We start from the raw sequence: 57671 nt of genomic DNA on the forward strand, positions 1-57671 counted from the left end.
ATACTACTTTTGAAAGCGCATACAATACGATGTGTAAAATAAACATCACTTTACCACCAAGTTGTGATGTACGTTTAACAAAGAATCCAACAAGTACGAGTACTAAAAGTGGCATATTATACACACCATTAAACTCTTGTACCACTGCGTATAAACCTTGTGGGAACAATGAAATCATTGGTGCAATGATAACTACAATCACTCCGACAACTACTGTTACTAATCTCCCAACTCTAGAAACTTGTTTGTTGCTTGCTTCTTTGTTCATAATTGATTTGTAAAAGTCTAACGAGAACAATGTCGCTGTACTATTTAACGATCCAACAAATGAACTTAGTATGGCACCAAATATAACAGCACCGAATAATCCATAAGCCCATCCAGGTAAGACTTCATTAACTAACATTGGATATGCATTATCAGGATTCGAAACTTTGTCACCTAACATATTAAATGCTAGAACACCTGGGAACACTAAGAATAATGCACCAAATATTTTAAATACACCGACAAACATTGCACCTTTTTGAGCTTCTTTTAAGTTCTTACCAGCTAGTGCTTTTTGTACAATCATCTGGTTTGTACACCAGAAGAATAAGTTGTTAAAGAACATACCGAAGAATAATGTTGGCCAAGGTACGATATCTGAATCAATTGCACCTATTGAGTTTAATTTCTCTGGTGTATTCTGTATAACTTTGTCGAAGCCTTTTAAGAAACTTCCATCTCCAAACATGATTAAACCAAGAATTGGGATGGCAAGACCTCCAATAATTAAACCAATTCCATATATCGAATCACTGTGCGCACTTAATGATAGTCCACCAATAAATAAGTAAATAATACCCACTATACCTATCCCTGTTGATATAAGAATCACAGCTGTCATATCACTAATTTCTAACATATCACTTATATTGAAAATTTTATTAAATACGAGTGCACCTGAATAAAGTACAACTGGCAAGAAAGACACAACATATGTAAATATGAAAAGTAATGATACGAGTCGTTTCGTAAATGTATCAAATCTCATTTCAATGAAATCAGATATCGTATCTACACCATATCTAAAGTATCTAGGTAAGAATACGAGTGCCAATATGACAATTGCAATAGCAGCAGTTACTTCCCACGCCATTACTTCCATTCCAGCCATGAAACTTTGACCATTTTGACCTACTATTTGTTCTGTAGAAAGGTTTGTCATAATGATGGTTGACGCGATAGTAAAGCCAGTTAAACTTCTACCACCCATGAAATAACCTTCAGAATTTTGAGTGTCTATTTTTCTACTTCTTAAAAATGCATATACCCCTACTGCAAATACGACTAATACAAATGAAAATGCTGCAAATAAACTCATGATAACCCTCTCCCCTTAGGTGTTTAAATCACTCTCAATTTCATGATTATTTTTATTGATATTGTTCAATATATTCTTTTGCTTTTTTAGCATAAATAAACGGGTTGGCAACTGCTGGATCTTGTTCAGCTTCTACTACAATCCATCCTTTATAATCTGATTGATAAATTAAATCTAATATCGGTTTGAAGTCTATTACGCCATCACCTGGCACTGTAAACATGCCATCTTTCACACCATCTAAGAAGCATTTACAGTCTTTATCTACAACTTCTTTAACCTTTTGTCTAACATCTTTAAAATGTATATGCTTTATTCTATCTTTATGCCTATTGAATATATCTATTGGATCTTCTCCAGATAGTACAAGATGTCCTGTATCATATAAGAGAGAAACGTTATCTTTACTTGTTTTTTTCATTAATTCATCTATTTCATGAGTTGTTTGTACACCTGTACCCATATGATGATGGTATACAATTTCCATATCTTTCTCGTGAGCTAACTTTCCTAATTTCTCTAATCCATCCACTAATAATTGCCATTCTTTTTCAGTGAATACAGGTTTTTCTTTAAATAGTGCTTTCGTTAAATCTCCTTGAATGCTGTTACCTTGTTCAGAAACAACGATTACTTTAGCACCTAAAGCACTCAAGAAATCTCTATGTTTAATAAATGCAGCTTCAGTTACTTCATAAGGCTCTGACGTTAAATATAAACTGAGCCAAGCACTTGCTACTGATAATCCTCTTGGTTCTAGAAAAGATTTTAATACTTCTGGATCTTTCGGATATTTATTACCAATTTCAGTACCTTCATATCCTGAAAGTGCCATTTCACTAATGCATTGTTCAAAAGAATTCTCATAACCTAATTCGGGCATGTCATCATTTGTCCATGCAATCGGTGCACATGCAAAACGTATATCTTTAGTCATTTAACTCACCTCATAAAGTAATGATATTCTTGTTTTCGAAAGATTCTTGCATTGCTATTGCTACTTCAGTACTTTTTAAACCATCTGTTCCAGTAATTGAAGAAGGTTCTTTCTTTTTAATGGATTCTACAAAAGCATTTAATTCATTAATAAATGCGAATTTAAAGCGTTCTGGAAAATGACCTGAAGTTGGCCTTACGACACCGTTCTTGTCATATACAGTGACTAAGTTCTTCTCTGGTGCATTACCAATTCTGATCATACCTTCAGTACCAATGATTTCTGTTTCAACATGATAACCATGTTGTGCGTTTCTTCCTGCTAATAAATAAGCAATTGTACCGTCTTCTAACTCCGCTAAACATGCACCGGTTTCAAGTTCTTCACATTCTGAAAGTTCAGGTGCTGCTATATTATTTCCTAGGGAATATACCGTCTTAAATTCCGAACCTGTAAACCAGCGAACGAGATCAATATCATGAATCGACATATCTAAAAATATTCCGCCACTTGCACTGTTCTTAGCGAATTGGATAAAACTATCCAACCCAGCACTTGGGTCAATTCCGTAGCAACGCATAGCTGTAATTTTTCCTAAATCTCCATTATCGACTGCATCTTTCGCAAATTGATATGAATCATCAAATCTACGCATAAATCCTAATTGGAATACTTTATCTTTATTGTTATCTATTTTTTCAACAACTTGTTTAATGTTTTCTAGTTCAAGTCCAATTGGTTTTTCAGAGAACACATGCAAACCTTTATCTAAAGCTTGTGTGATTTGAACAGCATGAAATCCACTAGGTGAAACGATAACAACCGCATCCAACGCGTCATTTTCAATCATTTCTGTATAAGATGTGTAACAATTTTCTACGCCTAATGTATCTCTTGCATATGCTAACTCTTGTTCAACAACACTTGCTACAGCGTATAACTCTGCATCTTTAACGTGATTCACAATATTCTCAGCATGCACTTGACCAAGTCTTCCTAATCCAACTTGACCGATTTTTATTTTTGTCATCGTTCTTTCCTCCAATTTAGTAATGTTTTGCAGTCTTCATTGATAATGTCTTTTCTTTAAATGCTTCTTGAATAGATGGCTTGTCACTATGTTCTGATACGCCTACATTCCAAAATGATTCGTATCCATCTGTCATTGTTTTAGGTAATGTTTTAATTTCTATTAATGTAGATTTAGTTTCTTTTTTAGCTTGGCTAATCGCTGCTTCAAGTGATTCAAGATTGTTTACACTATATGAAACAGCTCCATAACCTTCAGCTATTTTCTTATAATCAATATTCATCACATTACCGTTATAATCATTAAACTCTGTACAGAAACTAGCGCTTCCATTACCCATCTGTAAATTATTAATACAACCAAAACCACTATTATCAAAAAGAACGATGTTAATTTTGTAGTTATATTGCAATGCCGTTACTAGTTCAGTGTGTAACATTAGGAAACTACCATCACCAACTAATGCATAGACTTCTCGATCAGGATTGGCAATTTTAGCGCCAACAGCTGCTCCGATTTCGTATCCCATTGTTGAATAACCATATTCCATGTTGTAAGTATTGAATACATCGGTATCCCATAATCGTTCTAAATCTCCTGGCAATGAACCAGCAGCTGCAACAATTATTGCATCTTTATCTATTGTTTCATTCACTTTGATTAAAGCGTTCGTTTGAGGTAATTCTGTATTAAGTGAAGTTGTATACTGATTCAATTTTTTTGGATCAAAATGACCTGCAATTTCTGCTTCAAAGTTATCTTTATGAATATCAATTTGAGATAATCTCGTTCTTTCTTCGTCCCATTGTTGTTTTACACGCTTAACAACTTCAAGCGTATTAAATTGATGACCTTCTAGATTATCTGCTATTTGTTTAACGGATACTTTAGCATCGCCGACAACTTGCACAGCATCTAATTTATATGCATCTACTCTGTTAACATTAATATTGATAACTTTAGCTTTATCAAAATTGATGACTGTCTTAGAACTCGTTGTAAAGTCTGAGTATCTTGTACCAATACCTATGATCACATCTGCATCTTTTGCATAAACGTTAGCTGCTAAATTTCCTGTTACGCCTAATCCGCCAAGATTTAATGGATGAGATGCTTCAATTGTTGATTTACCAGCTTGCGTTTCCGCCATAGGGATATTTGTTTCGTCCATTAGCTTTTTAATGATTTCTTGGACTTCAGAATATTTAGCGCCTCCTCCAACAATTAACAGAGGTTGCTTAGCTTGTTTCAATGTTTCAATAGCAGCCTTAATTGCACGTTCTGATGGCTCTAATCTATCAACGTAATGTACTCGCTTTTCAAAGAACGATTCAGGAAAATCAAATGCTTCTCCTTGAACATCTTGACTTAACGCTATCGTTACAGGTCCAGCAGTTTGTGGATTTGTCATCACTTCAAATGCACGTATAAGCGCCGACATTATTTGCTCAGGTCTCGTAATTCGATCAAAATATCTAGATACTGGTTTTAATGCATCATTAGTCGTGATGCCAATGCTTTGTGGATTCTCGATTTGTTGTAATACTGGGTCTGGTTGACGTGTTGCAAATGTATCACCTGGTAAAAATAATACTGGTATATGGTTTGCAGCAGCAGTTCCAGCAGCTGTTACTAAGTTTGCTGAACCGGGTCCTACTGAAGTAGTTACTGCGAATATTTTCTTTCTTAAACTTTGTTTACTAAAACCAATTGCAGTGTGTGCCATACCTTGTTCATTTTTTCCTTGAATAATTTTCAAGTCATCTTGATAATTTGATAAGCCTTCACCAATACCAAGTACGTTTCCATGGCCGAAAATGTTCATAACACCTTCAACAAACTTAGTTTCTTCGCCATCAATGGAAATATATTGCTTAGTTAAAAATTTAACGATTGCTTCTCCAGTTGTTAATTTCACTGTATTGACCATGTTTAATACCACCTTAAGATTGTTCTTGAATTAAGTTTTCTATCTTTTCTACAGTAGGCATTGCTTCTGATGAACTATGACTACTAACAACTATGGCAGCTGATGCCGCACCATATTTCAATGCTTCTTCAACCGATTTACCTTGTACAAGTGCATAAATAAAGGCAGCTGCGTACGAATCACCTGCTCCAAAAGTCTTCACAACATTTGCTTTAAATGCTTTACCCTCATATGTGTTTCCATCTTTATCAAAGGCATTTGAACCTTGCACGCCATGTTTAATGACAACTAAATTCGGTGTCGCTTCAAATAGTAATTCGCTTATCTCTTTATCAGTTAATGGTTTGTAACGTTCTACCATGTCAAACTCATCTCTCGTACCTATTACTACATCAGCTTGTTTTGCTACTAATTCACTATAAATAGAAGTTTCTTCTTCACTAGCCCAACTATATGGTCGATAATCTAGTTCAAAAATCACTTTTACATCATGCTTTTTTGCTAATTGTAGTGCTTTTAATACCGCTTCTCTTGAAGGAGATTTAGCTAACGCTGTGCCAGAAATAAGTAAATATTCTGAATTTTTGATATATGATTCATCTACATGTTCAGGCGCTAGATATAAATCTGCTACTTCTTCTCTATACATTAATATGCTTGATTCTTTAGGACTTTTAATTTCTGTAAAAGTAAGACCTATTTTATGACCATTTTCATCTACATGAATTTGTGATGTATCTACGCCTACTTTTTCAAAATAATTCGTAATAAATCTGCCATGTTGATCATTTGAAACGTTAGCAATCATGCCAACGTCCAATCCCAATTTAGCAGTACCAATCATAATATTTGCTGGTGAACCACCTACATATTTAGTAAAAGTAGATGTCTCTTCCATAGGTCTATTAATTTCATTAGCATTTAAATCGATAGCAGCACGACCAATTGCTATTATTTGTTTTTTCTTTGTCATTTTTTGTGCACTCCTTATTCTCTATCAATAATCCATTCGTGATCTGGTTGATTATAGAATTTCCAAACTTTCTTTGGCCCTGCCATAACATTTAAATAATATCCATCATAACCATCTGGAACGGCTACTGGATGATAGCCTTCAGGTACAACAACAACATCTCCATGCTCTACTGTCATCGTTTCATCTAATGAAAGATCATCTGTAAATACACGTTGAAAGACAAATCCTTTATTAGGGTTCATTTCATGATAGTAAGTCTCTTCAAGCAAAGATTCATTCGGTAAATTATCTACATCATGTTTATGAGGTGGATAACTAGACCAATTACCTTGATCTGTATACACTTCTACGACTAATAACTTTTCACTAGCAGTATGTGTATCAGGCAGTATATTGTGTACATGTCTTTTGTTTGAATACTTACCTCTATCTTCTACTGTATTTTCTGATGCTGGAACAAGTTGTGTTGCTCTTTCTCCATCTGCTGGTGAATAACAAAATACAACTCTAGAATCTTTATTAGCCTTTATTTTTACATTATGATTTTTAGAAATATAAATGCTATCAGTCGGGATTTTTTCAAATACAGAATCTCTTGTTCCTAAATCTGAATAAGTGTCATCTCCATCTGAGACATCAATATTTCCTGTTAAAGCTACAATACAAAGTTCAAAATCACCTGTAGATTCCTCATAAATTCCTTGTGATTTAATGTCTAGAACTTTAAATCCTATATAATCTAAATGAATGTCATTTGGTTGTAAATCATGTATCACTTGTACATCATCACTTAATGGATGATGTACAGGTTTATTTAATAATCGAGCCATCTCTATATTCACTCCTTAAAATTGTGGGTTACCATGACGAGCAGTTACGACTTTACGGTGTGTATAGAATTCAATGCTATCTTTACCGTTAGCGTGTAATGAACCATAGAATGAAGATTTCCAACCTGAGAATGGGAAGATCGCCATTGGTGCTGGTACACCTAAGTTAATACCTAACATACCTGCATCGATATTTTCTCTGAAGTATCTAATTGATGATGCACTATCTGTAAATAAACACGCACCATTTGCAAATTCTGATTGATTCGCTAATTTAATTCCTTCTTTTAAATCTTTAACTTTTACAATAGATAAAACTGGAGCAAATATTTCATCTTGCCACAATTTCATATCAGTTGTAACATCTTCAAAAATTGTCGGTTTAACAAAGTAACCCTCTTTGTTATTATCTTCTCTACCATCTAGTACAAGTTTTGCACCTTCAGCTACACCTTGATCTACATAATTTAATGTACGCTCTACATTCTCTTCTCTAATAACTGGCCCTAAAAATACGTTATCTTCTAAACCGTTACCGATTACGATATCTTTAGATGCTTGTACAAGCTTTTCTTTAAATTCATCATAAACGCCTTCTTGTACAGCTACGACTGCTGCTGCCATACAACGCTCACCTGCAGAACCAAATGCTGCACCGATTACATCTTTAACAGCTCCATCAATGTTTGCATCATTTAAAATGATCGTATGGTTTTTAGCACCTGTTAAACATTGTGCACGTTTTAAGTTTTCAGTAGCTTTTTTGTAAACATATTCGCCGACTGGTTTAGAACCTACAAATGAAACAGCTTTAATATGTTCATTTTCACAAATTCCATTTACTACATCATGTGCTCCGTGTACAACATTGAATACACCTTTAGGGAAACCTGCTTCTTCAACTAACTCTGCAAGTTTATTTACTAATAATGGTGTCTTTTCAGATGGTTTAATGATAAAAGTATTACCTACTGAAATAGCCATTGGGAACATCCAACATGGCACCATCATTGGGAAGTTAAATGGCGTAATACCACCTACAACACCTACTGGATATTTATAACTTGTACCTTCTATATTTGTTGCAATACTTGATAATGAATCACCCATCATCAACGAAGGCGTACCTGAAGCGAATTCAACATTTTCAATTCCTCTTTGTACTTCGCCTAACGCTTCATTCGTATTCTTACCATTTTCTTTCGTAATAATTTCAGCTAATTCATCTTTATTGTCTAATAATAATTGTTGAAGTTTAAATAATAATCTCGCACGTTTAGGTACAGCTACTTCTTTCCACTCTTGAAAAGCTTCTTGTGCAAGTTGAGCTGCTTCATCTAATTCTTCTCTAGTTGAAACCGGAACTTTAGCAATAATTTCTTTTGTAGCTGGATTTATAACATCTATTGTTTCCTTACTTTTTGACGCTTTCCATTCACCGTTAATATAATTCTTTAAGATTTCTGCCATTTTAAAATCCTCCAGTTATTATTTTTAAAGTAACCGCTTACATCAATATTTAAAAAATTTGAGCATATATTGATTAACTATTGGTTACTTGTTGAGACAATATTATAATATACTGAATAATATGTCAACTTTTGAGTAACTTATAATTTTTTATAGTTGTTAAATCTATAATTTTTGGGTATATTGTAAGAAATGGGGGAATCACTAATGAAATCTAAACGCATTTATGAAATCGAATCTTTCATAAAAAAGAACAAAACAGCTTCAATAGATGAATTGAAGGAAATCTTCAATGTGTCTGTAAATACAATAAGGCGAGATGTAAATCTATTAGCAGAGATGAATATCGTAAAAAAGGTTTATGGTGGCATTGAAGTCGTTGAAGACCAATATAAAGCAGTCGACTACCAAGAAAGAAACGTCGAAAATTATCAAGCTAAAAAATATATTGGAAAAATAGCCGCACAACAAATTGAAGCGAACGATATCATCTATATAGATACCGGTACGACAACAATCCATATATTAGAATACGTCGACAAAAACCTATCATTCACAATTATTACAAATAGCTTGGACATTATGAATAAAGCCTCTCAATTTAAGAATGTCACTCTATTTATAATAGGAGAAAAGTACAAACCACGTACAAGATCATTTATAGGAATTGACTCTAATTTATTGTTAACAAAGTTCAATATAACAAAATGCTTTATGGCAGCTACAGGCGTCAACATACAGAACGGACTGTCCAACTCTGAAATGGAAGAAAATCTAATCAAACAACATATTACAAAAAAAGCTAGAGAAACATATGTACTAGCAGATTATAGTAAAATGGGACAATCAACTTTATTAACATATAGTAACTTGGTAGATATAGACAAAATCATCACAGACAAAAATCCTCCTCAAGAAATACAACAATTTTGTAACGAAAATGAGATAGAAATTGTATATTAGAATTGAAATAAAGAGCCCTCTTAAAATGTGACATTCATTTTAAGAGGGTATTTTAATTTGGGAATATGAAATTGTATGTTGTCTACGATTAACTCCCGACTTAATCTACAACTTAATCAATCTCTTAGATTAACTCCCGAATTAATCTACAACTTGGTCAATCTCTTTGATTAACTTCCGAATTAATCTACAACTTAGCCGATCTCTTAGATTAACTACCGAATTAATCTACAACTTAGACGATTTCTTAGATTAACTCCCGAATTAATCTACAACTTAGCCGATCTCTTAGATTAACTTCTGAATTAATCTACAACTTGGTCGATCTCTTAGATTAACTGCCGACTTAATCTACAATTTGGTCGACTTCTTAGATTAACTGCCGACTTAATCTACAACTTAGCCGATCTCTTAGATTAACTTCTAAGTTAATCTACGTCTTACCTCATTTTTTCAAAAATTGAGGTAACCTCAACAAAATATATCTCATTTCTTAATCTACCCTCCATATAAAAACTCCCCGAGCGTTGGATTACAAATATCCGACGTTCGGGGAGTGCTATTTTCTACAACTTAAATAATAATGTTATCGATAAGTCTTGCTTGGCTAAATTTAACGGCTAGTGATATAAATATTTGTCCTTTTATTGTGTGTTGTTCTTCTAATTCTGGATAACTATATATCGCTACTTCTACGATTTCACCGCTTACGTTGTTCTCTAGGTATTGTGTAATTTCTTCTATTAAGATATTACTTTTTCTTTCACCTTGGTCATATCGTTGTTTTGCTAATTGTAAGCTTTTAGACAGGTGTACCGCTTCTCTTCTTTCTGCTTCTGTTAAATAAATATTTCTAGAGCTTTTGGCTAATCCGTCTTCTTCTCTAACGATTTCTATTGGCACGATATTAACTGTATGATTAAAGTCTTCTACCATTTTCTCAATTATTGCTAGTTGCTGTGCATCTTTTTTCCCAAAATATGCATTGGTTGGTTGTATAATATTGAAAAGTTTATTAACGACCGTTACAACACCATCGAAGTGTCCTGGTCGTTTTTTGCCTTCTAATACTTGTGCTAAGTGACCTACTGTTATCGTCATACTTAATTCACCAGGATACATTTCTTCTACTGTAGGATGAAATACATAGTCTACACCGATTTGTTTTAACTTTTCTAAATCTGATTCAAATGGTCTTGGATAGTCATCAAAATCTTCGTTAGGACCAAATTGTAATGGATTCACAAAAATACTTACTACTGTTACATCGTTTTCTTCTATTGATTGTTTCATCATTTTTAAATGTCCATCATGTAACGCACCCATTGTTGGAACTAATCCAATTGTTTTACCTTGTGTTATATATTTTGATGTAATACCTACCATGTCTTTAATAAACGTTACTTCTTGTGTCACTTACCTGTCTCTCCCATCACTTTCTTCTTATATGTGTGCGCTTCTGAAGGGAATGCGCCACTTTTCACTTCTTGATTGTATGATTTTAATGCTTCTACACCATTTGAAAAGTCACCATATTGTTTAACAAATTTCGCGATATGTTCTGAGCCATAATTCAATAAATCATGATATACCAATACTTGTCCGTCTGTTCCTTTACCTGCACCGATACCGATTACTGGAATTGTTAATTGTTCACTAATGACTTCTGCTAAATCGCTAGGAATAGCTTCTAAAACGAGCATCACCGCACCAGCTTGTTCTACAGCTTTCGCATCTGCTATCAATTGTTCTGCTTCTGCTCTTGAACCAGCCTGTAATTTATATCCCATTATACCTACACTTTGAGGCGTTAATCCTAAGTGTGAAACGACTGGTACACCGATTTGAGTACATCCTTCAATTAATGTCACATGTGGTCCTTCAATTTTGACTGCATTTGCTTTCGTATCTTTATATAATCGTACGGCATTTTTCATATCAGTTGAATGATCAATACCCACTGCACCAAATGGCACATCAACAATGATATAAGTTTCTGGTGCACCTCTTCTAACTGCTTTAGTATGATGAATCATATCTTCCATCGTTACTTCTACTGTACTGTCATATCCTAAAACAACCATTCCTAATGAGTCGCCTACAAGTATTGTGTCTATTTCAGCTTGTTCTGCCTGTTTAGCACTTGGATAATCATACGCTGTAATCATGGATATTTTTTCTTTTTGTTCCTTCATGGCCAACAATTGATTAATTGTTTTCATCCCGTACCACCTTCTCATTTTTGTTATTATGTATATATTAACATTGAAAGGAAAATAATAAATGAAAAAGTTTGGAATAATCGGTCCTGGTGCAGTTGGTACTGCTATCGCATACGCATTAAATCAATCTGGTCATATAGTTTCACTGTTTGGGAGGTCTCATTCAACCATCCAATTTCAAGAATACAACCAAAATGAGCAACATGAGCTAACGGTTCATTCGTTACAAGAAGCAAATGAAACAGTAGATGTCTTATTTATTGCTGTCAAGACGACCCAACTTGATTCAATCATCCCTTACCTTAACAATGTCATACATTCAAATAGCGTTATTATTTTAACTCAAAATGGCTATGGACAGCTAGAAAAAATTGATCATCCTAATAAATATCAAGCAGTTGTTTATATAAGTGGTCAAAAAGATGGTCCTCACGTTACACATTTTAGAGATTGGACTTTAAAACTTCCTATTAATGATTACACGCTTGATTTACAACAATCTACTCAACAAAGTTTACTTAATATTGAGTGTCTTGAAGACTATGCCGAACAGGTTTGGTACAAATTGATCGTTAATTTAGGTATTAATACAGTAACGGCATTAACGAGACAACCAGCAAAAGTATTGAATGCTATTGAAGTCAAAACATTGTGTTACAACTTATTAGTAGAAGGCAAACGTGTTGCTGAAGCTGAAGGTGTATATTTTAATGATGATTTAGAAAATAGCATCATGAAGATATATGACGGGTATCCAGACGACATGGGAACAAGCATGTATTATGACATGATTAATAACCGACCTTTAGAGACTCAATATATTCAAGGTTATATTTATCAACTCAGTCAAAAGCATCAATTATCTACGCCACATATCGATAGTACTTATGCAATTTTAAGCACATTTCAATAATTTTTACGCAGTGTAATTTGTTTCAATTTCCTTTATTTGGGTATTTATTAATATGATTTCAAATGAAGGAGCGTAACTTTTATGAAGGATAAATTCGACAAAAAGCATGAAGAAATACAAGGTTATACTCAAGACGTGCAGCCTGGTATAGAACATGAAATGGAGCCAAAGCCTATTATTGAAGATGAAGATTATAAGGCTGCTGGTAAATTAAAAGGCAAAGTCGCACTTATTACAGGAGGAGATTCTGGAATTGGTGAAGCAACTGCAATTCTGTTTGCTAAAGAAGGTGCAAATGTTGCGATTGCTTATTATGACGAAGATAAAGATGCCAAATACGCTTTAGCAAGACTTGAAGAAATCGGAGTTAAAGCAAAAGCATATAAACACGATTTAAAAAAAGACAAACATGCCAATGAACTTGTTGACCAAGTTATTGAAGATTTCGGTCAACTGAATATATTAGTTAATAATGGTGGTATTCAATATCCACAAGATCATTTTGAAGATATTACGAAAGAACAATTACAAGAAACGTTTGAAACGAACTTTTTCGGAATGTTCTATTTATCTCAAGCTGCATTACCTCATTTAAATAAAGGAGATACGATTATTAATACTACAAGTGTTACTGCATATCGCGGTTCAGCACATTTAATAGATTATTCTGCTACTAAAGGTGCGATTGTATCATTCACACGTTCACTCGCTTCATCTTTAGCAGAGAAAGGTATTCGCGTTAATGCAGTAGCACCTGGACCAATATACACACCTTTAATACCAGCAACATTTGATAAAGACAAAGTAGAAAACGCTGGTTCTGATACACCACTTGGTAGACGAGGACAACCAAGTGAGAATGCCCCGGCATATGTTTATTTAGCATCTCAAGATTCCACTTATGTTACAGGACAAGTCATCCATGTTAACGGTGGCGACTATATGACAACTTAATATTATATTGAGAATAACGCCCGAATTTATCAAGTTCACATTGACTTGATAAGTTCGGGCGTTCTATTTATCATGTTGTGCCTGTCTTGATAAATTCACGGGCTCTATTTATCATGTTGGGCCAGTCTTGATAAATTCACGGGCTCTATTTATCATGTTTTGCCTGTCTTGATAAATTCACGGGCTCTATCTATCATGTTGTGCCAGTCTTGATAAATTCACGGGCTCTATTTATCATGTTTTGCCTGTCTTGATAAATTCAACCGCTCTATTTATCATGTTGTGCCAGTCTTGATAAATTCACGGGCTCTATTTATCATGTTGGACTCGTCTTGCAATATTCAGACGTTCTATGTTGCTAGTCGGGCCTGTCTTGCAATATTCAGTCGCTCTATGTTGCTAGTCGCCCCTGTCTTGCAATATTCGGACGCTCTATGTTGCTAGTCGACACTGTCTTGCAATATTCAGTCGCTCTATGTTGCTAGTCGACCCTGTCTTGCAACATTCAACCGCTCTATGTTGCTAGTCGGGCCTGTCTTGCAATATTCAGTCGCTCTATGTTGCTAGTCGGACCTGTCTTGCAATATTCAACCGCTCTATTTATCATGTTGGACTCGTCTTGATAAATTCACGGGCTCTATTTATCATGTTGGACCTGTCTTGATAAATTCACGGGCTCTATTTATCATGTTGTGCCAGTCTTGATAAGTTCGGGCGTTCTATTTATCATGTTGGACCCGTCTTGATAAATTCACGGGCTCTATGTTGCTAGTCGCCCCTGTCTTGCAATATTCGGACGCTCTATGTTGCTTGTTGACCCTGTCTTGCAATATTCAACCGCTCTATGTTGCTTGTTGGACCTGTCTTGCAATATTCAGCCGCTCTATGTTGCTAGTCGCCCCTGTCTTGCAATATTCAACCGTTCTATGTTGCTAGTCGGGCCCGTCTTGCAATATTCAGACGTTCTATGTTGCTAGTCGGGCCTGTCTTGCAATATTCAACCGTTCTATGTTGCTAGTCGGACCTGTCTTGCAATATTCAGGCGCTCTATGTTGCTAGTTGGACCTGTCTTGCAATATTCGGACGCTCTATGTTGCTAGTCGACCCTGTCTTGCAATATTCAGTCGCTCTATGTTGCTAGTCGGGCCTGTCTTGCAATATTCGGACGTTCTATTTATCATGTTGGACCCGTCTTGATAAGTTCACGGACACACCCTCATCCTCATTACTTCTCTTCTATATATCTAGCTTCCTATCTAATACTTCTTCCATCATCATCCAGCCTTTTTGATCTTCTCCGTCTGTATCATATGGCTCGAATCCGTAATTTAAATACATATTTATAGCTGGATAACTTGTCGTTTGTGTTGTTAAATATACTTGCTCATTGCCAAGTTCAATCATTGTATTTAATGCTGTGCTTAATAATGGCTTCGATAGTTTCTTTCCTTGATATTCTGGTTTAATTGCTACAAAGTGTATTCTTCCTAATTTTTCCCCTATGCCTTCTAAATGACCAAACCATGCTGTTGTTGTACCTATTACTTCTCCACTTTTATTCTCTATAAAAAGACATCTATATTTCATTTCTTCTATATTAGTACCGAATTCTTTATTGAATCTTTTCAGTGCTTCATCAGTATCTTTAAATTCTCCAGCTGCAGTTTCAACTTTAGCCCAATTGTGTTCATCACCTTGTCTAAACATTCTTATCGTATATCCTTCTGGTAATTCGAATTGAGGGAAATTTTCTAAGTTATTTCTGAACATTTTTAGTTTAATTCTTTCCATAAGTCATACCTCTTTTTCTATTTTTTGAAAAATTACAGACTGTCATAAATCTATAATTCTTTTAATATTCCTGTCATAAAAGACATTTCTTTTTTATTCTACTGTAACCTATGATATCAAAATTGATGTTAAAGTGTATAAAGTAATCAAGAGACAAAATATATAAATTTAATTTATTGCTTATGGAGGAAAATTTTATTATGAAAAAATTATTATTTGCAACAACAGCTGCAGCAGGAATTATTGCTTCTGGTTTTGGAGCACAAGCAGATGCAAGTGAAAATACAAACTACTCAACTCAAAATACTAACTATACAACTACACAAGTAGCGGATACATCTAATACAAACGAAGTATACAAAGAATTTATTGCTGCTGGTGGTACAAAAGCATTATGGGATAATATTGTAATGCCTGAATCAAGTGGTAACCCTAACGCTGTTAATGAACTAGGATATAGAGGTCTTGGTCAAACTAAAGAAGCATGGGGTACTGGTAGTGTTACTGAACAAACTAAAGGCATGATTAACTATGCTAAAGAACGTTACGGTTCAGTAGAAGCTGCAATTGCATTCCGTCAAGCTAACAATTGGTGGTAAGATTTAATATCATATCAAAGGCTGCTATGTGGATATCCGCATAGCAGTCTTTTTATATGAATCATGCTTTTTGACAAACACAATGAGACATATTATACTTAACTTGTATTCAAATTAAATACAAGTGAGGTTTTTTAAAATGAAAATAGGCGTAATCGCAGCAAATGGTAAATCAGGTAAACTGATAACAGAAGAAGCAGTGAATAGAAATTTAGATGTTACTGCAATCGTACGTAATGAAAATAAAACTATTGCTAAACAATCTATTATTAAAGATATTTTTGAATTAACAACTGAAGATTTAACACAATTTGACGTTGTGATCGATGCTTTTGGTGAATTTAGAGAAGATAAACTTCATTTACACCAAGACACTGTCCAACATTTAAGTGATATTTTATCAAATACAAATACAAGACTAATCGTTGTTGGAGGCGCTGGTAGTTTATATGTTGATGAGCAATTAGAGACGCAACTATATAACACTCCTGACTTTCCAGATGCTTATAAACCACTTTCAACAGCTCAAGGAAAAGCACTAGACGATCTTCGTAAAAGAGATGATGTACGTTGGACGTTTGTTAGTCCAGCAGCAGAATTTATAGCTGACGGAAAAAGATCAGGAGACTATATACTAGCTGGAGAAAAATTAACATTAAACGGCAAAGGTGAAAGTAAAATAAGTTATGCAGACTTTGCTATTGCATTAATAGACGAAGCAACTGAAGGCAACCATGTACAAGAAAGAATTTCTGTAGTTTCAAAATAATTTCCAATTCTTATCGCTTTTATCATCTTTGAAAGTTATAATAAATAATGAATCTAAGAGGTGATAAAGCGTGAATACACAAATATCGGTCGCAATCCATATACTATCTTTGCTATCAATAAATGACGAACCAATCTCAAGTAAATATATAGCAAGTAGTATTAACAGCAACCCTACACTCGTAAGAAAAATATGTAAATTTTTAAAGAACGGTAATTTAATAGATAGTCAACAAGGTAAATCAGGTTACAAACTATCTAAATCAGCCGATCAAATAGCATTAGGCGACGTATACCATCTCATACAAGAAGAAGAACATTTCGCTAAAATACACCAAGACACAAACCCAGACTGCTTAATAGGTAAAAATATACAAACAGCATTAGATGAAATTTATACAGAAGTAGATCTAAAAATTATCGAAGAACTCAATAAAACAACAATAAAAGACTTAGCCACAAAAATGACTAATAAGTAACAAAAGGTCTAACCAATTTGAACATCCCCTTTCAAGTAGACACTAAATAGTGCCAAACTTTGAGAAGATTCGTTCATTATATTGGTTAGACCTTTTTTAGTATGGTACTGAGGTTGTGCTTGGTGGGGTTGCGCTTACTAGCAGAATTCTGAATTGTGCTCCTTAGACTGTTCTTACTGGCAGAATTCTGAATTGTGCTCCTTAGACTGTTCTTACTGGCAAAATTACGAATTGTGCTCCTTAGACTGTTCTTACTGGCAAAATTACGAATTATGCTCCTTAGACTGTTCTTACTAGCAGAATTACGAATTATGCTCCTTAGACTGTTCTTACTAGCAGAATTCTGAATTGTGCTCCTTAACAGTACCTCTCTTATGGACATTTCTCTGAATTTTGTCTCTAACAGCACCTCTTACGGACATTTCTCTGAATTTTGTCTCTAACAGCACCTCTTACGGACATTTCTCTGAATTTTGTCCCTTACACTACCTCTTACGGACATTTCTCAGAATTATGTCCCTTACAGCACCTCTTACGGACATTTCTCAGAATTATGTCCCTTACACTACCTCTTACGGACATTTCTCAGAATTATGTCCCTTACACTACCTCTTACGGACATTTCTCTGAATTTTGTCCCTAACACTACCGCCCGCTTATATACTATTTATACACAAACAAAAATATCAATATATGTACTAAGTTGTTTAATCCGTGACAAATTATGGCGATTTCGATTCGATTGGTGATTAAATATAATGCGCCAAAGATGAGTCCGAGTGCAAAGTAAATTATAAATTCTCCAATACTTGTTGGTCCGTGAATGAGTCCGAATAGGATACTTGATACGATAAACCCTGCCAGCAAATGTCCTTTGAACATACCTTTTAATATAAATCCTCTAAATATCAGTTCTTCAAATATTGGTCCTAAAATTACAAATATGATAATTGATATAAAAATCGGCATTGTGTTTAAATCTTTATACACATCCACTTGGTTACTTGGCTGCCCTATTATAGCTGAAATGGTCCAATATATTGCAAGAGATAGTATTGTAGCTATTAACCCATATAATAGGTGCTTTTTCTCAAGTGGTTTAAGCTGTATCAATTTAAATTGAAATTTTGATATTAAATATATGAGCATTATAAATAATATGAGTCCTATAACGAGCACAACTAAATTACTTGCTAACCCTATAGTTGTATATGTTCCCATACATATAATTGAAAGTAGTATAGACTCCCACAGGACATACTTATATTTATTATGTGCGATTGGCTCATTGTCTTCAAAAATTTTTTTAATGCTCATATAGTCCTAACTCCTTCTTCTTAAATGAAGATTCCTTATTATTTCATCGGTACTTTTAAATAGAATGTTGTACCTACATCTACTTTGCTTTCTACTTCAAGATGTCCGTCCATTTGTTGTGCGAGATTTTTAGCGATATAGAGTCCTAAACCAGAACCACCTGTATCTTTATTTCTTGATTCTTCAACTCGATATGTTCGATCAAAGATGCGATTTAAATGTTGTTCGGCTATACCTGGTCCATCATCTGAAACAGCGATACATATAGAATGATCCGCTTCTTTTGATACTTTTATTTCTATTCTCGAGCCTGCTTGTGTAAACTTAAATGCGTTATCGATTATATTAATTAAAATTCTCTCTAGAGGAATTCTATATTGTTTAATCGACGTTATTTCTTCACACAATTGTACATCTATTGTTCGATTTTTAGTTGATAATTGTCGTTCGTAAGATTGTAAAATTGTTACAAAAAGTTTATCTATATAAATCGTTTCAAGTTTGTATGTTTCTGCGTTGTTTAAATTGAGTTCCATTACACTTGTTAACTCATCAAACATATATGATATTCTTTGTGCTTGCTTAATTAATACATCATAGGCTTTTTGTTGCTCACTTGAGCCAGTAATCACGCCTTCTTTCAACCCTTCAGCATATGAAGCTATACTAGCTAATGGGGTCTTTAAATCATGCGTTAAATTTTGTACCATTTCACTTTTTTCTTGTTGCTCATGTTTCACTTGTTCAATTTTAGCCTCTATATTGTGAGCCATCATATTAAATGAGTCACTCAATTCTTTCATTTCTTTCGGGCTATCAATTTTTAACTTTGTTTCATTATAATTTCCATTAGCAATTAGTTTAGTTTGTTTATTCATCAATCTGATACGTTTAACTAATGGATTGATAAACAAAATACATATAAATGTAGTAAGACAGCTTGAAATAATGGCACTTATGGTAAGTAACAATGTTGTGTTCGCATCAAACCACATCCATTTATATGCTACTGCTAAAATAAGCGTCGTTAATACGATACTACTTATAAATGCGGTGATGATTTGTGTTCTAATAGTTAGCATTTATTTCGCCCTTTCAAATTTATAACCTAAACCCCAGACAGTTTTAATGACAAATTCATTGTAATTTTGTTGTTCTAACTTTTCTCTAATACGACGAATATGTACGTTTACAGTATTGGCATCTTCATAATAATCATATCCCCATACTTTCTCTAAAAGTTCCGATTTAGATATGACCATTTTTTCATGTTCAGCGAGATACCATAGTAGATCAAATTCTTTCACTCTTAATGCAATTTCTTCGTGATTAACTTTTATAATTTTTTCTTGTTTACATAATTGTAATGATCCAAAAGTTAAATACGCTTGTTGATTATATTTTTGAGTACGATTTAATAAGTTATGTGCTCTTAGTATGAGTTCACGTGGGCTGAATGGTTTCTTAATGTAATCATCAGCACCTAATGTTAATGCATATATCGTATCGTGTTCTTGTGTTTTAGCAGTTAAATAAATAAAAGGAATATCTAACTGTCCTGCTTTCATTTCTTTTACAACATCATAGCCATTCTTTTCAGGCATCATAATATCTAAAATAATTAAATCGATATCATCGTTCATTAAATCTATAGCTTGTTGACCATTAGATGCTGTAACGACATGATGTCCTTCATATTCAAAATAAGTCTTACAAATATCTAAAATATCTTGTTCATCATCTACAATTAAAATATTTGCCATATTATCTATCCTGCTTCCTTTTTCATAAACATATTATAAATAGCATATGCTGACAGATTACGTAATTTATCCATATTTAATACAATAATAATAAAACCTAATAACTGAATTGGATACGTAAAAATCATATCTGCTAATATGTAATTTATCATTATAAATATACCAAAAAGTGCTGCATATTTCTGTAAGAAACCAATAATTAGTGCAATACCAATCATCATTTCTCCAAGTGGTATAACCCACTCCCACAAAGTAGTATATGGTTCAATCATATACTCAAACATCAACTTATACCACATCGGGGAATCTTCGTTTTGAGCAATAACGTGTGTTAGTCCAGTTAAACTAAATCCTCCAGTGAATTTTTCATAACCTTGTATAAAAATCATCAATCCGCTCATTAAGCGAACGATTAAACATAAAAATTGAAATACTTTTTTCATAACATGCTCCTTTTAATAAAGTATTGGGGAAACTCAGTTGTACTGAATTCCCCCTAGAAATTAAATTATTTTACTTTAATTTTGCACTTCCGAATACGACATGTGCTTTTTTACAATAAATTGTAACTTCATTATATTTAGATGTGTCCATATCTTTTAAATCAAAAGTTTGTTCCATCTTGTTATAATCTACTTTATCAATTTCCATGCCCTTATCAACATTTCCATCTTTCGTTAAATACACGTGTAAATCTGGTCCTTTAGACGATTTGAAATCTGTAAGCATTAATTTCTTATCTTTAATCGTTGCTTTACCTTCCACCATTTCATCATTCATAGATTTGAACTTACCAGACATCATCATATCTTTATCTTTCATGTTATCTTTCGACATATCTTTATCTTTCATTTCACTTTTAGTATCCATATTCTCATCTTTTTTCATGTCATCATTGCCACATGCACCTAATAATAATGTTGTTGTTAATGCAAACGCACCTATAGTTGTCTTTGTTAAATTCATTTAACACATCTCCTCTTTAGTTGATATGTTAAGTGTATGCGCTATATGAGCATTAAACCATTAACTGTTTATTAACTACTATGAACTTATTATTAATTATTCATTTCTATAACTTTTCCAGAATTCGAATAACTGATTAGGACTTTTCGAGCCATATTGATGAATAAACCCGTCTCAACTACTCCAACAATAGAAATTAAGTCTTGGTTTAACTTTTCAGGATTGTTAATCACCTTAAAATCACAATCTAAAATATAATGATCATTGTCAGTTAAAAATATACCGTTATGGTCATTTCTTAAAGTAGCGTTACAACCTAGAGCTTCAATTTCACGAGCAGTCATTTCCCAGCCAAAAGGTACTACTTCAACAGGTAATTTAAACTCACCTAAAGTTTGAACATATTTAGATTCATCAATAATCACAATAAATTGATCCGTAGCATTTGCGACAATTTTCTCACGTAAAAGCGCACCACCCCCACCTTTAATCAGTTGGAAGTTCTCATCAACCTCGTCCGCCCCATCAATCACTAAATCTAAATGATTCACTTCAGAAAAATCAGTAAGCGGAATATTATTAGAACGCGCCCATTCAGCAGTCCTTTCAGAAGTAGGAATACCTTTAATATTTAACCCTTCTTTAATACGTTCACCTAAACTCTGAATAGCATAATACATAGTCGACCCCGTACCTAAGCCAACCACCATACCATCTTTAATATAATTAATCGCTTCATATGCAACACGTTTTTTAAGATCATCTTGATTCACACCGAACACCTCTTTTTAATAAAATGCTATACGAAATTTAGTTTAACATATCGCTAACCTATGTCTTGGTGGAACACTTCGATTAACGGCTGAGTTAATCTACAACTTCGGCAATCAAAAATTCCATCCACCAGATATATTTACATTTATGACTGTTTGTTGTACTATTGAGGTGTATTATTACACTTAGTCATAGCGTTTGACACATTTTTAGGAGTGATAATCACAAACATTTGTGGAAGGATGCCCTAGTTTAATGACTTGTCCAAAGATTTATGTATTTGAACATTGATTAAGCAGTTATAGCTGAGAGATACTCAAAAGTTAAGGAGTGATTTATTATGCGTAAAGCAGGAAAATTACTTGCATCAACTGTCATTGTATCAACACTTGTCGTAGGTTCTTCAGCAGCATATATGACAACGAGTAATTCAGAAGCTCAAGCAGCAGAACAAGTTCAAAAATGGGGTCAAGGTGTAGGTGGATCTAGTGGTACAAATACACAAAGTACTTCAGAAACAAACGCACAAATTCCTTGGTATAAATACGAAGGTTATACAACATACGATCCTTACTTTACACTAGATTATAATTTCGTACGTGCATCTAAATATGACAATGTTACCATCGATGGTTATAAAGTAGATCCAAAAGCTTTTAAAGATTATGCCTATTCTAAAAAAATTTATGATACGACTGTAGATTTTAATGATAAAAATGAAGTCATTCAAATAAGTTTTAAAACTAAACCAAATACAGTATCAAAAGAAGCTTTCAAAAAAGCTCATGCCTCTAACGATATGGAAGACGAAGGTCCAGATAGTGGCAATGGCACAATGATTCCTTATAATACAAACGATGCTTCATATAAAGCTTTCTTTGATGAAAATGGTTATTTGACTAAAATTATATATGGTCAATAATTTGATAATAAAATAGTAACAAAAAGGACTGAGACAAATGATTTGTCTCAGTCCTTTTTCATTTTTATTTAGTATTTGAAGCTTTTTCATCTGTTCTAGGTAATGGATAAAATCCAGCGTTAAACTGCTTCCATAATGGCTCTGGCAATTCATGTTTGTCAGTTCTTTCTGGATCAAATACTGAAACGATTTCATCTTCTTTACCTTGTTCTATTTTTGAAACGAATTGATGATCAAGTAATAATTCTCTACCTATTGCGATTAAAGGCGCTCCTGTTTCATAAGCTGCTAATGCATCATCTGCAGTAAAGATTGATCCTATACCAATTAATGGAACACGACCATTGATCCAATCTAATAATAATTTCACACGTTGTTCACCTTTGTACTGTCCTTCTCTTGTTGTAGAATGGATATCCATTAATGAAACATGTAAATAATCAATAGGTTGTTCTGAAAGTGTCTTAACTAGCTCTTCAGTTAACTCCATAGAAATTCCTGGAGATTCAACTTCTTCAGGAGAGAAACGATATCCTACAATAAAGTCTGGTGTTGCATGTTCACGCACTACTTTAGTAACTGCTTCAACAACAGCTAAAGGATATTTTAAATGGTCTCCCCACTCATCTTCTCTACGGTTGTAATAAGGTGAGAAGAATTGATGAATTAAATAATGATTAGCACCATGAATTTCAACACCATCAAAGCCTGCATCAATTGCAATTTTAGTTGCATTAGCAAATGATTCAATAGAATGTTCTATTTCTTCAACAGTTAATTCACGAGCTGTATGTTTTTCTTTTTGTCCAAAGCCTTGTACTGCAACTTCACTTGGAGCAGCCGCTTCACCAGTTGGCGTTAAACCAGGTAGAGACATTGCACCACCATGATGAATTTGAATTAAAGCTTTCGCACCATTTTTCTTCATCACTTCAGCTTGCTTAGTTAATCCTGGAAGATCTTCCTCTTTAGAAACTGAAGGTTGTCCAGGAAAAGCTTGTCCTAAAGGCTCAACATAACTAGCAGCAGTAAGAGAAATCCCTACATCTTTAGAACGTTTTTCTATATATGGAATTTCAATATCTGAGATAGTACCATCTTCATTTGAAGAAACATGAGTTAAAGGCGCTAAGACAAATCTATTTTTAACTTCTACACCATTAGGTAATTTTAAAGACTTAAATAAAGGTTCATATTTTTCATTCATTTTAGTAAATCCTCCTTATGAAATAACACTATACCACCATAAGAAATCAACACGCTACTTTAATGCTTATAAAAATAGTAGGAAATATATCGAAGACGGACTAGATACGTATTGATTGGGGTTAATTGGGGAGATGTCTTTGGTTAATGACTGAGTTAATATACAACTTAACCAATCTCTTCGATTAACTGCCAAGTTAATCTACAACTTACACAATCTCTTTGATTAACTACCGAATTAATCTACAACTTTACCCATCTCTTTGATTAACTACCAAGTTAATCTACAACCTACACAATCTCTTCGATTAACTACTGAGTTAATCTACAACTTTACCCATCTCTTCGATTAACGACTGAGTTAATCTACAACTTTACCCATCTCTTCGATTAACGACTGAGTTAATCTACAACCTACACAATCTCTTCGATTAACTACCAAGTTAATCTACAACTTTACCCATCTCTTCGATTAACTGCCGAGTTAATCTACGTCTTAACCTATCTCCACATAAAAAAGCACTTCGTCATCTAGACGGAGTGCTTCATAATCATTCTTACTTCTCTTCTACTACTTTTTGTTAGAGCGTTTTTGTAATAACACGCCTAATACGTCAAAATATAAATACGATAAACTGCAAAATAATAATCAATATAATTAACCAAATTTGTGTTCTAATTTCCTCTTTACTTCCGTTTTTAAAGACATCCAAAAACGAAATTACAAGAAAAATAGCTAATCCTATATAAGAAATCCATGAAATGCCTAAAATTAAACTAGCTAACCAAAAAATTAAAAATATCACTATTCCAATAATTATAGATTTATTAAATTTCATAACAATCCTCTTTCTATCTAATACTGTGTTTATAAACGTTATATTACTATTGTATATATACATATTAATTAATGATATATTTAATGTTAAAAAAATAAATAAAAGTAAAGAGACTGGGACAAATTAATTGTCCCAGCCTCTATTCCTTCTTACTTCTCTTCTACTACTTTTTTGTTAGATCGTTTTTGTAACAACACGCCTAATACGCCAATTATGATTATGATTGCGATTACTCCTGCTAATCCTAAGAATTTTGCTATATATCCTACTACGATTCCTACTGCTAAGAAGTCAGTGTCTGAGAATGTAGTTGATGCTGCTCCTAGGTCTCCCATAAATGGTAGGAGTAATAATGGTAAGAATGTTACTAATATACCATTTAATGCTGATCCTGCAATGGCTCCTTTTATTCCGCCTCTTGCATTACCGAATACGCCTGCTGTTGCTCCTAAGAAGAAGTGTGGTACAACGCCTGGTAATATTACGACGCCTCCTATAAGGAACATGATTAACATGCCTATAACTCCAGTGACGAAACTGACGAAAAATCCTATTAATACAGCATTTTGTGCGTAAGGGAATACAATCGGACAGTCTAATGCTGGTTTCGTATTTGGTACGAGTTTTTCTGAAATACCTTTAAATGCTGGTACGATTTCAGCTAAAATTAATCTCACACCTGTCAAAATGATAAATACCCCTGCTGCAAATGTTACACCTTGAATAACTGAGAATACTATAAAGTTAGTACCGTCACTTAATTCTGAATGTACGAAAGTTGGTCCTGCAAATAATGCAGCTATAATATAAAGTACGATCATTGTTAATGAAATACTTATTGTACTTTCTCTTAAGAAACTTAATCCTTTAGGAAACTTAATATCTTCTGTTGATTTTGATTTCCCAGAAAATAATTTACCAATTTCTCCTGCTGCCCAGTAACTTACTGTTCCAAAATGACCTATTGCTACTTGGTCTGATCCAGTGATTTTTTTCATTGTGGATTGTCCAAGTGCTGGTAATACTGCCATAATCAGTCCTAAAATAATTGACCCCATTATAACTGTCATTGTCCCTGTAATATTACCTACAGTTAACAGTATTGCTAGAAAAGCTGCCATGTAAAATGTGTGATGACCTGTTAAGAAAATATATTTTAAGTTTGTAAATCTTGCAATAAATATATTAACTAGCATCCCGAACATCATAATTAAAGCTGCTGTTGTTCCGTAATCTTTTAAAGCAATGGATATAATGGCTTCGTTATTTGGAACGACACCTTGTACACCAAATGCTTCTTGAAACATCTTCCCGAACGGTTCTAATGAATTTGTAACAACACCTGCTCCAGCACTTAATACAAGAAAGCCTAGAATTGTTTTAATTGTACCTGATGTAATATCTGCTGCTGATTTTTTCTGTACAATTAAACCAATCAATGCGATAAGTGCTACAAGTATAGCAGGTTGACTAAAAACATCTACAAAAAATCCTAATATTGAATTCATGATGCAGTCTCCCCTTTGTTTATAAAATGTTCAATGCTTTTAATTTTTCTTCTAGTTTATTTTGTAATTCTTCTTTATCTAAAATGTTATCTAGCACAACAACTTCACCTAATCTTTGTGCATTTTCTTCTAAATCTCTACCACAAATAAAGACATCAGCCATATCAGGACTTGCTGACATTATGTCACTATGTTCAACTTTAACATCATCTGGAGCTTGTAAATTTTTCAATGCTTCCTGTGCATTCATTTCAACCATGAAACTACTTCCTAAACCGTGTCCACAAACTACTAAAATTTTCATATTAATCATTCTCCTTAAATATATTTATAATTTCTGATTTATTTTTTGCTAATACAAGTGATTGAACTGTTTCTTTATCACTTAAAATTGTTGCTAGCTTTTTTAAAATTTCGAGGTGCGCTTCGTTATCGATGGCACTTAATACAAATACTAATGACGCAAAATGACTATTGTCCGAAAAGTTAATGTGTTCATCTAGTTTAAGTAAACTTAATCCTACTTTATTAACATTCTCGTTAGGTCTTGCATGTGCAATCGCAATTTCAGGCGCAATTACAATGTAAGGTCCCATGTCATGAACACTCTTAATCATTGAATCGACATAATTCTTATTAAAATAATCTTCCTGTAATAATGGTGCTGCAGCTATTTGGATACTTTCTTCCCAGTTAGCAACTTTATCTTTCAATTGTATATGTTCTTCTTTTATAATTTGGGTCAAATTTAGACACCCTCCTCATTTTGGCTCACTGTTTTGATGAGTTGTAATATTCTTTCTTTGTTACCTTTAATCATTTCGTTTCTATTTTCTTCATTCATAATGATTTGGCTTAACTGACCAAGTGCATTCAAATGTATTTGAGGTTGACTAGTAGCGAGTATAACCACAACTTTTACAGGATCAAATCGTTCATGTCCAAAGTCGATTCCATCTTCAAAATGAACCATGGACATACTTACAGGAACATTTACATTCTCAAAATTTGAATGCAGTAATGCGATATTCGGTCCAATCACCATATAAGGCCCAAATTTATCTAAGTGGTCAATAATGTCATCACCATATTGTTTATTTACGTGGCCTGCATCTACTAAAGTTTGTACACTTTTTTTGATTGCTTCATTTCTGCTCGTAGCTTTAATATGTGTTTGAATATGGTGTTCAGGTATGACATCTTCTAAGCTAGGTCCAACCGTTTTGAAACTAGAAATATATCTTTCTCTATAATCATTAATCATGTGATTGATTTTATTTCTATCTTCTTTATTTAAGAATGGTGAAACTTCGATAGTCGGTACTGAAAAGCCATCAACCGGTACAGTTGAAAGGATATAGTCTACGCCGTGTGATTTTAGAAAACTTTCCGAAATATCATAAATTGAAAAAGCATCTAAAATTTCTAATTCTGGATAAATATTCTTAATACGACTTTTCAACAGTTGGGAAGTTCCAACACCAGAACCACATAACAAGATAACTTTAATTTGAGTCGTTTCTTCGCTAGATAATCGTTCTATTGAAGAAGCAAAATGAAGTGCTAAATATGCAATTTCATCTTCATTAAACGTAACTTGATATCCTTCTTCTAATATCCAAACTTGTTTTTTTATCGCTTGTACTAAATCTTGATACTCTTTTAAGATTTCATTTTTCAATGGATTTGAATGTTCCATATTAAAAGTCATTCTATGGATGGCAGGTTGTAGATGTGTAACAAGACCCGTCAGCAATTTATGGTCGTGAATAAGCGGAATCCCTATTTGAGCACTGACTTTTTGAATGAACAAACTAGATAAATGAGATAAATTTTGTTGTGTTTCTTCTTGATGAAATTTATTTACCCTAGCACCTAATAAATGTAATGTAATAAATGCAGCTTCACTTTTAGGAAACTCAATATCAAATAATTTTTCTAACTCGGCGGTAATTTGAATTGCAATGTTAAACGCGTCCGTATTACTTAACCTCTCATACTCTTCATCAGGAATTTCAAAAACAAATTTCTTTTTCGCGCGATGAATTGCAATAATAATGTGATAAATCAATCCATCAATACCAACTTGAACTAATTGAAAATCCTGTTCACTTATAGTTGTAATGACAGCACGTCTTATTTTTTCAAGTTCATCTTTAGAAAAAATTTCAATTCCAATTTGAGCAGTAGATTTACGAAAATACTCATTCACCACGTTGGCATAAGCTTCTCTTAAATTCTTTTCATTACCTTCAATAACAAATCCTTTATTCTTTTTATATTCCAGAATAAGAGCATATTCTTCTAACCAAAGCTGTACAGACTTCAAATCATCTACAACCGTTCGGCGTGATACATTAAGAAGATCAGCTAAACTTTGAGAACTAATCGGACTTGAAGATTCAAATAAATTTAAGATAATCTGTTCTTTTCTTTCATTTTTAGAATAATGAATGTCCAATTCGACATTAGAATCTTCATTATAATTTTCTTTTTGTGATAATTTGACGCCTAAACTTTTATTTCTATCAACATCAACATTCAAATCATTTTTAAATGATTCAATAAACTCCAAATCATATTGAATCGTCCGTTCAGTAACTTGAAATAAAGATGCCAATTCAGAGATCATTACGAAGTCTTTCTCAGCTGATAAATATGACAATATATTTCTTTGACGTTTGCTAAGCAATCAAATAACCTCCTTGTTTATATTGTAAGCGTTTGCTTAAAGTTATAGATGTGTAATCTACTTCGTTTTATAATCCGAAACATTTCACATCAATGCAAATAATAAGAACTTTTAGGATTAAGAGTGGAATTAATCTATGTCTCCAACATCAAAAAAGCTGAGACAAGTAATTTGTCTCAGCTTCTAATCTCAATATTCTATATTATAGGTTCTTACCGTTTGTTGCGATGACCTCTTTATACCAATCGTAAGAGTCTTTTTTAGATCGTGCCTCTGTACCGTTACCGTCATCGTCTTTATCTACATATATAAATCCGTATCTCTTACTCATTTCACTTGTTGACATAGATACTAAATCAATTGGCCCCCATGCTAAGTAACCCATCACATCTACACCATCTATTACAGCTTTTTTAATTTCTTGGATGTGTTTTTCTAAGTAATCGATTCTATATGAATCATGTATACTTCCATCCGCTTCTACTGTATCTTTCGCGCCTAAACCATTCTCTACTATAAATACTGGTTTATGGTATCTATCCCAGAATTCGTTCAATACGATACGAATTCCAATAGGATCGATTTGCCATCCCCAATCTGATGCTTCTAAATAAGGATTTTTCAAACTGTTCATCAAGTTACCTTCTGTTACTTCCCCGTCTTCACTATTTGCAGAAAGTAATGACATATAATAGCTAAATGAAATGTAATCTACTGTATAGGCTTTTAATATTTCTAAATCTTTATCTTCAATTTGTAACTCAATATTGTTCTCTTTTAAAAATTGTTTGTAATAGTTTGGATATTCTCCTAATGCATGAACATCTGTATATAAGAGATTCATTTGATCATCTTGCATTGCTTTTAATACATCTTCTGGATTACAAGTGTATGGATAGTGTTTCATACGTGCTAACATACATCCAATTTGAGCATTTCCATCAATTTCTCTTAATGCCTTTGTCACTAAACTTGATGCTAAAAGTTGATGATGCAATGCTTGATATGAGGCTGCCTTTGGATCATCTAATTGATCTGAAATAATGCCACCACCTGTAAACGGTGAAATATTTATAATGTTGATTTCATTAAATGTCATCCAATATTTTACTAATCCTTTATAGCGTTTAAAGACTGTTTTAGCATAATGTTCAAAATGCTCAACGACTGCTCGATCTACCCAACCATTATATTTTTCAGTTAATCCAAAAGGTGTTTCGTAATGACTCAATGTTACGACTGGTTCAATGTTATAAGACTTCAATGTTTTAAAGACATTCTCATAAAATTTCAACCCTGCTTCATTTGGTTCATGCTCATATCCTTTTGGAAAAATTCTAGACCAATGAATTGATAATCTAAATGCTTTAAATCCCATTTCAGCTAATAGTTTAATATCTTCTTCATAATGATGATAAAAATCGATACCTTCTCTTTTTGGAAATCTACCACTATGTTCACCACTCAACACTTTTTGTATATGTTCAGTCGTTACTTCCATATGATTGTCTTTCGTTCTTTGATCTTTCGGAATATATTCTACAAAGTCCGCACTTGATAAACCTTTGCCATCTTTATCAAATGCACCTTCAATTTGGTTAGCTGCAGTAGCGCCACCCCATAAAAATCCATCTTTAAATCCAGTATTTGTATGCATATATAGTGCTCCTTTGATAATTTGTATTAATAACTTAAATCTTCACCATTTGTTTGAATCACTTTTTGATACCAATAAAATGAATCTTTAGGAGTGCGGTCTAAAGTACCATTACCTCGATTATCTCTATCTACATAAATGAAGCCATAACGCTTTTTCATTTCTCCGCTTCCAGCTGAAACTAAATCAATACATCCCCAAGATGTATAACCTAATAATTCAACACCATCTTTAACTGCTTCAATCATTTGATCTAAATGTTCACTTAAATATTTAATACGATATTCATCATGTATTTTTCCATCATCAGTAACTTCATCTTTAGCGCCAAGTCCATTTTCAACAATGAATAGTGGCTTTTGATAACGATCATAAATTTCGTTCATTGTGACACGTAAGCCGACCGGGTCAATTTGCCATCCCCAATCTGACGCTTCTAAGTAAGGATTTTTTAATGATGCAAACGCATTACCTGCACCTTTTTCTTTATTCACTTCATCGTCTCCACTTTCTAAACGACTTGAGTAGTAAGAGAATGAAATAAAATCTACAGTATTTTCTTTTAATATTGCTTTATCTCCCGCTTCTTGATGAATTTCTACTCCAAGTTCTTCAAACATGCGTTTACTATAAGTTGGATATTCGCCTCTAGATTGCACATCAATAAAGATATATTGTTCTCTATTTTTTTGAAGTGCAGCCAACATATCATTAGGATGGCAGGTGTTTGGATAAACTTCTCCAGCCGCTAACATACAACCGATTTGAAAGTCAGGATTAATTTCTTTACCAACTTTTGTAGCAAGGCTTGAACCTACTAACAAATGATGTGCAGCTTGATATTTGATTTGTTCAGCTTTTTCACTATCTTCAATAATTAAGCCGCCACCGATATAAGGTATGTGTAATATCATATTAATTTCATTATGTGTTAACCAATATTTCACTTTATCTTTATAACGATCAAATACGACACGACTATAATTCACAAAGAAATCAACTGTTTTTCTGTTATACCAGCCACCATATTCTTTCGCTAAATGAAGAGGTGTATCGAAATGATTTAAAGTTACTAAAGGCTCAATATTATAAGCTTCTAAAGTATCAAACACTTTGTCATAAAATGCTAAGCCTTGTTCATTCGGTTCAGATTCATCACCTTTCGGGAAAATTCTTGGCCAAGAAATTGACATTCTTAATACTTTATAGCCCATTTCAGCAAATAATTTAATATCTTCTTCATAACGATGATAAAAATCGATTGACTCATGACTTGGGTAATAATCAAATGTTTCTTGCAAACCTTTAGCTGGGTCAAATAATGGTACATGTCTGTCATCACCAGCTGGTAATACATCTACTAAACTTAATCCTTTGCCATCTTCTTTATAAGCACCTTCACATTGGTTAGCGGCAATAGCGCCACCCCATAAAAAATCTTTATTTAAACTCATCATTTAGTCCTCCTTATAAAATTACTGTTAGTATATGTTTCCCTGATTCTATTGTTTCATTTTCTTCAAGCACGACGTCTTTTGCTAAGTTTGTATTGGTTACGACAACTGGAATAACAGTATCAAACCCTTCTTTAGCAATTGCTTCTCTATCAAACTCAATTAATGGTTGTCCTATTTCAACAGTTTCTCCTTGTTTAACTAAAGCTTTAAAATATTTACCTTCTAATTTAACGGTATCAATACCGATATGGATAAGTACTTCTGCACCATGTTCTGATTTTAATCCGATAGCATGTCCTGTAGGGAACAAACTTTCTACAACACCATTAAATGGCGCTACTACAATATCATTATCAGGTTCTATCGCAATACCTTTACCCATTGCTAAAGATGAGAATACAGGATCTTTAATTGTTGTTAAATCTACTAGTTTCCCTGATACTGGTGATTCAACTAATACATCATTTACCATTTCTGTTTGAGAATTTTCTCCTGCATCAGTTCCTTTTTCAATCGCTGCTTCATTTTTATCACTATGTGTTAAGTAACCAACAACCAAGCCAAGGATAAGTGCCACACCAGTGCTAATTAGTGACATCCAGAATGCTGTATCTAAACCATTTTCACCAATGAATGTTGTATATCCAAAGATACCAAGTCCACCCATGAAATACATCTTTGTACCAGCAACACCTAACATTGCCCCAGCAATACCTGCTACGATACAACTATAAATAAATGGTTTCTTTCTTGGTAATGTAATACCATATATTGCCGGTTCTGTTACACCAAAGAATCCCGAAATAAATGCTGGAATACTTAATGATTTCAATTGTTTATTTTTTGTTCTTAAAAATATACCTATTACAATACCGGTTTGTGCGAATGATGCTGCAAATATAAGAGGAATAATAATATCAAACCCAGAAGTAGAAATATTATTAATCGCAATTGCAACCAATCCCCAATGTAAGCCGAATATAACAAACACTTGCCAAAATGCACCTATCAGTAAACCTGCCACTAATGGACTGAAGTTATATAATCCTATCGCACCAGCCCCGATTAAGTTAGCTGCCCATGTAGAAATTGGACCAATAATAATAAATGTTAAAGGTACGATAATTAATAATGTAAAGAATGGTACTAAGAATGTCTTAACGACATCTGGAATTACTTTTTTCAAGAACTTCTCTAATATCGAAGCAAAAAATACTGAAAATACAATCGGTATAACACTTTGAGTATAAGTCATCGAAATAACTGGTATACCTAAAAATGTTAATGCTGTTTCTGATTCAAAGAATGTACCGCTAAATAGCATCGTTGCATTTTCATTTCCTGCTGCCATTGCACCAACAAGTGTCGGATATACTAACGCTGCTCCTAAAGCCATCCCAATAAATTGATTAGACCCAAACTTTTTAGCTGCTGTTATTCCTAAGAATATTGGGAAGAAGTAGAATAACGCATCCCCAATTGCAAACATAATTTGATAAGTACCTGATTCTTCAGAAATCCATCCGAGTGCCATAAACAGTGCAGCAAAACCTTTAATCATACCCGCTGCAGCTAACACACCTAGTATTGGTTGGAATATTCCTGAAATAAGATCAATAAATCTATTAAACAGTGAACCTTTATTTGATGTACTTTCACTTGAAGAATCATCACTCATATGTGCTTCTTTTCTTACTGCGTCATATACATCTGGAACATGGTTCCCGATAACAACTTGATATTGTCCGCCCGATTCCATAACTGTTACAATCCCGTCTTTGTTCTTAAGATATTCAGTATCGGCTTTCTCGGTATCTTTCAACTGAAATCTTAATCTTGTAATACAGTGCGTTAAAGAATTAATATTCTCTTCCCCACCGACTTTCTCAACAATTTCCTTTGCTAACCCTTCATATTTCATATAAATCCCTCCATTTTCACATAGAAAAACCCAGAATAATACATACGAATCCCAATGTTCGTAATGCATTACTCTGGGTTTTGCCTACTTAAAGTTACAATCCCAAATAGCATATAGCTATTTAAAGTAATTGTTTATTAATTTAAATTTATTATAACGCTTACATTTAATTTGTCAACGCTTTCATTTTGATTTCAATAGTCTCGCTATATGTAATATGAGATAAACCCTCTCGTCATTTGATAATTCATGATTATAATTTATTTTTAATAAGTCACCTATTTTATCGACACAACGGTTAGATTCACTATATTTTTTCTGAAGAGTAGACAATAAAGATACATCCATCACCTCTTCTAAACTTTCAGAATTAATCAATCTTTGACTGAAAAATTTCAAATGCGTTATAAAACGAGCATAGCTCAACTCTTCTTCTGATATATCTAAATTAAAATGATATCTTACAAGATTCACGATACTTTGCGTGATTTTTGTAATTTCATAAACATTCGAAATAGATTCGTTCATATTGGCATTCACAATATGCATTGCGATAAATCCTGCCTCATCTTTTGGCAACTCCAGTCCAAAATGTTCATCTATCTTATCAACACCATATAACCCGATGTTAAATTCTTGAGGGTATAATCGTTTAATTTCATATAACAAAGGATTATTAATGATCGTACCTTCCTTATGACGCTTAATCGCATAATTAATGTGATCAGTTAATGCGATATAGATGGATTCTGATAAAGGTTCTTTATATAATTTATTAGCCTCAACTATAATATCTTGAGAAATTAACAGTACATCATCATCTAACTCTTTAATTAAAGTGAGCATCCGTTCTTGTTCAGCACTCGTTAGACGAAAAACTTTATCAATCTTATCCTTCTCTAACATTTGGCCATTCTTCTTCCCAAAAGCAATACCAACACCCATAACAATGCGCTCGTCCCCGTTAATCTTTGAAATCACGACATTGTTATTCAATATTTTAGTTATTTTCACGACATCCTTCCTTCCCAAAAAATGTACTGATTTTTCTGTTAATAATCATTATAACAATAATATTAAATTTTTAAATATTTTATATAGTTGTTCATATTCAGTTCATATATTTGTATTAATATTTTATTTGTTAATAAAAACAATTAAAAGGAGAAACAATAATGAAAAGATTATTTTACAGTTCAGCAATTTACACGGCATTAGGATTATTAAGTGGACTATTCTATAGAGAAATGAGCAGAGCGAATGACTTCGAAGGCTACTCTCAATTAAATGTTACACATACACATATGCTCGTATTAGGTACAATCATGTTTCTAGTATTCTTACTTATAGAGAAAAACTTTAGCCTAACAAGAAACCACAAACTATTTAACTGGTTCTTCATCACGTATCACATAGGTCTACTATTAACAGTTGCTATGCAAATGACAAACGGAATAATGACAATAAAAGGAATAGAAGCTAGCCCAGCAATTGCAGGTATGTCAGGATTAGGACATATATTCTTATCAGTTGCATTCATCTTATTCTATGTACTATTAAATAAAAGTTATGAATTTAAAAAGCATTAAGAATCAGGATTCATAATTTAGATTGTGAATCGCACGATATCTTTGGAGTCTTCGTGCGTTTTGCACGGATTTGAGCTGAATCGCACGATATCTTTGGAGTCTTCGTGCGTTTTGCACGGATTTGAGCTGAATCGCACGATATCTTTGGAGTCTTCGTGCGTTTTGCACGGATTTGAGCTGAATCGCACGATATCTCTGGAGTCTTCGTGCGTTTTACTCGGTTTTCAGCCGAATCGCACGATATCTTTGGAGTCTTCGTGCGTTTTGCACGGATTTAAGCTGAATCGCACGATATCTTCTGAGTCTTCGTGCGTTATAACTAGATTTGAGCTTAATCGCACGATATCTTTGGAGTCTTCGTCCGTTATATACTTGCTTGATTTGAACTTGATAAGTTAAACGTAAAATCCTGGGACATATATCCCAGGATTTTTATTATGTTAGGGACATAATTCCGAGTATTGTCCGTAAGAGGTGCTGTTAGGGACATAATTCCGAGTAATGTCCGCAAGAGGGGTCGTTAGGGACATAATTCTGAGTAATGTCCGTAAGAGTTACTGTTAGGGACATAATTCCGAGTATTGTCCGTAAGAGGTACTGTTAGGGACATAATTACGAGTAATGTCCGTAAGAGATACTGTTAGGGACATAATTACGAGTAATGTCCGCAAGAGGGCTCGTTAGGGACATAATTCTGAGTAATGTCCGTAAGAGGTACTGTTAGGGACATAATTCTGAGTAATGTCCGTAAGAGGGGGCGTTAGGGACATAATTCCGAGCAATGTCCGTAAGAGGTACTGTTAGGGACATAATTACGAGTAATGTCCGCAAGAGGGGTCGTTAGGGACATAATTCTGAGTAATGTCCGTAAGAGGTACTGATAGGGACATAATTACGAGTAATGTCCCTAAGAGGAGCTTTCTAAGGAGCATTATCCAGAATTCTGCTAGTTAGCGCTTTCTAAAGAGCACTATTCGGAATTTTGCCAGTTAGAACTTTCTAAGGAGCATTATCCAGAATTCTGCTAGTTAGAGCTTTCTAAGGAGCATTATCCAGAATTCTGCCAGTTAGCGCACGACCTTATGCACGACCTCATATACGCCAAGCCTCCAATCAAGCTCTACAACCAAGCTCTACAACCAAGCCTATCCACACACCACACAGCGCCCCTTCCTCCGCACAAAAAAGAGCCGAGACAATTAATTTGTCCCGGCCTCATATATTTATAGCTATGTTATGCATGTCCTCTATTAAATCTACGTGCATATTCTTTAAAAGTGATAAAGCATTTATTTTTTTCGTCATAAAGTTTATATTTTAAAGATTCGAAGCTATCTTTGATTGTAATTGTAGTTGCATGATGTAATGGTGGTGTCTTTTCATGTGCTTGTTCTAATTGATAGTTTGGTATTCTTGGGCTTAAGTGATGTACATGGTGGTAACCGATATTACCAGTCATCCATTGTATAACTTTAGGCAATTTATAATAAGAACTACCTTCTATAGCTGCTTTTACATAATCCCATTCAGATGACTCTTCAAAATACGCATCTTCAAATGTATGTTGAATATAAAATAACCAAATTCCTAACATTCCAGCTATAAATAGCATTGGTAGGAATACTAGCATAAATGGAACGGCCCCAACTAAGAAGAACATACCAACATAGAATGTTAGTAATACGATATTATGAATCCAAGTATTACGTTTTTCTTTTGGTTTAGCGTCTTTTGCGTTCATTCTATTAGAAATAAACAATAAGAATATAGGACCTAGTATAAACATTACAAATGGATGTCTATACATACGATATTTAAATTGAGTGAATTTCGAAGCATCATGATACTCTTCAATCGTCATAACCCAAATATCACCAATACCACGTTTTTCTAAATTACCACTACTCGTATGATGAATAATGTGTTCTCTACGCCATTTTTCATACGGGAAGAACGTCATAAGTCCAGTTATGTTACCTAATAAATCGTTATTCTTTTTCTTACTTAAAAATGATCCATGACAACAATCATGGAAGATAATGAATGTTCTAATTAAAAATCCCGAAGCCAAAACGCCACAAATCAACGACAATGACCAATGTAATTGATAACTTAAGAATCCTACTACTACAAGTGCTATTAACGGAATTAATGTATTTATTATTTGTATTGTACTTTTCTTTAGATTGTTATTTTCAAATGGCTTTACCATTTTTCGTAGCAACTTCTTCTTCTCTTTTTCGATAATTCTCCACGTCCTTTTATTCAATAAATATAGAAAAAAGAAACACCTGAATGAATCAAATACTTCCATCTCTAATACTTATGATATAGCATAACAAGACACTTTACAATTAATATCCATTTCAAAAAAGTTGAATTCAACCAAGAAATATTGTTTTATTTTAATAATAATTTATTACTTGGTCATAACACTTGATGTAAAGCCTGTTATTAAAGGATTTATGCTATAACTTTTTATAATGGTCGCGATGATTATATAAAAAAGTCTCAAAAAAAGACTGAAACAAATTAATTGTCTCAGCCTCTCACTTTTTCTATTTACCACATAATATCTTTTACTGTATCGTCGTTTAATGCTTTTACGATTTCTGCTACTAATTTTACTGCGTTTAAGTAGTCTTCTTTATGAAGAATCGATACGTTTGAGTGCATATAACGTAATGGTACGCCTATTGAGATTGTTGGTGTACCTTCGTTTGCAACGTGAATACTACCTGCGTCTGTTCCACCGCCTGTAATATTATCCCATTGTACGTCAATCCCTTTATCTTTTGCTACGTTTTTAATGAATTTTCTAAAGCCTACGTGACCAATATTCGTTCCATCCATTAATAATACAAGTGGACCTTCACCTAGTTTAGTTTCATGATCTTGACCTTTCATTCCAGGTGTATCATATGCAATTCCAACGTCTACTGCGATTGATAAGTCTGGTTTAATTTTGTTTGCTGCTACTTTCGCACCACGTAAACCGACTTCTTCTTGTACTGTCGCACCTGAAACTAAATTAATACCAAGTTCATCGTTTTTAAGTTTATTTAATACATCAACACTTAATGCACAACCAAAGCGATTATCAAATGCTTTTGCTGTTAAATAGTTGCTATCACCTAGCTCTTCAAACTCTGAATATGGTGTAACCATGTTACCTATTTCTACACCTAATTTTTCTACCTCTTCTTTACTACCAACACCTAAGTCAATAAACATTCCATTCATATCTACCGGACTTTTACGTTCTTCTGGCGTTAATACATGTGGTGGTTTAGAGCCTATAATACCTCTTAATTCTTTACCGTCATCTGTAGTAACTGTAACTTTTTGAGAAAGCATTACTTGGTTCCACCAACCACCTATTGGCGTAAATTTAATATAACCATCTTCATCGATACGTGTAACCATAAATCCAATTTCATCTAAATGTCCTGCGATTAAAATTGTTTTAGAACCATTTTTAGCATTCTTCTTCCCGAAAATGCCCCCTAAATTATCTTCTACAATTTCATCACTTACAGGTTCTAAGTATTCTCTCATCTTAGCTTTAACATTATACTCATATCCAGATATACCATTAATATCTGTGAGTGTTTTTAATAATTTTACTGAATCTGCCAATTTAAATCCCCCTTAAATGTAGTCAACACTTTTATAATATCACGCTCTTTATAAAATGTATCTTAGAAAGGATTGATTTATTTGATTTTTCAGTATTTTTATACATTATCATTCATCATTTAGACCTTTTCCGTCGAGAATATGATCAATATATTTTTCAACTCGACTCATACGTGTTGCTTCCCGCTTCGCTTGACTAATATAGTAAATATATTGGCGTTGTCGTCCAGGTGTTAAATTATAGAATGCTTCTTCTAAATTTTTATTTTGATTTAATTGTTCTTGAAGTTCTACTGGCATTTCATATTGTTCTGTCTTTTTTAATTCAACTTTAGCTCCTGATTTTTCAAGTTCAATAGCTTCAACAACATAATCTTTAATCATCTCTCTTTGCTCTTTAATTTCTTCAACGTTAGTAAACCTTAATTGTCTAGCTGCTTGTACATTTTTTGTTTGTTGAATTAATAATTTGTGAGGATCTTTTAATAATGTTCCTTTATGAAATAAAAGTGCACAATACTCTTTAAAGCCATGAATGAGCACTACATTCTTACCTTTTAATGTGTAACAAGGATGCATCCATTTATAATCTTCTTCTAGCTCACACTCACGAATAATTTCTCTTAGTAGCTCAAACTCTGCTTTCCATTTCTTCTCTCTTTGCATAAAAGCTTCAACTTTAGGATGTCTATCCATGTTCCCCACTCCTTTAATTTCTGATTGTTTATTTAAGATTATAATACATTATGAAAATAAAAAGGAGGCAAGACCATTACGATGACCTACCTCTCACTCTTATTATTTATCTATTTTTAATAAATGATCCGTTTCGTCGTGATAAATTTCATCATTCATTTCTTGCATTTTTTGTTCTACATTCGTAATTTCAATTGAGCATTCTTTTAATTTCTCTTGGTATTGTTCAGTTGAAACGCGTGTATTCTTATATCTTAACTTATGTTCTAAACTCGCCCACATGTCCATACCTATCGTGCGAATTTGAATTTCAACAGGTATTACTTGCACACTTTCAGCTAAAAACACTGGAATAGATACAACTATATGCAAACTTTTATAACCATTTAATTTAGGGTTCTCGATATAGTCTTTTCTTTTTAATAGTTTGACATCAGCTTGTCTCAGTAATAATTTTTCAATAGTATAAACATCTTCAAGATAATTACAAACTACTCTCATCCCCGCTATATCTTGAATATTTTTCTTTGCCGAATCAGCATTTAGAGGAAACCCTTTACGACCTAACTTTTTAATTAAACTTGGAAACTCTTTAACACGCTTTTCCATATGATGAATCGGATTATGCTTATAAGCAACTTGAAATTCATCATCTAAAATTTTCAATTTAGTACCAATTTCCTCTAAAGCAGCTGCGTAATTATGTTGTAATTCAATAAAATTAAAAAGTTCTTCTAAAGCTTGTTCAGATGATTGTGCATACTCAATTTCCCCTAGATTACTAGTGAATTCCTTCTTTAATTCCGCTAAATTGATAGTTGGCTTTCTCTCTATATACATAGATATTCTCCCTTATATTTTTAAATAAAAATATATCATTCTTAAATTAATTATATCACTTAGAAGATTTCTATTAAAGAAAGATGGTATGGGAAAAACGGCTGAGTTAATCTACAACTTACCCCATCTCTTCGATTAACTCCTATCTCACTCCACATCTTTACTTTCAAAAAAGAAAGCTGAGACAAATTAGTTTGTCTCAGCTTTTTCAAATCAATTCAGTTCTGGCCAATAACCTTTGTTTGCTTCTATTAGATCGTCTAATATATCTTTTGCTACGGATGCGCTTGGTACTGTTCGAGATAATGTGAGTGCTTGCCATAATTTCTGATAAGATTGCTCTTCATATGCTTCAACAGTCAATTTTTCTACGCCTACTTGTTGTTCCATTAAACTTTTTTGGAATCTTGGTATTTCTCCTACAGATAATGGTTCTGGCCCTTCACTACCAACTAAACATGGTATTTCAACCATAGCTGTTGGCTCAAAGTTTGATATAGCGCCTTTATTTTCAACAATCATTAACATTCTTTCTTTTGTGTTAAATGCAATTGCTCTGGCTAAGTCTACGATATAAGATGCATGTTCATCTATTGTTAGCTCTGTTCCTTCTGCAGTTCCTTTTTCAATAATATTTTTACATTCTCCAAATACAAACTTTTCTCGTCCTGCCATTACTTCATTCGCTCTTGTATAGTCTTTGTTTGAATGTTCTACTACATAATCTGGGAAGAAGTAATATTTCAAATATGTGTTAGGTAATGTATCTTTATCTAATGCTTGAACATCACGTGCTTTTTTAAATGTATCGTTCCAACTTGCTTCTTGTTCCATTTCACTGCCCGTATCAGTTGAGTAGCCAAACTTTTCTACGTGTTTAATGATACTTGGCATCAAGTCTTTACCTGATTTATCTCTAATATCTGTCCACCAACCGAAGTGATTGAGACCATAATATTTAACGACCATTTCTTTTCTAGATTCTAAACCAATATTTGTAGCCATTAATTCTTCAATTCCTATTGGCATATCACAAATATTTAATATTTTTGAATTTGGTCTTAGTTTTCTAGTTGCTTCTGCTACTATAGCAGCTGGATTTGAATAATTGAGCATCCAAGCTTCTGGAGAATACTTTTCCATATAATCAACAATTTCAAGCACCCCTGTTATTGAACGCATACCGTATGACAAGCCTCCTGGTCCACATGTTTCTTGACCAACAACACCATGTTTTAGTGGGATTTTTTCATCTTGTTCTCTCATTGCATATTTACCTACACGGATATGTGCCATCACAAAATCTACATTTTCAAATGCTGTTTTAGGATCTGTACTTGCTAATAATTTAACACCTGGTGCTCTTTCATTTAAAAGTATTTCGCAAGCGTCAGCTATAGTTTGTTGTCTTTCTCCATCATTATCATAAAGTTTAATTGTATCAATTGGAAAATCTTCTAAATGATCTAATAACATTAATATAATACCTGGTGTAAATGTACTCCCGCCGCCTGCTACTGTAATATTAAATTTCTTCATTATTCATGACCTCCAAATTTTTGTTAAATCATTGTTTCAAATGAATCTCTTACTTGTGGAACACTTAAACCAACAATAACTTGTACGTTCGTACCACTTTTCGCAACACCATGTGCCATTTGGTTATGTGTGAAATAATCATTATCTTTTACTAGATCTGCATCATAAACTGTTACTCTTAATCTTGTCGCACAGTTTGTTACATCTTTAATATTCTCTTTACCACCTAGACCTTCTAAGAAGTAAATGGCTCTTGTATCATATTCAGATGCATTGTTATCAAGATGCGTATCTGCACTACCTTTTTTAGATTTATAATCGTCTTTTGTATATAGTTTTGCATCACCGTCATCAGCAACTCGTCCAGGTAATGGAATATTGAATTTTTCTATAATAAATTTAAAAACAAAGAAGTAAATGACAACAAATATGATACCGATAATGAATTGTGCCACATAAGTACTGCCATGGTTAGAGAACAATGGAATCCAGTTAATTGCAGCTAGTTCTATTGCGCCACCACCTTGAATACCAACAACACCGAAGAGATACATAATGGTAACCATCGTTGCGCCTAACAATGCATGAATTAAGAATAAGTATGGTGCTATAAATAAGAATGTAAATTCTAATGGTTCAGTAATTCCTGCGAAAATTGCAGTCAATCCAGCAGGTAACACAAGTGCTAAAACTTTTTTCTTATTTTCTTTAGGTGTTGAAGCATACATTGCTAAAGCAATACCTAAACAACCGAACATTTTAATGTTACCTTGTAACAAGAATCCATATGGATATAATTCTTTAAGAGATTTTGTAGAATTAGAGAATTCTGTTAAATGTTCAATCCAGTAAGGTTTCAAACCACCATTCACAACAGCTGGGCCGTATTCAAACGGTGTGTAAATGAAGTGATGTAATCCTGTTGGTATAAGAATTCTTTCTAAGAAATGGAACAACCAAACTCCAACAAATCCTGAATGTAGCATTACGCCTTGTAATGATGCGATACCAGTTTGAACTGTCGGCCAAACTGCACAAACAATAAAAGCAATTGGGATCATAACAAAGAATCCAATTATAACGACGAATGGTAACCCTTGGAAAATACCAACCATTTCAGGAAGTTTTTTATCATAGAAGCGATTATGTATCCAAATAACAATTGCTGATATGAAAATTGCACCGATAATACTTGTATCTAAAGTTTCAATTCCAGCTATTTCTTTAACACCTGTTAAATTTTCAACACCTTTTGATAAATCTACTCCAAAAGTTTTAGGCCAAAGAGTTAATATAGAATTTATAAAATTGTTAAATACAAGATAAATCATTAAGGCAGCTAATGTTGCTCTACCTTGCGCTTTTTTAGCTAGCGAAATCGGCAAGCCAATTACAAAAGCTAATTCCATATGATCAAATATCGTCCAACCACCAGCTTCAATTAAGCTCCAAATTTTAAACCACATTGTGCCTTCATTTGCTATATCACCCATAATATTTGGATTTTTAAATAAAGTTGCAAATCCTACAACAATACCAAAAAATGCAAATAGCAATACCGGAACAATCATGGCACTACCAAATCGTTTAATTGCATTCATATATTAACCCCTTTTCTGTATCAAGTTAACTCTACAATATAGGAAGCGCTTACATTTTCCAATAGGTTTGACGTAAATAGAAATCACATAGTAAACTTAGATTATATTTTCATAATACGAAAATATTTTCACTTCGAATGGAGGATTATAATGATTTTGGATAAACTGATTAATGAGCATTACCAACGACTTAACGATAATGATATACATATCATACAAATGATTAACCAAAATATTCACTTGATTCATCGCTTAAAAATTCAAGAAATAGCTGATCTATCACATACTTCAATATCTTCTATCCACCGTTTAGCTCGCAAATTAGGATTTGATGGCTATAGTGATTTCAAAGCTTACATTAAACTGAACAAACAAATTTCTAAACCATCTAGCGATATCATAGAAAGTCTCGAGCAAGATTTACAACAATCAATAAAGCACTTAAAAATGATTGATTATGATTATATAAGTGAACAAATTGATAAATCACCATACATCTATATATATGGAACAGGTGTCGCACAATTAAATGTCGCGAGAGATGCACAACGTCATTTTCTCTCTATTAATAAAAGAGTAATGGTCATAAATGATGAAAGTGAACTTAAAATTTCAATGAATCAAATGAAAGAAGACGATTTAATATTTATCATTTCTTTATCTGGTGAAACACCACATCTTAAAGAGAATATTGAAATTATGCATACACGTAATATCAGCTATATTTCTCTTACAACTTTAAAAGACAACTACTTAGCACAAAATGCACGTTACAATATATATGTAAACAGTTCACCAATAGAACTCTACAATCAAGTTTCATATTCAAGCTTTTTACCCTATCATATAGCTTTTGATATCATCGTTCGCAAATTCAGTGAATGGAAACTGTCACACTAGGGTATAGCTAATATATATTAAGATTTATAGGAGGTAGCAACATGAAAAAAGTATTCATAACAGGAGAAATACCAACTGAAGGCTTAAATTTATTAAAAGAACATTTTGAAGTAGATGTATTTAAAGGGGAAAAATTAATCACAAAAGAAACATTACTTCAAAGTGTACAAGATGTAGATGCAATTATAAGTCCACTATCTACTAATATAGATAAAGAAGTAATCGATCAAGCATCTAACTTAAAAATCATAGCAAACTATGGCGCTGGATTTAATAATATAGACGTTAAATATGCTAGAGAAAAAGGCATCGATGTTACAAATACACCAAAAGCATCAACAAACGCAACAGCAGATTTAACAATAGGTATAATGCTCGCTGCTTCTAGAAGAATTGCTGAAGGAGACAAACTATGTAGAACTACAGGCTTCAATGGTTGGGCACCTTTATTCTTTAGAGGTAGGGAAGTCTCCGGTAAGACTGTCGGTATAGTAGGACTAGGAGAAATAGGTTCTGCAGTAGCCAGACGTGCCAAGGGATTTGACATGAATATACTTTATACAGGTCCAAACAAAAAACCAGACAAAGAAGCATCATTAGGTGCGACTTATGTCAGTCTAGATGAAATGTTAGAACAAGCAGATTTCATCACAATTAATGCAGCATACTCAGAACAATTACATCATTTATTCAATAAAGATGCTTTTGAAAAAATGAAAGAAACAGCTTATATAATCAATGCATCACGCGGACCAATTGTAGATGAAAAAGCATTAGTAGAAGCACTAAAAGAAAAAGAAATCGAAGGCGCTGCATTGGATGTATTTGAGTTCGAACCAAAAATAACAGACGAACTTAAAACAATGGATAACGTAGTACTCACTCCACATATCGGAAACGCTACATTTGAAGCAAGAGATGAAATGGCACGAATCGTAGCAAACAATACAATTAAAAAACTACAAGGAGAACAACCAGATTTTGTAGTGAATTAATGCTGGGATAATAAAATAAGAAAATCGCACGATATCTCTTGAGTCTTCGTGCGTTTTTGCCGTATTTAGCCTGAATCGCACGATATCTCTGAAGTCTTCGTGCGTTTTTACCGAATTTGAGCTGAATCGCACGATATTGTCTGAGTCTTCGTGCGTTTTTACCGAATTTGAGCTGAATCGCACGATATCGTCTGAGTCTTCGTGCGTTTTTGCCGGATTTCACCTGAATCGCACGATATCGTCTGAGTCTTCGTGCGTTTTTGCCGTATTCAACCTGAATCGCACGATATCTCTGAAGTCTTCGTGCGTTTCTCATCTATAGAGTCCTATTAAATTCCAATATTTTTACTTATCTCTATCTTCCTCTCTTTCAGTAAAAAACACAAAAAAACTGCCGGCAAAGTTCCCTACTTTGACGGCAGTTTTATATTTATTGATTATTTTGTTGCAGTTGCAATAATTCATCTGCTGTAAATTGTACATCTGTTCCAATTATAATTTGGATGTTTTTATCGCTTATTACTTTATTTCCTAGTGCACCTGATTTTTTGACTTTATCTAAATCTACTTTACTTGTGTCTTTTAAAGTCAATCGTAATCTTGTCGTACAATGATCTATTACTTCGATATTGTCGTTTCCACCTATAGCTTCGTATATAAGTTGTGTTTTATTAGAAACTTTTGCTCCACTATTGTTTGCAGTTTGATCATCGCCTTCTTCTACAAGACTTGGGTCTTGTTTAGCCGCTTCTTCCATCAAACCGTCTCGTCCAGGTGTTTTCAAGTTAAATGTACGTATAGCAAAATCAAATACTAAGAAGTATACGACACCCATTATTAATCCAAGTAACAATAACATGAGTGGTTTATTAGCTATTGGAATACTTAAGCTTAATAAGTAGTCAATCAATCCTGCACTAAATGTAAACCCTGCTGTCCATTGGAATGTTGCTGCAATGAACATAGATACACCAGTAAGTACGGCATGTATACCGAATAACAATGGTGCTGCTACTAAGAATGAAAATTCTAATGGTTCAGTGATACCAGTAACGAATGAAGCAATTGCTGCTGTTATCATTAAAGAACCTACTACTTTTCTGTTACGTTTTTCAGCATTTTTCCAAATTGCTAATGCTGCTGCTGGTAAACCGAACATCATAATTGGGAATAAACCAGCTTGATATCGACCAGTTACACCTTGCTCGCCATTACTTGACCAGAAATTAGCGATATCATTAATACCTGCAATATCAAACCAGAACACTTGGTTTAATGCATGATGCAAACCAAATGGTAATAATAAACGGTTAAAGAATCCGTATAAGCCAGCACCGAATGGTCCAAGATGAGCTATCATCTCACCGAATGCAACTAAGCCATTATAAACTGGTGGCCATATAAACATAAGTGCTATTGAAATAACCAACATTGCAGCTGCTGATAAGATTGGTACTAAACGTTTACCACTAAAGAATGCAAATGCTGTTGGTAATTTAGTATCTTTAAATCTGTTGTAAATTGCTGCAGTTACTAAACCACAAATTATCCCGATAAACACATTGCTAATACCAGTAAATGCTAAATCTACTTTATCCTCCGCAACATGTAATACTTTCGCCATAGACTCTGGCTTTAAAACTTCTGTAACAACTAAAAATGATACAAGACCACTAAGTGCAGCTGCACCATTTTTATCTTTAGACATCCCAAACGCTAACCCGACAGCGAATAGTATGGGTAAATTATTAATAACAGCTAATCCACCATTTGCTAAAAAGTTAGCAACACTGTTTCCTTCACCGTTAATTGCTCCCGAATCAATAAAAGATGCTATACCTAACAATAATCCTGCAACCGGTAAAATTGAAATAGGTAGCATAAGAGACTGTGCAAATTTTTGCATATAAGCCTTCATGTGTTTTCCCCCTAAAATTATTTGAAAACGATTTCTATATACCATATTTACCATAAATTTCATTATATGTACATAACAAATTAATTTTCGAAATTCTTAAAAAAGTCTATTAATTATTATATTCTTCAAATATTCAACTAGTGATATTAATTTATAAATAAAGAATATTAGAAAGCATAAACTGATTTAACAACATTCTTATACACAAAAAGACTGAGGATGAGACAAATTAATTGTCTATCTTCAGTCTTTATTAAATAAATCTACTTACTTACTTTTTTAACTACAGATGATTTCAGTCCTATTTGACCGAATCCTGGTATTTTACAATCGATATCGTGTCCATCTTCTGGATCCACTAATCTGATACCTTTTACTTTAGTACCTTGTTTGATTGAATTTGAAGATCCTTTAACTTTTAAGTCTTTGACTACAGTAACAGTATCTCCGTCTTTTAATTCGACGCCATTTACATCTTTAATGATTGCATTGTCAGCGTCTCCTGATTCTTCTCCATTAGCTGTCCATTCATAGTTACACATTGGACAAATGTATGATACACCATCTTCATAAGTGTATTCTGAATTACATTTAGGGCAATTTGGTAATGTAGCTTCCATTTCTCAACCTCCGAGAGTTTATAATAACCTCTATAATTTACCATAATTTCACTCATATAGGTATTTAATCTATAAATATTTTTAATTAAATTAAGGCTTCATAATAATATATGAAGTAATTTTTTTAATCTTAGAATCTTTTTTATGATTTTCAAATTCATATATTTCAGCAAAGTGTATTGTTTCACCTGTTTGGTTTATTATCGTCCCATGAGTAGAAGCTTCTTTGCCATGTGTAAGCATTGATGCTATTTCTAAACTTGATACTTTTTGTAAGTGCTCATTTATTTCTTCTATAAATGCTACTTTACCATTTAATTCAAATTCTCCTGGGACTATCCATATAAAGTCATCAGCTAACCATTCGTTAAGGTAATGTTCATCTCCAACTACAGATGCAATTACAATATCCCGGACAATTCGTCGTTTAGGCGCATTATCACATTTCAAATCACCGAGAACTGTAAATTCCAAGTCGCTTAAATCAGCGTCTAACTTACTAAATGACATTCCTTGTTCATTCAAAGCTTCTTTTAATATATTTATAGCTTTAGGACCAACACCGTGTAATTTCGATAAATTATGATCGTCTAGTTTAGAAACCTGTTCCAAAGTTGTTACATTAATCTTATCTAAAGCATTTGTCGCTGGTTTACCTATTTTCGGTAAATGAGTCATCTTGGTACCCCCTTTATGAAATGTCTTTACGATTAAATCCGATTAACCCTACAATAATCAAAACGACTGATATAACGATTAATATACTTATACCCGAATAATCCATTTCTTCTACAGGAATTTCAGGAATATGTTGAAACGGTGTTATATTTTTTAGCCACTCTTTAATATTTAATAACTGCCCTAGATATACAACAAAAAATGTATAAGTTAAATATAAATACACTGCAAAATGCCATTTATTCACCCATCCTAAAAGCAGTACACCTAATGACACAAAGGATATTATCGCTGGCACATGAACGATTCCAGCCTTTATTATTGTCCAAAATTCAAAAGGATTCTTTAAAACGAAAGCTTGTGCTACATACATGCCTAATGCTGCTAAAAATATCATTAAAAATGAATTAACCAATGATACTAGCAGATAACTGCTTAATAACTTCATTCTAGAAACTTTTTTTGATAAAATATTTTCAATTCTATGTGTTTGTATTTCGTTTTTAATTTTGTAGAGACTTTGCAAAGCTGGAATAGTTGATACTATTGCCATAATAACCATTAGTGTTGGTAAAAAGGATTCTACATAATCATCACTATTACTCGAAAGCATTTGCTGTAACATTTCATTGCTCTTAATAAAATCATCTAATTCTCCAAAAATCGACCCATAAGATGCTCCAAATATAAACATGCCTATTGCCCAGGAAATTATTCCTACTTTGTACAATTTTAATTGCATTCCTAATGGTGATAGCCATATTTTGTGTGCATATTTATTACCAGGCTTAGATGGCAATAATCCAGATTCTATATCTCTTCTAAAATAAAGTGCCATTGCTATTACTAAAAATAATATTGCAGTGATTATCATAACAACAACTGGCCACCAATTATTATCAGAATATGCAAACGTTCTTGTTAACCATCCAAGTGGAGAAATCATAGATATACCATCATTTATAACGTCACCTACCGCGCGTACTAAATAACTTAACAACAACACTGTTACACTTAATCCAGTAACACTGCTACTTGTTTCTGTTAACTGAGCAAATATAGCTGTAATCATACCGAATAAGATACCTATAGACCCAAGTGAAACGCCATATAATATAGAACCTTGCCAAGTTATACTATCTATATTGAGTAACGGTAATGTTATAGACAATATCACCGCAATCGCTAAGTTAACTATTATCATAATGACTATTGAACTGATTAAAGGCGAAACTCTTCCTATTGGTAAAGCTCTTATCATTTCAATACGGCCATCAGATTCATCACCTCGTGTATTTTTAGAGACGAGCAATATGCTCATGATTGCAACAAGTATACTTGTAAAGAGCATCATTTCATGCGTGAACAATGCACCAACTGAAACTTGGTTAAATTGACCTGGACCTAACATAGCCTCCATTGCAGGGTTTTTAGACGTTTCAACAATTGGTTGCATATCAGCTTTATTTGGATACATTTCATAAAATGTCGGTGGGATTATAAGTGTTAATGCAACTATCCCTATTATCCAAAAAATCATTTTCCATTTATTCGTTCTTAAGTAAAATAACGTTAGTTTACCGACTCCGTTAAAGAGATTATGCATCACTATTCACCTCTTTCAATATCAACGCCGTAATGAGTCATAAATAAATCTTCTAAAGTAGGTGGCATGCTCTCAAGTTTCAACAGTTCAAATTGACTTAAATATTTAATGACATTTGATACATGTTCAGAATCTACTTGAAAGTGATACGTATTTTCTTCATTAAAAATATCATGGATACCTGTCTGTTGGTCCAAATTCAACAATGCTTCATTAGTTTGGACAACAAAACGCATTCTTGTTAAATGCCTTAAATCATCTAACGTACCCATTTCAACAATTTCTCCCTTTCTAATAATGCCAACTCTATCGCACAGTTTTTCAACTTCACTTAAAATATGACTAGATAATAGTACACTTTTTCCTTCCTTTTTCTTATCTAATACACAATCTTGAAATACTTTTTCCATTAAAGGATCTAGACCAGAAGTTGGTTCGTCTAATATTAGAAGCTTTGCATCTGTTGTAAAAGCTGCAATGAGTGCTACCTTTTGCCGATTCCCTTTAGAATAAGAACCACATTTTTTAGTAGGATCTAAATCAAATTTTTCAATTAATTCATCCCTTTTTTCAACATTATTTGTACCACTTAACTTTAAAAATAAGTCTATAACTTCCCCGCCAGTTAAGTTTGGCCATAAATTGACATCACCAGGAACATAAGCGATATTTTTATGAATGTGAACTGCATCTTTCCAAGCATCTTTTCCAAAAATCTCAATAGAGCCACTCGTTGGTTTAAGCATCCCTAAAATTGCTTTGATAGTTGTAGATTTACCTGATCCATTAGGTCCAATAAAGCCAAAGATTTCCCCTTCTTCAACTATGAAATCAACGCCATTTAACGCTTTGAACTTTCCAAAATACTTCGTAACGTGATCCACCTTTAATAATGTCATTTCCATTCACTATCCTTTGTAGGAGATTTTTAGTGTTATATAAATTACCGGTCATATTTACTTCTTATATTCATAATATACCCTTCTCTGAATGATTATTTCAAAGCGAACAAAGAAACATCCTTTGTTATTTTTTATTTCTTTATTTGAATACGTTTACATATCGATATAATCATTTTCCTCTAGTAGTGGAATATCAATATGTATTATTATTGATATGAGAACACAAATAATAGTAGTATAATGATTTTTATATTGATTTTTAAATCATATTTTACACATATGTGTTAATGAGATTAAGGAGTGAGAATAAATATGGAAGATCATGAATTAAAACGGAGTATGTCGAATCGACACATTCAATTAATTGCAATTGGTGGCGCTATTGGTACTGGCCTTTTTCTAGGTGCTGGTAAAAGTATTTCATTAGCTGGTCCATCAATTTTATTAGTTTATATTATTATTGGCTTTTTCTTATTTATTATGATGAGAGCATTAGGAGAACTATTACTTTCAAATAGTGATTATAATTCATTTACTGATATAGCAGAACATTATTTAGGTCATCTATTTGGCTTTTTAACTGGTTGGACGTATTGGTTTTGTTGGGTAGCGACAGGAATCGCCGATATTACAGCTGTAGCTAAGTATATTCAATTTTGGAATCCAGACATTCCCTCTTATGTATCAGCAATAGCCACAGTAGTTATTTTATTAGGTTTAAATTTAATGACAGTGAAACTATTTGGTGAAGTAGAGTTTTGGTTTGCCCTCATAAAAATTATTGCAATCGTCTTATTGATTGTTATTGGTTTATGGATGATTTTTAATGGTTTTAAATCAAGTAATGGTGCTCAATCAGGATTCCATAATTTATATTCACACGGTGGCGTCTTCCCGAATGGTGCGATGGGCTTCTTACTCGCTTTCCAAATGGCAGTGTTTAGTTTTGTTGGGATCGAACTAGTCGGCGTAACTGCTCGTGAAACAAAAGATCCTGAAAAGAACTTACCTAAAGCAGTCAATTCTATCGGATATAGAATATTAATATTTTATGTATTGAGTTTATTAATTATCATGAGTATTACACCATGGAATAAAATCGATCCAGCAGAAAGTCCATTTGTTAGCTTATTTGTATTAGCTGGAATCCCCGCAGCAGCAGGTATTGTAAACTTTGTTGTGTTAACATCTGCTGCAAGTGCTGCTAACAGTGGATTATTTAGTAACAGTAGAATGGTTTATGGATTAGGACAAACTGGTCACGCACCAAAAGGATTAAGTAAAACGAATAAAAGAGGTGTGCCATATCCAGCACTTATCTTCTCAGGCGTCGTACTGTTCTTTGCAGCGATATTAAATTACTTCATACCTGATGATGTGTTCACACTTGTAACAACACTAGCAACAATATTCTTTATCTTTATCTGGTCTATTATTTTAATTTGTTATATCAAGTACAGAAAAGAAGATGCAGATTTACATAAAAAATCTAAATTTAAAAATCCATTTGGTTTAATTGGTTCTTATATATCATTAGTGTTCTTCGCATTCGTACTCGTGATGTTGTTCTTTGCAGAAGACACACGTACAGCATTAATGTTTTCACCATTATGGATTATCCTGTTGTTAGCTGCTTATTATATAAATAAAAGTAGACAATCAACAGCACATTAATATTTTAATATGAGTATAAGAATGAGATTTCATCCCGATACTTAAAGCAACTCTCCCAAACCGTTGAACTTAAATACGGATTGAGAGAGTTTTATTTTTGTGGAATATTATAGAGGTGACTTTAGATTGCGCTTACTAACATAATTCTGAATTGTGCTCCTTAGATACTAGTTCTTACGGACATTTCTCAGAATTTTGTCCCTTACAGCACCTCTTACGGACATTTCTCGGAATTTTGTCCCTTAGCACCCTTCTTACGGACATTTCTCGGAATTTTGTCCCTTAGCACCCTTCTTACGGACATTTCTCAGAATTATGTCCCTTACACTACCTCTTACGGACATTTCTCGGAATTTTGTCCCTTAGCACCACTCTTACGGACATTTCTCGGAATTTTGTCCCTTACAGCACCTCTTACGGACATTTCTCGGAATTATGTCCCTAACAACACCTCTTACGCTTATTATTTTTATAAAAAGCTCCAATCATAAAATTCCTAATGCAATATTTTCATTCTAAAAATATATGCCTGGAACTTATTTGTGTAATATTTATCTATATATTCAAAATATTTTGAAAATAGTATTAACTATTACATTTTTATGTGCTAAGGTTTTCTTATTAACTTAAAAAGGGAGTGAACGCTAATGGTTAGTGAACCGCTTATTTCTGCTACTATACTATTTGCATTAATTGTTCTAGGTGAAGTTATTTCTTACGTTACAAAGGCTCGTGTTCCAATGTTATTAACTGCTATGGTCAGTTATTTGCTCTTATCTTGGGCAGGTGTTTTACCAACAAAAATACTTGATAATGCAATTTTACCTTCACTAGGTGCACTTGTTATTGCGCCAGTTATTATGCATATGGGTACTATGATGCCGCTTCATATACTTAAGTCTCAATGGAAAGCGGTTGTCATTTCAATTTTTGGGATTATTGGTTCTACTACTTTAATTTTAATTTTCGTTACACTCCTGTTTGATTTCCGTACAGCAGCTTCTGGTGTCGGTCCTATTGCAGGTGGTATTGTTGCTCTACTTATTACTGTAGAGAAACTTCAAGATTTAGGATTAGCTAATTTAATTGTTTTACCTGCTATTGTTCAGGCTTTGCAAGGTGTTATTGGCATGCCTCTTAGTTCAATACTTATGAAACGTTATTCAAAATATTATCTTGCAAATAGAGAGCACGATAAGAACGTTGCGAATATCTCTAATAAAAATGAAGATAAAAAAGAAACGATTTTTAGTAAAAGTCCATTGCTTCAAAATAATGTTATTAGACTCTTTATAATGTTTTTATTAGCAAGTTTTGCTTTTATTATTGGAGAATTTACTGGCATTCATTACACACTACTTAGTTTATTATTTGGTGTGATTGGATTGAAGATTGGTTTGTTCGAACAAAAAGAAATGGAACGCAACCAGTCATTCACAATTATGATGGTTATTATTATTCTCATCGTAATCGGTTCTATGGGCGGTATTAAACCTCACGACTTATGGGAATACTTACCTGCAATATTATCTATTCTTGTTATTGGTACAATCGGCATTTTAATAGGAGGCTTTGTTGGCGCGAAATTAATCGGTTGGAGACCTACTAAAGCTTTACCTGTTGCATTAACTGCACTATATGGTTTCCCAGGTGATTTTATATTATGCGAAGAAGTCAGTCGTTCAGTTACAGACAACGAAGAAGATAGAGAAGATGTATTTAATGAATTACTAAGTCCAATGATTATCGGTGGATTTACAACCGTAACAGTAGCATCTGTTATTTTAACAACTATTTTAATGAATTTTATTAAATAACGTAGGAGGAAGTTAACTTGATTTTAAAAAATATAAATTTAATAGATGGAACTGGTAATGATATTCAAAAAAACATAGATATTAAAATCGAAAATAATGTTATTGCTAAAATAGGCAAGAATTTAAATGGTGATGATGTTATAGAAGGAAATGGACAATATTTACTTCCTGGTATGATTGACAGCCATGTGCACGTAATGTTGGAAATGGAACCGTTAGAAAATCGCTTATCTACGCCTTTTTCATATAATTTTTATAAAGCTATTGATCATTTAAAACGAACAGTCGATGCTGGCGTTACAACTGTTAGAGATGCTTTAGGTGCAGATTTAGGATTAAAAGAAGCAGTAAATGACGGGATTGTACTAGGTCCACGTCTACAAATTAGTATAAACGCATTAACAATCACAGGTGGACATGGAGATAGCTATACAAAGTCCGGCATTCATTTACCACTTTTACAAGATGGTTATCCCGGTATGCCGAGCGGATTATGTGATGGCGTCAACGAAGTCCGAAAAAAATCACGTGAAATGCTTAGAGCTGGTGCGGATGTATTAAAAGTTCATGCAACTGGTGGCGTTACAAGTGCAACTGACCATCCAGACTACACACAATTTTCAGTAGAAGAATTAAAAGTAATTGTCGAAGAAGCACAATTTAGAAATAATCGTAAAGTAATGGCACACGCACAAGGTTTACAAGGTGTAAAACAATGTATAGAAGCTGGCATTCATTCAATCGAACACGGCATATATTTAGACGATGAAGCTGTAAAATTGATGAAAGAAAAAGATATGTATTTAGTACCTACACTTCTTGCACCATTGTCCGTTATAGAATTCGCTGCCGAATTAGGAATGAGCGAAAATTCCATAAATAAATCAAAACAAGTCATGCAAGATCATATCGAAAGCTTTAAGAAAGCTCACCAAGCAGGTGTGAAAATAGCAATGGGTACAGATGCAGGCGTATTCAAACACGGTACTAACTTAAGAGAGTTAGAACTTATGGTTGAACACGGTATGACAGAAATGGAAGCAATCGTATCATCAACAAAGACTGCAGCAGAATGTTTAGGTTACGATGAAGAACTCGGTACTATCGAAGAAGGTAAAAAAGCAGACTTTATTTTACTAGAACAAAATCCATTAGATGATATCGCAGTATTAAGAGATCCAAACAAGATTAAAGTCGTAGCTATAGACGGCAAAATTGTAAAAGACATTAGGTAAATATAATGATAAGTAAAGAGCTGGGACATAAATGTCCCAGCTCTTACTTTTTGAGTAACCTAGAGTTTAAAACTATGCTAATAATTTTGCTTTGTATTTTACATATTACCTATTGATAAATATTTCGTTTCTAAATATGGCTCTATTCCTTCTATACCGCCTTCTCGACCGTAACCACTTTCTTTATAGCCTCCGAATGGTGCATGTGCTGCTGATGGTGCGCCATCGTTCCAGCCTATTACGCCATAATCAAGCTTTCTATATATATCAAAGCCTGTTCTATAATCATTAGTGAAGAAGTAAGCTGCTAATCCATATTCTGTATCATTTGCTACTTTAATGATGTCTTCTAAATGATCATATGTCATAACTGCTGCGATTGGTCCGAATGTTTCTTCATGCATCACTTTCATTTCAAGATTTGCATGACGTATGACTACTGGCTTCAAGAAGTTTCCGCCTATTTTCAGTTGTTCGATTGGTAATGATAGTTCACCACCGTGTTCAACTGCATCTTCTATTTGATCTAATACTTTTTCTACTGCATTTTGATTAATTAACGGTCCCATATCTATATCTTGTTCTAAACCATTTCCTACATTCAAAGCATTTACTTTTTTAGTTAATAATTCTGTATAAGCTTGTTCAATGTCTTTATGAACAAAAATTCTATTTGCACTAATACATGTTTGACCTGAATTTCTAAATTTAGTAGCAATTGTTTGGTTAACAGCTAGTTCTAAATCAGCATCTTTATGTACAATTACTGGAGCTAATCCACCTAATTCCATTGTTACATTTTTAACACTGTCTGAAGATGCTTTTATTAACTGTTTACCTACTGGCGTAGACCCTGTAAATGTGATTTTTTGAATAATTGGGCTTTCTGTAAAAATTCTTCCAGCATCTCGACCACTTAAAACGACATATTGTATCGCATCTTCTGGTATGCCCGCTTCATGTGCCAGTTCAACCATGCGTATCGTCGTTAACGGTGTTTCTAAGGCTGGCTTACAAACAATCGTGCAACCCGCTGCTAACGCTGGTGCCATTTTTCTAGCAATCATAGCTGCTGGGAAATTCCAAGGAGTAATAGCACCAACAACACCAACTGGAAATGAGTCTGTAATAATTTTCTTGCCTTTTTGATTAGCAGGTATCGTTTTTCCATA

The 57671-nt window shown here is 33.4% G+C and carries 51 protein-coding genes (2 of these 51 cut by a window edge); 13 read left to right on the forward strand and 38 right to left on the reverse strand.

The window, feature by feature from the left end; all coding sequences use genetic code 11:
- The 7 genes in view from LQ608_RS10130 to LQ608_RS10160 are tightly spaced (at most 52 nt apart) and all read right to left on the reverse strand, a layout consistent with a single transcriptional unit that may run on beyond the window.
- Nucleotides 1-1366: the 5' portion of a solute:sodium symporter family transporter gene (locus LQ608_RS10130; RefSeq protein WP_239751728.1), read on the reverse strand. 224 nt of this gene lie to the left of the window's left edge; the window shows 1366 of its 1590 coding nt (coding positions 1-1366); the start codon lies at nt 1364-1366; its stop codon lies beyond the left edge, outside the window.
- A 52-nt stretch (nt 1367-1418) separates the two neighbouring features.
- On the reverse strand, nt 1419-2303 hold the full coding sequence (gene iolE / locus LQ608_RS10135; protein WP_239751729.1) for a myo-inosose-2 dehydratase: 885 nt from the start codon (nt 2301-2303) through the stop codon (nt 1419-1421).
- Nucleotides 2304-2313: 10 nt separating this feature from the next.
- Nucleotides 2314-3333 carry a Gfo/Idh/MocA family oxidoreductase gene (locus tag LQ608_RS10140; protein ID WP_078357949.1) on the reverse strand — a complete coding sequence of 340 codons (1020 nt, stop codon included), beginning with the start codon at nt 3331-3333 and terminating at the stop codon, nt 2314-2316.
- 16 nt (nt 3334-3349) lie between these two features.
- Nucleotides 3350-5263, reverse strand: a complete 1914-nt coding sequence (gene iolD, locus LQ608_RS10145) for a 3D-(3,5/4)-trihydroxycyclohexane-1,2-dione acylhydrolase (decyclizing) (RefSeq protein ID WP_239751730.1) — start codon at nt 5261-5263, stop codon at nt 3350-3352.
- Between the two features lie 13 nt (nt 5264-5276).
- Nucleotides 5277-6236 carry a 5-dehydro-2-deoxygluconokinase gene (gene iolC / locus LQ608_RS10150; protein ID WP_239751731.1) on the reverse strand — a complete coding sequence of 320 codons (960 nt, stop codon included), beginning with the start codon at nt 6234-6236 and terminating at the stop codon, nt 5277-5279.
- A gap of 14 nt (nt 6237-6250) precedes the next feature.
- On the reverse strand, nt 6251-7069 hold the full coding sequence (gene iolB, locus LQ608_RS10155; RefSeq protein ID WP_239751732.1) for a 5-deoxy-glucuronate isomerase: 819 nt from the start codon (nt 7067-7069) through the stop codon (nt 6251-6253).
- Between the two features lie 15 nt (nt 7070-7084).
- Nucleotides 7085-8539 (reverse strand): CoA-acylating methylmalonate-semialdehyde dehydrogenase, encoded by a 1455-nt coding sequence (locus tag LQ608_RS10160; RefSeq protein ID WP_078357945.1) that lies wholly within the window; start codon nt 8537-8539, stop codon nt 7085-7087.
- 207 nt (nt 8540-8746) lie between these two features.
- Between LQ608_RS10160 and LQ608_RS10165 the strand changes: the two genes are divergently transcribed.
- The gene (locus tag LQ608_RS10165) at nt 8747-9502 is read left to right on the forward strand and encodes a DeoR/GlpR family DNA-binding transcription regulator (RefSeq protein ID WP_239751733.1); all 756 of its coding nucleotides are present in this window, start codon (nt 8747-8749) and stop codon (nt 9500-9502) included.
- A 573-nt stretch (nt 9503-10075) separates the two neighbouring features.
- Here the strand turns inward: LQ608_RS10165 and panC are convergent.
- Nucleotides 10076-10918 (reverse strand): pantoate--beta-alanine ligase, encoded by an 843-nt coding sequence (gene panC, locus LQ608_RS10170; protein ID WP_239751735.1) that lies wholly within the window; start codon nt 10916-10918, stop codon nt 10076-10078.
- Nucleotides 10915-11724, reverse strand: a complete 810-nt coding sequence (panB, locus tag LQ608_RS10175; RefSeq protein WP_208144153.1) for a 3-methyl-2-oxobutanoate hydroxymethyltransferase — start codon at nt 11722-11724, stop codon at nt 10915-10917. Before panB ends, panC begins: the two co-directional genes overlap by 4 nt.
- A 61-nt stretch (nt 11725-11785) precedes the next feature.
- Between panB and LQ608_RS10180 the strand changes: the two genes are divergently transcribed.
- Nucleotides 11786-12637 carry an oxidoreductase gene (locus LQ608_RS10180; RefSeq protein WP_239751736.1) on the forward strand — a complete coding sequence of 284 codons (852 nt, stop codon included), beginning with the start codon at nt 11786-11788 and terminating at the stop codon, nt 12635-12637.
- An 81-nt stretch (nt 12638-12718) separates the two neighbouring features.
- Entirely contained in the window at nt 12719-13591 is an 873-nt protein-coding gene (locus tag LQ608_RS10185) for an SDR family oxidoreductase (protein ID WP_239751737.1), read from the forward strand.
- Nucleotides 13592-14827: 1236 nt separating this feature from the next.
- Here LQ608_RS10185 and LQ608_RS10190 read toward each other — a convergent pair.
- Nucleotides 14828-15382 carry a GNAT family N-acetyltransferase gene (locus LQ608_RS10190; protein WP_239751738.1) on the reverse strand — a complete coding sequence of 185 codons (555 nt, stop codon included), beginning with the start codon at nt 15380-15382 and terminating at the stop codon, nt 14828-14830.
- Between the two features lie 200 nt (nt 15383-15582).
- Here LQ608_RS10190 and LQ608_RS10195 point away from each other — a divergent pair, with 200 nt between their 5' ends.
- The 3 genes from LQ608_RS10195 to LQ608_RS10205 all read left to right on the forward strand — a co-directional run bounded on the left by LQ608_RS10195 (nt 15583) and on the right by LQ608_RS10205 (nt 17228).
- Complete coding sequence (locus tag LQ608_RS10195; protein ID WP_078357938.1) at nt 15583-15981, forward strand: aggregation-promoting factor C-terminal-like domain-containing protein; 399 nt, start codon at nt 15583-15585, stop codon at nt 15979-15981.
- 139 nt (nt 15982-16120) lie between these two features.
- Complete coding sequence (locus LQ608_RS10200; protein WP_239751739.1) at nt 16121-16750, forward strand: NAD(P)-dependent oxidoreductase; 630 nt, start codon at nt 16121-16123, stop codon at nt 16748-16750.
- 70 nt (nt 16751-16820) lie between these two features.
- Entirely contained in the window at nt 16821-17228 is a 408-nt protein-coding gene (locus LQ608_RS10205) for an Rrf2 family transcriptional regulator (RefSeq protein ID WP_239751740.1), read from the forward strand.
- A gap of 663 nt (nt 17229-17891) precedes the next feature.
- Here LQ608_RS10205 and LQ608_RS10210 read toward each other — a convergent pair.
- The 6 genes from LQ608_RS10210 to rpiA form a co-directional block, all read right to left on the reverse strand.
- Entirely contained in the window at nt 17892-18545 is a 654-nt protein-coding gene (locus LQ608_RS10210) for a CPBP family intramembrane glutamic endopeptidase (RefSeq protein WP_239751742.1), read from the reverse strand.
- A gap of 38 nt (nt 18546-18583) precedes the next feature.
- Nucleotides 18584-19627 carry a HAMP domain-containing sensor histidine kinase gene (locus LQ608_RS10215; protein WP_239751744.1) on the reverse strand — a complete coding sequence of 348 codons (1044 nt, stop codon included), beginning with the start codon at nt 19625-19627 and terminating at the stop codon, nt 18584-18586.
- Entirely contained in the window at nt 19628-20308 is a 681-nt protein-coding gene (locus LQ608_RS10220) for a response regulator transcription factor (RefSeq protein WP_239751746.1), read from the reverse strand.
- Between the two features lie 5 nt (nt 20309-20313).
- Complete coding sequence (locus LQ608_RS10225) at nt 20314-20751, reverse strand: DoxX family protein (RefSeq protein WP_239751748.1); 438 nt, start codon at nt 20749-20751, stop codon at nt 20314-20316.
- A gap of 70 nt (nt 20752-20821) precedes the next feature.
- Nucleotides 20822-21274 (reverse strand): DM13 domain-containing protein, encoded by a 453-nt coding sequence (locus LQ608_RS10230; RefSeq protein ID WP_239751749.1) that lies wholly within the window; start codon nt 21272-21274, stop codon nt 20822-20824.
- Nucleotides 21275-21366: 92 nt separating this feature from the next.
- Nucleotides 21367-22047: a ribose-5-phosphate isomerase RpiA gene (rpiA, locus tag LQ608_RS10235; RefSeq protein ID WP_345773103.1), complete on the reverse strand. Its 681-nt coding sequence runs from the start codon at nt 22045-22047 to the stop codon at nt 21367-21369.
- Between the two features lie 341 nt (nt 22048-22388).
- On the opposite strand from rpiA, the gene isaB reads away from it, so the two are divergent.
- A complete protein-coding gene (isaB, locus tag LQ608_RS10240; protein ID WP_239751751.1) occupies nt 22389-22970 on the forward strand; it encodes an immunodominant staphylococcal antigen IsaB family protein in 582 nt (193 codons plus the stop codon).
- 64 nt (nt 22971-23034) lie between these two features.
- On the opposite strand, the gene LQ608_RS10245 is transcribed toward isaB, so the two are convergent.
- The 10 genes from LQ608_RS10245 to licT form a co-directional block, all read right to left on the reverse strand.
- Nucleotides 23035-24177 carry an NADH-dependent flavin oxidoreductase gene (locus tag LQ608_RS10245; RefSeq protein ID WP_107509207.1) on the reverse strand — a complete coding sequence of 381 codons (1143 nt, stop codon included), beginning with the start codon at nt 24175-24177 and terminating at the stop codon, nt 23035-23037.
- 613 nt (nt 24178-24790) lie between these two features.
- Nucleotides 24791-25015 (reverse strand): hypothetical protein, encoded by a 225-nt coding sequence (locus LQ608_RS10250; RefSeq protein WP_239751752.1) that lies wholly within the window; start codon nt 25013-25015, stop codon nt 24791-24793.
- A gap of 149 nt (nt 25016-25164) precedes the next feature.
- Nucleotides 25165-26523, reverse strand: a complete 1359-nt coding sequence (locus LQ608_RS10255; protein ID WP_078357914.1) for a PTS ascorbate transporter subunit IIC — start codon at nt 26521-26523, stop codon at nt 25165-25167.
- A 19-nt stretch (nt 26524-26542) separates the two neighbouring features.
- A complete protein-coding gene (locus tag LQ608_RS10260; protein ID WP_078357913.1) occupies nt 26543-26827 on the reverse strand; it encodes a PTS sugar transporter subunit IIB in 285 nt (94 codons plus the stop codon).
- 1 nt (nt 26828) lies between these two features.
- Complete coding sequence (locus LQ608_RS10265; protein WP_239751754.1) at nt 26829-27269, reverse strand: PTS sugar transporter subunit IIA; 441 nt, start codon at nt 27267-27269, stop codon at nt 26829-26831.
- A 2-nt stretch (nt 27270-27271) separates the two neighbouring features.
- On the reverse strand, nt 27272-29215 hold the full coding sequence (locus LQ608_RS10270; RefSeq protein ID WP_239751756.1) for a BglG family transcription antiterminator: 1944 nt from the start codon (nt 29213-29215) through the stop codon (nt 27272-27274).
- Between the two features lie 202 nt (nt 29216-29417).
- On the reverse strand, nt 29418-30872 hold the full coding sequence (locus LQ608_RS10275) for a glycoside hydrolase family 1 protein (RefSeq protein WP_239751758.1): 1455 nt from the start codon (nt 30870-30872) through the stop codon (nt 29418-29420).
- A 26-nt stretch (nt 30873-30898) separates the two neighbouring features.
- Nucleotides 30899-32326 (reverse strand): 6-phospho-beta-glucosidase, encoded by a 1428-nt coding sequence (locus LQ608_RS10280; RefSeq protein ID WP_275583091.1) that lies wholly within the window; start codon nt 32324-32326, stop codon nt 30899-30901.
- Nucleotides 32327-32339: 13 nt separating this feature from the next.
- Nucleotides 32340-34250: a beta-glucoside-specific PTS transporter subunit IIABC gene (locus tag LQ608_RS10285; RefSeq protein WP_239751761.1), complete on the reverse strand. Its 1911-nt coding sequence runs from the start codon at nt 34248-34250 to the stop codon at nt 32340-32342.
- Between the two features lie 183 nt (nt 34251-34433).
- Nucleotides 34434-35264, reverse strand: a complete 831-nt coding sequence (gene licT / locus LQ608_RS10290) for a BglG family transcription antiterminator LicT (RefSeq protein ID WP_239734487.1) — start codon at nt 35262-35264, stop codon at nt 34434-34436.
- 161 nt (nt 35265-35425) lie between these two features.
- On the opposite strand from licT, the gene LQ608_RS10295 reads away from it, so the two are divergent.
- Nucleotides 35426-35839 (forward strand): DUF2871 domain-containing protein, encoded by a 414-nt coding sequence (locus LQ608_RS10295; protein WP_239751762.1) that lies wholly within the window; start codon nt 35426-35428, stop codon nt 35837-35839.
- Nucleotides 35840-37073: 1234 nt separating this feature from the next.
- Here LQ608_RS10295 and desA read toward each other — a convergent pair.
- The 6 genes from desA to LQ608_RS10325 all read right to left on the reverse strand — a co-directional run bounded on the left by desA (nt 37074) and on the right by LQ608_RS10325 (nt 44154).
- Nucleotides 37074-38051 (reverse strand): Delta(5) desaturase DesA, encoded by a 978-nt coding sequence (gene desA / locus LQ608_RS10300; RefSeq protein WP_237687665.1) that lies wholly within the window; start codon nt 38049-38051, stop codon nt 37074-37076.
- A 350-nt stretch (nt 38052-38401) separates the two neighbouring features.
- Nucleotides 38402-39478 carry a M42 family metallopeptidase gene (locus LQ608_RS10305; protein WP_239751763.1) on the reverse strand — a complete coding sequence of 359 codons (1077 nt, stop codon included), beginning with the start codon at nt 39476-39478 and terminating at the stop codon, nt 38402-38404.
- A gap of 108 nt (nt 39479-39586) precedes the next feature.
- Complete coding sequence (locus tag LQ608_RS10310) at nt 39587-40174, reverse strand: YdeI/OmpD-associated family protein (protein ID WP_239751764.1); 588 nt, start codon at nt 40172-40174, stop codon at nt 39587-39589.
- Nucleotides 40175-40276: 102 nt separating this feature from the next.
- Nucleotides 40277-41014, reverse strand: coding sequence for a GTP pyrophosphokinase (locus LQ608_RS10315; RefSeq protein ID WP_239751765.1), 738 nt, complete (start codon nt 41012-41014; stop codon nt 40277-40279).
- A 213-nt stretch (nt 41015-41227) separates the two neighbouring features.
- Nucleotides 41228-42553, reverse strand: coding sequence for a 6-phospho-alpha-glucosidase (locus tag LQ608_RS10320; RefSeq protein ID WP_239751766.1), 1326 nt, complete (start codon nt 42551-42553; stop codon nt 41228-41230).
- 23 nt (nt 42554-42576) lie between these two features.
- On the reverse strand, nt 42577-44154 hold the full coding sequence (locus LQ608_RS10325; RefSeq protein WP_239751767.1) for an alpha-glucoside-specific PTS transporter subunit IIBC: 1578 nt from the start codon (nt 44152-44154) through the stop codon (nt 42577-42579).
- Between the two features lie 150 nt (nt 44155-44304).
- Between LQ608_RS10325 and LQ608_RS10330 the strand changes: the two genes are divergently transcribed.
- Together LQ608_RS10330 and LQ608_RS10335 are read left to right on the forward strand one after the other, a co-directional pair.
- Entirely contained in the window at nt 44305-45054 is a 750-nt protein-coding gene (locus LQ608_RS10330; protein WP_239751768.1) for a MurR/RpiR family transcriptional regulator, read from the forward strand.
- A 41-nt stretch (nt 45055-45095) separates the two neighbouring features.
- On the forward strand, nt 45096-46049 hold the full coding sequence (locus LQ608_RS10335) for a 2-hydroxyacid dehydrogenase family protein (protein WP_239751769.1): 954 nt from the start codon (nt 45096-45098) through the stop codon (nt 46047-46049).
- 430 nt (nt 46050-46479) lie between these two features.
- Here LQ608_RS10335 and nagE read toward each other — a convergent pair whose 3' ends face one another.
- The 5 genes from nagE to LQ608_RS10360 form a co-directional block, all read right to left on the reverse strand.
- Entirely contained in the window at nt 46480-47967 is a 1488-nt protein-coding gene (nagE, locus tag LQ608_RS10340; RefSeq protein WP_239751770.1) for an N-acetylglucosamine-specific PTS transporter subunit IIBC, read from the reverse strand.
- A 263-nt stretch (nt 47968-48230) separates the two neighbouring features.
- Nucleotides 48231-48587, reverse strand: a complete 357-nt coding sequence (locus LQ608_RS10345; RefSeq protein WP_239751772.1) for a zinc ribbon domain-containing protein YjdM — start codon at nt 48585-48587, stop codon at nt 48231-48233.
- Between the two features lie 90 nt (nt 48588-48677).
- Complete coding sequence (locus LQ608_RS10350; RefSeq protein WP_239751773.1) at nt 48678-49265, reverse strand: helix-hairpin-helix domain-containing protein; 588 nt, start codon at nt 49263-49265, stop codon at nt 48678-48680.
- A 13-nt stretch (nt 49266-49278) separates the two neighbouring features.
- Nucleotides 49279-50871 (reverse strand): ABC transporter permease, encoded by a 1593-nt coding sequence (locus tag LQ608_RS10355; RefSeq protein ID WP_239751792.1) that lies wholly within the window; start codon nt 50869-50871, stop codon nt 49279-49281.
- A 2-nt stretch (nt 50872-50873) separates the two neighbouring features.
- Nucleotides 50874-51770: an ABC transporter ATP-binding protein gene (locus LQ608_RS10360; protein WP_239751793.1), complete on the reverse strand. Its 897-nt coding sequence runs from the start codon at nt 51768-51770 to the stop codon at nt 50874-50876.
- 315 nt (nt 51771-52085) lie between these two features.
- Between LQ608_RS10360 and LQ608_RS10365 the strand changes: the two genes are divergently transcribed.
- The 3 genes from LQ608_RS10365 (at nt 52086) to LQ608_RS10375 (ending at nt 56499) form a co-directional block, all read left to right on the forward strand.
- Complete coding sequence (locus LQ608_RS10365; protein ID WP_239751774.1) at nt 52086-53447, forward strand: amino acid permease; 1362 nt, start codon at nt 52086-52088, stop codon at nt 53445-53447.
- A 647-nt stretch (nt 53448-54094) separates the two neighbouring features.
- Entirely contained in the window at nt 54095-55264 is a 1170-nt protein-coding gene (locus tag LQ608_RS10370) for a hypothetical protein (protein WP_239751775.1), read from the forward strand.
- Between the two features lie 17 nt (nt 55265-55281).
- Nucleotides 55282-56499: a metal-dependent hydrolase family protein gene (locus LQ608_RS10375; protein WP_239751776.1), complete on the forward strand. Its 1218-nt coding sequence runs from the start codon at nt 55282-55284 to the stop codon at nt 56497-56499.
- Nucleotides 56500-56597: 98 nt separating this feature from the next.
- Here LQ608_RS10375 and LQ608_RS10380 read toward each other — a convergent pair whose 3' ends face one another.
- Nucleotides 56598-57671, reverse strand: partial view of an NAD-dependent succinate-semialdehyde dehydrogenase gene (locus LQ608_RS10380; RefSeq protein WP_239751777.1) — the 3' portion only. The gene runs 306 nt beyond the window's last position; the window shows 1074 of its 1380 coding nt (coding positions 307-1380); its start codon lies beyond the right edge, outside the window; it ends in the stop codon at nt 56598-56600.

Source organism: Mammaliicoccus sp. H-M34, assembly GCF_022386495.1.
Taxonomy (GTDB): Bacteria; Bacillota; Bacilli; order Staphylococcales; family Staphylococcaceae; genus Mammaliicoccus; species Mammaliicoccus fleurettii.

Coding starts and splice junctions, on each gene's coding strand:
- iolE (WP_239751729.1), bottom strand. CDS start 2,303: ATGACTAAAGATATACGTTTTGCATGTGCACCGATTGCATGGACAAAT.
- LQ608_RS10140 (WP_078357949.1), bottom strand. CDS start 3,333: ATGACAAAAATAAAAATCGGTCAAGTTGGATTAGGAAGACTTGGTCAA.
- iolD (WP_239751730.1), bottom strand. CDS start 5,263: ATGGTCAATACAGTGAAATTAACAACTGGAGAAGCAATCGTTAAATTT.
- iolC (WP_239751731.1), bottom strand. CDS start 6,236: ATGACAAAGAAAAAACAAATAATAGCAATTGGTCGTGCTGCTATCGAT.
- iolB (WP_239751732.1), bottom strand. CDS start 7,069: ATGGCTCGATTATTAAATAAACCTGTACATCATCCATTAAGTGATGAT.
- LQ608_RS10160 (WP_078357945.1), bottom strand. CDS start 8,539: ATGGCAGAAATCTTAAAGAATTATATTAACGGTGAATGGAAAGCGTCA.
- LQ608_RS10165 (WP_239751733.1), top strand. CDS start 8,747: ATGAAATCTAAACGCATTTATGAAATCGAATCTTTCATAAAAAAGAAC.
- panB (WP_208144153.1), bottom strand. CDS start 11,724: ATGAAAACAATTAATCAATTGTTGGCCATGAAGGAACAAAAAGAAAAA.
- LQ608_RS10180 (WP_239751736.1), top strand. CDS start 11,786: ATGAAAAAGTTTGGAATAATCGGTCCTGGTGCAGTTGGTACTGCTATC.
- LQ608_RS10185 (WP_239751737.1), top strand. CDS start 12,719: ATGAAGGATAAATTCGACAAAAAGCATGAAGAAATACAAGGTTATACT.
- LQ608_RS10190 (WP_239751738.1), bottom strand. CDS start 15,382: ATGGAAAGAATTAAACTAAAAATGTTCAGAAATAACTTAGAAAATTTC.
- LQ608_RS10195 (WP_078357938.1), top strand. CDS start 15,583: ATGAAAAAATTATTATTTGCAACAACAGCTGCAGCAGGAATTATTGCT.
- LQ608_RS10200 (WP_239751739.1), top strand. CDS start 16,121: ATGAAAATAGGCGTAATCGCAGCAAATGGTAAATCAGGTAAACTGATA.
- LQ608_RS10210 (WP_239751742.1), bottom strand. CDS start 18,545: ATGAGCATTAAAAAAATTTTTGAAGACAATGAGCCAATCGCACATAAT.
- LQ608_RS10215 (WP_239751744.1), bottom strand. CDS start 19,627: ATGCTAACTATTAGAACACAAATCATCACCGCATTTATAAGTAGTATC.
- LQ608_RS10220 (WP_239751746.1), bottom strand. CDS start 20,308: ATGGCAAATATTTTAATTGTAGATGATGAACAAGATATTTTAGATATT.
- LQ608_RS10225 (WP_239751748.1), bottom strand. CDS start 20,751: ATGAAAAAAGTATTTCAATTTTTATGTTTAATCGTTCGCTTAATGAGC.
- LQ608_RS10230 (WP_239751749.1), bottom strand. CDS start 21,274: ATGAATTTAACAAAGACAACTATAGGTGCGTTTGCATTAACAACAACA.
- isaB (WP_239751751.1), top strand. CDS start 22,389: ATGCGTAAAGCAGGAAAATTACTTGCATCAACTGTCATTGTATCAACA.
- LQ608_RS10245 (WP_107509207.1), bottom strand. CDS start 24,177: ATGAATGAAAAATATGAACCTTTATTTAAGTCTTTAAAATTACCTAAT.
- LQ608_RS10250 (WP_239751752.1), bottom strand. CDS start 25,015: ATGAAATTTAATAAATCTATAATTATTGGAATAGTGATATTTTTAATT.
- LQ608_RS10255 (WP_078357914.1), bottom strand. CDS start 26,523: ATGAATTCAATATTAGGATTTTTTGTAGATGTTTTTAGTCAACCTGCT.
- LQ608_RS10260 (WP_078357913.1), bottom strand. CDS start 26,827: ATGAAAATTTTAGTAGTTTGTGGACACGGTTTAGGAAGTAGTTTCATG.
- LQ608_RS10275 (WP_239751758.1), bottom strand. CDS start 30,872: ATGCATACAAATACTGGATTTAAAGATGGATTTTTATGGGGTGGCGCT.
- LQ608_RS10280 (WP_275583091.1), bottom strand. CDS start 32,326: ATGAGTTTAAATAAAGATTTTTTATGGGGTGGCGCTATTGCCGCTAAC.
- LQ608_RS10285 (WP_239751761.1), bottom strand. CDS start 34,250: ATGAAATATGAAGGGTTAGCAAAGGAAATTGTTGAGAAAGTCGGTGGG.
- LQ608_RS10295 (WP_239751762.1), top strand. CDS start 35,426: ATGAAAAGATTATTTTACAGTTCAGCAATTTACACGGCATTAGGATTA.
- desA (WP_237687665.1), bottom strand. CDS start 38,051: ATGGTAAAGCCATTTGAAAATAACAATCTAAAGAAAAGTACAATACAA.
- LQ608_RS10310 (WP_239751764.1), bottom strand. CDS start 40,174: ATGGATAGACATCCTAAAGTTGAAGCTTTTATGCAAAGAGAGAAGAAA.
- LQ608_RS10315 (WP_239751765.1), bottom strand. CDS start 41,014: ATGTATATAGAGAGAAAGCCAACTATCAATTTAGCGGAATTAAAGAAG.
- LQ608_RS10320 (WP_239751766.1), bottom strand. CDS start 42,553: ATGAAGAAATTTAATATTACAGTAGCAGGCGGCGGGAGTACATTTACA.
- LQ608_RS10325 (WP_239751767.1), bottom strand. CDS start 44,154: ATGAATGCAATTAAACGATTTGGTAGTGCCATGATTGTTCCGGTATTG.
- LQ608_RS10330 (WP_239751768.1), top strand. CDS start 44,305: ATGATTTTGGATAAACTGATTAATGAGCATTACCAACGACTTAACGAT.
- LQ608_RS10335 (WP_239751769.1), top strand. CDS start 45,096: ATGAAAAAAGTATTCATAACAGGAGAAATACCAACTGAAGGCTTAAAT.
- nagE (WP_239751770.1), bottom strand. CDS start 47,967: ATGAAGGCTTATATGCAAAAATTTGCACAGTCTCTTATGCTACCTATT.
- LQ608_RS10345 (WP_239751772.1), bottom strand. CDS start 48,587: ATGGAAGCTACATTACCAAATTGCCCTAAATGTAATTCAGAATACACT.
- LQ608_RS10350 (WP_239751773.1), bottom strand. CDS start 49,265: ATGACTCATTTACCGAAAATAGGTAAACCAGCGACAAATGCTTTAGAT.
- LQ608_RS10355 (WP_239751792.1), bottom strand. CDS start 50,871: ATGCATAATCTCTTTAACGGAGTCGGTAAACTAACGTTATTTTACTTA.
- LQ608_RS10360 (WP_239751793.1), bottom strand. CDS start 51,770: ATGACATTATTAAAGGTGGATCACGTTACGAAGTATTTTGGAAAGTTC.
- LQ608_RS10365 (WP_239751774.1), top strand. CDS start 52,086: ATGGAAGATCATGAATTAAAACGGAGTATGTCGAATCGACACATTCAA.
- LQ608_RS10370 (WP_239751775.1), top strand. CDS start 54,095: ATGGTTAGTGAACCGCTTATTTCTGCTACTATACTATTTGCATTAATT.